Source organism: Erythrobacter sp. A6_0, from assembly GCF_017744235.1.
Taxonomy (GTDB): Bacteria; Pseudomonadota; Alphaproteobacteria; order Sphingomonadales; family Sphingomonadaceae; genus Qipengyuania.
In genome coordinates this window covers 848866-905270 of the sequence record NZ_JAGHQR010000001.1, presented here as the reverse complement: position 1 = coordinate 905270, position 56405 = coordinate 848866, and the positions used below count along the sequence as shown (strand labels likewise).

Genomic DNA, 56405 nt, shown 5'->3' with positions numbered 1-56405 from the left:
GCTCCCGGCGCTAGCGATGGATCGCTGGCGGCTCGCGCATGAGGACGAGGATAATACGCAGCCGCGCGTCCTGATCGCCGATACCGCGCACGGCCCTCGGATCGAGGCGGTCAATCGCGCCGGAGCCGTGGCGGGCGCGCGCAGGGGCATGATGCTGGCCGATGCGCGCACGCTGTGCCCCGCGCTGCTGACTGCTCCGGCCGATCCGGCGGGCGATCTCGCCTTTCTGGAACATCTCGCCATCTGGGCGATGCGCTGGGGACCGTGGTCGGCGATGGATCCGCCCGACGGCCTGCTGGTCGATGTGACCGCCGTGCCCCACCTGTTCGGGGGCGAGGCCAGGCTGATCGAGGATGTCCATGCCGCTTTCGCGCGCCGCAAGCTGGCCCTGCGCAGCGCCATCGCGCCGACTGCCGGGGCGGCATGGGCCCTGGCGCATTACGGACGATCGCAGGCGATCCTCGATCCTTTCCCGGCGCAAGGGGATCGCATCCCTCCGCAACTCGCAGCCCTGCCTGTCGCAGCCTTGCGGCTCGACGAGGATGTCCTCACCGTGCTGCGCCGCCTCGGGATCAAACGTCTGGGCCAGCTGGATGCGATCGAGGAGGACGGGGCGGGGCGCGATGCGATCCAGCGGCGCTTCCGCAACCGCAAATCGCCCGCCGCCAATCCGCTGATCCGGCTCGACCAATTGCTCGGCCGGATACCCGAGCCGCTGCTGCCGGTCGTCCCCCAGCAGGCTCCACTGGTGCAGCGAAGGCTGATGGAGCCGATCCGCCATCGCACGCTGCTCGACACCGTGCTGGAGGATCTGGCGCTCGACATGGCGCGCGAGCTGGAAGGCAAGGCGCTGGGCGCGCGGCGGCTCGAACTCGGACTGTGGCGCGTCGATGGCGAAGTGTTGGTCCGCCGCCTGGAAATGGCCGCGGCGACGCGCGATCCCGCGCATATCTGCCGCCTGTTCGCCGCCCGGCTCGACGATGTGGATGCGGGGTTCGGGATCGAGATGCTGCGGCTGCGCGCCAGCTGGGCCGAGCCGCTGGCTCTGGCGCAGGGCGATATCGAAGCCGCGGCAGAAGCGCACGGAACCTCGCTATCGGCCTGTATCGACCGGCTGAGCGTGAGGCTGGGCGCTGAAAAGGTCGCTCGCCCGATCCCCTTCGCCAGTCACATTCCCGAACGCGCGCAACGCTGGCGTCCTCCGCTGGACCCCGAACCGGCTTCGCAAGGCCTGTTGGCTTTCCATAACAGGCCGATGAAATTGCTGGATAAAGCGGAGAAGATCGCCGTGCTCTACGCCACCCCCGATGGCTATCCCAAGCGTTTTCGCTGGCGCGGGGCAGTGCGCGAAGTGGCGCGGGTGGAAGGACCGGAGCGGATCGCGCCCGAATGGTGGCGCGAACGCGGCAGCGCGCGCTTACGCGATTACTACCGGATCGAGGACGGGGCGGGGTGCCGCTACTGGATCTATCGCCAGGGGCTGATCGGCGATGGGCGAGGGGGAATGCCGGACTGGTATTTGCAAGGCCTATGCGGCTGACGCCACGCCGCCATGCATTCATGACGTCATTACAAAGTGCTGATTTTAAAAGAAAAGGCGCGCCCCGCAGGACGCGCCTCGTTCTCTGTCACGATGTTCTCTGTCACGATCTGTCCGCCGAATATCAGGCAGACGCGATCGTTCCACCTTCGGCCGTCGCTCTGCTGCTTCCGGCGCCGCCGAGAAATTCGAGCAGATCGTCGCCCAGACGCTCGGTCTGAGTCGCGAACACGGCATGCGGTTCGCCGTCATATTCGATCAGCGTCGCGCTCGGCACCTTTTCGGCGACCTGGCGCCCGGTCGCATCGATCGGCACGGTCTGGTCCTTGGTTCCGTGGATCACCAGCGTGGGCACATTGAAGCTGACGAGATCGGGGCGGAAATCGGTGTTGGCGAATGCGCCCGCCGATTGCAGCGTCGCATACTGGCTCGCCATCATCGTCGTCATCCAGGCCCAGTGCTTCTCCTCGTCATGCACCTTGGTGGACAGCACGCCGTCACCGTAGAAATCCTTGAAGAAGCCCGTGAAGAAGTGACGAAATTCGGTCTTCATCCCCTTGGTCATTTCGTCCAGCGTGGATTGCGGCACGCCATCGGGATTGTCGTCGGTCTTGAGCATATAGGGGACGACGGAGCTGACCAGCACCGCCGCGCTCACGCCCTTGCCCTGGTGACGCGACATGTAGCGCGCGATCTCGCCGCCACCCATGGAAAAGCCGACCAGAGCGACATCGTCGCTCGCGCCGACCTCCTTCATCACATCGGCGAGATCGTCGGAGAAGGTATCGTAATCGTAGCCCTTGGGCGCATGATCGGAATGGCCGAAACCGCGCCGGTCATAGGCGATCGCACGATAGCCGTTTTCGGCCAGCTTCATCATGATCGGATCCCAGCTATCGGCCGAAAGCGGCCAGCCATGGATCAGGATCACGGGGCGGCCTTCGCCGAGTTCCTTGTAGCGCAGGCGCGTTCCATCGCGCGTGGTGAGGTTGGGCATTCGTCGTCTCCTTGAATGGGGGATATGCCGAACCAACCCACCGGACGGCCCGCGCGTTCCGTAAGTTACGCAATCGGCGCTTTTTTCCTGCGAGGGCTAGGCAAGGTTCATGTGAGAACATATAAAGAACATATGGCTTCGCAGACCGTCCTCGAAAAGCTCGCGATTCTCGCCGATGCGGCGAAATACGATGCGTCCTGCGCGTCGTCCGGCACGGCGAAGAAGAACTCGCTGGGATCGGCCAAGGGGATCGGATCGACCGAGGGGATGGGCATCTGTCACGCCTATGCGCCGGACGGGCGCTGCATTTCGCTGCTCAAGATCCTGCTGACCAATCACTGCGTGTTCGACTGCCATTATTGCGTCAACCGCAAGAGCTCGAACGTGGCACGGGCGCGCTTCACGCCGCAGGAGGTCGTGGACCTGACGCTGGCCTTCTACCGCCGGAATTATATCGAGGGGTTGTTTCTCTCTTCGGGCATCGTGAAGAATTCCGATCACACGATGGAACAGATCGTAGAAGTCGCGCGCATCCTTCGGGAAGAGCACGATTTTCGCGGCTATATCCATTTGAAGACCATTCCGGAAGCGGATGCCGAGATCGTCCACCGCGCGGGGCTTTACGCCGATCGCGTCTCGATCAATGTCGAACTGCCGACCGATAGCGGCCTCACCCGCCTGGCGCCCGACAAGGACGCCCGCCAGATCGAAGGGGCGATGGGCCGGGTGAAGGCCGATCTCGTCGAGGCGAAGGATGCGAGGAAGCGCTTCCGCCACGCGCCGCGCTTCGCGCCCGCGGGCCAATCGACGCAGATGATCGTGGGCGCCGATGCTGCGACCGATGCGGATATCGTCGGCAAGGCGAGCAGGCTCTACGACAATTTTCGCCTGCGCCGAGTCTATTACAGCGCGTTCAGCCCGATCCCCGATGCGAGCGCGGTGCTGCCCCTGAAGCGCCCGCCGCTGATCCGCGAACATCGCCTGTACCAGTCGGACTGGCTGATGCGATTCTACGGCTACAAGCCGACAGAGGTGATGCAGGCGACCGAGGCGGACGGGAATTTGCCGCTCGATATCGATCCCAAGCTCGCCTGGGCATTGAAATTCCGCGACAGTTTCCCGGTCGACGTCAATCGCGCCACCAAGGAGCAGCTTTTGCGCGTGCCGGGGCTGGGGGTGAAGGCGGTCCACAAAATCCTCGCCAGCCGCCGCCACCGCACCCTGCGCCTGGACGATGTGGCGCGGCTCACTCAGTCGATCACCAAGGTGCGTCCGTTCATCTGTACGGTGGATTGGCGTCCTACTCTGCTGACCGACCGCGCCGACCTCAGGACCATGCTCGCTCCCAAGACCGAGCAGCTCGAACTGTTCGCGGCATGAGAGAGGCGCGATCGCTCCAGTCCATGAAGCTCGGCACATATTACGTGGTCGAGCTGCCCGAGCCGGACGATTTCGAGTTCTGGCGCGAGCGGGCGCGGTCGCTGATCCAGTGCGACGTGCCGCCCGATCGGATCGCCTGGATCGAACCGGGAAGTAGTGGCGATCTGTTCGCGCATGGCGAGAGGCGCGCGCCCGTACCGCCCGGCGATGCGCCTGCGGTGCGTGCCAATCGCCGCTTCGTATCCCTTGCGAAGAACGCCGCGCTCCATTCCGATCCCGAACGCTTCGCCTTGCTCTATCGCCTGCTGTGGCGGCTTCAGGCGAACCCGCGCATGATGGAGGACAAGGCCGATCCCGATGTGCGCCGGATCGAAGAGCTCGACAAGAATGTCCGGCGCGACAGCCACAAGATGCACGCCTTCGTCCGCTTCCGCCTGGTGGAGAACGAGGAAACGGATGGCGAGCACTACGTCGCCTGGTTCGAGCCCGAGCATCATATCCTGCGCGCCAATGCGGGCTTCTTCATGCGTCGTTTCGCCAATATGCGCTGGTCCATCCTGACGCCGCAGGGCAGCCTCCACTGGGACGGCGAGACCATGCGCGAAGGCCCGCCCGCCGAACGCGTCGACGCGCCGGGCGGCGATCCGATGGAGGATTTGTGGCGCACCTATTACGCATCCATCTTCAACCCCGCGCGTTTGAAGGTCGGGGCCATGCTCAAGGAAATGCCCCGCAAATATTGGAAGAACATGCCCGAAGCCGCGCTCATTCCCGAGCTGGTGGCGGGCGCGCAGAAGCGGGAGAGCGCGATGGTCGATGCCGGAGCTCTGGAATTCGAAGAACGGCCCGAGACGCTGGCAGCGATCGACAAGGCGATCCACGCATGCCGAAAATGTCCGATCGGTGCGCTCGAAAACCAGGCGGTGATGGGCGAGGGGCCGCAGGATGCCGCTCTCATGATAGTCGGCGAACAGCCGGGCGATCAGGAAGATCAGGCCGGACGTCCCTTCGTCGGGCCTGCAGGGCAATTGCTCGACGTCCATCTTGAAAAAGCGGGGATCGACCGAAAGGCGAGCTACGTCACCAACACGGTCAAGCATTTCAAATACGTTCAGCGCGGCAAGCGGAGGCTCCATCAGTCTCCGGCTGCGAAAGAAATCGATACCTGCCGCTGGTGGATCGAAAGCGAGCGCGCGATCGTGCAACCGAAACTCGTGCTCGCCATGGGCGCCAGCGCGGCGCGCGGAATGCTGGGCAAGACGGTCAGTATCTCCAAGGCGCGCGGGAGTCCGATCGCGCTGGAGGATGGCAGCGAGCTTTGGATCACTGCGCATCCATCCTATTTGCTGCGGCTCGAAGGCCCGGCGCGCGAGGAACAGGCGCGCCTGTTCGACGCCGATTTAGCCGCGGTGAAGGAGCGGTTGGAGGAGCTTAGCGGGTGATCGACATGCATGTCTTCGTCATCCCCGCGAAGGCGGGGGTCCAGAGCGGAGCCGCCGAGCTTGCAGCTGGATTCCTGCCTTCGCGGGAATGACGGCCGGGCAGGCACATGCCCGAAAACGATCTCCAGATACCCCGGCGCAGGATCGAGCTCGGCCCCGATTCTGTCGATGCGCCGCCACGCGCGCCTTTCGTGGAGCTTGGGCTGGTGAGCTGCTTTAGCTTCCTTCGCGGCGCGTCGGATGCGGTGGATATCGTCAAGCAGGCCTGGGAGCTTGGCTACGATGCGATCGGGATCGCCGACGCCAACACCATGGCTGGCGTGGTGCGCATCCATACCGAAGCGAAAACGCTGAAATTGAAGCCGGTTATCGGTTGCAGGATAGAAACGGTCGAAGGCTTGGCCTTCCTCGCCTATCCTCGGAATCGCGCTGCCTATGGGCGGGTGTGCCGCTTGATCAGCGCAGGCCGGATGGCGACGCTGGATGGCGAATGGCAGGCGAAGGGGGCCTGCGAGATCAGCCTGGCCATGCTCGCCGATTACAGCGAGGACGTCCACCTCGTCCTCATACCGCCGCGCGATCTGGACGAGCGTTTCACCATCGTAGTACCGAACAATGTGGTTCCGTTTAGGTCAGGGGAACTGGGTGAGTCCTCGCCATCGTTTCGCAATATAACCAAGCCTTTCGAACAGCTTGTCGGTCATATCGCAGATCGTCTCCCGACCCTGCGCCATATCGCCGCCAGCTACCTCCACTCAGGCGACGATGTCGTACGGATCGAAAGGCTCGACGCGCTGGCGAAGGCGAATGGCCTGTCCATCCTGGCGACCAACGATGTGCATTACGCCACGCCCGACAGACGCCCGCTGCAGGACGTGATGACGGCGATCCGGCACAAGACCACCGTCGCCGCCGCCGGTCATCTGCTGCACGGGAATGCCGAACGCTATCTCAAATCGCCCGAAACGATGCTCCGCCTGTTCGAACGCTGGCCCCATGCGATCGCGGCCGCGCGCGCAGTGGCGGATTCATGCGAGTTCTCTCTAGACGATCTAAGCTACGAGTATCCTGAGGAGATCTACCCTGACGGCATGACGCCACAGGAATTCCTTGAAAGCGAGACCTGGTGGGGGGCGGAGGATCGCTACCCATCCGGTGTGCCTGACCATATCGCGGACACGCTGGAGCGCGAATTGGCGCTGATCGCGAAGCTCGATCTCGCGCGCTATTTCCTCACCATCAAGGATATCGTCGATTTCGCGCGCTACGGGGTCGATCCGCCGATCCTGTGTCAGGGGCGGGGTAGCGCGGCCAATTCGGCGGTCTGCTATTGCCTCGGCATTACCAATGTCGATCCCGCCAAGCACCAGCTGCTGTTCGACCGCTTCATTTCCGAAGAGCGCAAGGAGCCGCCCGATATCGATGTCGATTTCGAGCACGAGCGGCGCGAGGAGGTGATCCAGTACCTTTACAAGCGGTACGGCCGCCACCGCGCCGGATTGTGCGCCACGGTGATCCATTTCCGCCCCCGCATGGCGATCCGCGAAGTCGGCAAGGCGATGGGCCTGACAGAGGATGTCACCGCCGCGCTCGCCAAGACGGTCTGGGGCGGATGGGGCAAGGAGATCAGCGAACGCCACGCCCAGGAAACGGGCATGAATGTGACCGATCCTCACTTGAAGCGCGTTCTTAAACTGACCGAGCAGATGATTGGGATGCCACGCCATTTATCGCAGCATGTCGGAGGCTTCATTCTGACCGAGAACGCGCTGACCGAGACGGTGCCGATCGGCAATGGCGCCATGCCCGATCGCAGCTTCATCGAATGGGACAAGGACGATATCGAAGCGCTCGGCATCCTCAAGGTGGACGTGCTGGCGCTGGGGATGCTGACCTGTATCAGGAAGTGCCTCGATCTGCTTGAAAACCATCATGAAAGGCGTCTCGATCTGGCCAGCGTCCCGCGCGAGGATCCCGAGACCTACGCCATGTTGCGCAAGGGGGATTCGCTCGGCGTGTTCCAGGTGGAGAGCCGCGCGCAGATGAACATGCTGCCGCGCCTGCGCCCACGCGAATTCTACGATCTCGTGATCCAGGTCGCTATCGTGCGGCCCGGCCCGATTCAGGGCGACATGGTGCACCCTTATCTGAAGCGCCGTCGGGGGGCGGAACAGGTCGTTATCCCCACGCCGAGCCCCGAACACGGCCCGCCTGACGAATTGTCCAGCATTCTCGAACGCACACTTGGCGTCCCGATCTTTCAGGAACAGGCGATGAAGATCGCGCTCGACGCGGCGAAATTTTCGAGCCTCGAGGCCAACCGTTTGCGCAAGGCGATGGCGACCTTCCGCAGCCGGGGCATGGTGGACGAATTGCAGGACATGATGGTGGAGCGCATGGTGAAGCGCGGCTACGATCGCGAATTCGCCCAGCGCTGCTTCAACCAGATCAGGGGCTTCGGCGAATACGGTTTTCCGGAAAGCCACGCGGCGAGCTTCGCGCATCTCGTCTATGTTAGCAGCTGGCTGAAATGCCATTTTCCGGCCGCCTTCGGATGCGCGCTGCTCAATTCGCAGCCGATGGGCTTCTATGCGCCCGCCCAGATCGTGCGCGATGCGGCGGAGCACGGCGTGCGCGTGTTAGCGGCGGATGTGAACCTGTCGGACTGGGACTGCACTCTGGAAGACACGGCATCCCAGCGAGAGCGAGAATTGGGTGCTGCGCAGTCGGATTCGGTTGAGAGCGAGCCCGGCCCTCGCCGGGATGACGAGGTTATGGGGAGGGCGGACCGCCATATCGCCCTGCGCCTGGGCCTGCGCCAGATCGACGGCCTGCCCGAGGCGATGGCGGCGCGGATCGTGGCCGAGCGGGTCGAGAACGGCCCCTATCGCGATGTCGCCGAATTGCGCGACCGGGCGAAGATCGGGCCTGCTCATATCGAGCGGCTCGCATCCGCGGACTGTTTCGGATCGCTGGGGCTGTCGCGGCGTCAGGCGCTGTGGGACGCGCGCAGCCTGATTGGTGCGCCCGATCTGCCGTTGTTCGCCCATGCCGCCGCGCGCGACGAGGGGGCAGAGACGCGGCGCACTACGCTTCCCGTGATGCCGTTGAGCGAAGAGGTCGTCGCCGATTACCAGACCACGCGATTGAGCCTGAAGGCGCATCCGATGGCCTTCCTGCGCGCCGGCCTCGCCGAGCGGGGCTTCGTGCGCGCCTGCGATCTGCGCGCCCGCAAGTTCCGCTCCATGGTCCATGTCGCGGGCGTGGTCCTGATCCGCCAGCGGCCGGGTAGCGCGAAGGGAGTGTGCTTCATCACGTTGGAGGACGAGACGGGCGTCATCAATCTGGTCGTCTGGCCCGACTTGAAGGAGAAGCAGCGGCGTGTGGTGATGGGCGCGCGGCTGATGGAGGTGCGGGGCCGCGTCGAATATGACGACGAGGTGATCCACGTGATCGCGCACCATATGAGCGACGCCACGGACGAGCTGCACAAACTGTCCGACGACATGCTGAACGCCCCCGTCGCGCGCGCCGATCATGTCAGCAATCCGCTGCCGTCGAAGTTCAGCCCGCGCGACGACCTTCGCGAAGGGGCCGACGATCCCTACCAGCCCGTCGAACCGTGGGAGGAACCGCCAGCGGGCAATCGCGAATGCGGGTTCCACGGGCCGCAATCGGGCGGGCATCCGCGCAATGTCAGGATCATTCCCAAATCCCGCGACTTTCATTGACGATGGCGGGAAAAAGCACATCCATCTCCACCAGGATCGGCCGTTTCGCCGGCGATCGCCGCGTGATCGGCCTGCTGCTGGTGCTGGCCGCGCTGATCGGCGGGCGAGCCTGGCTGGCGGAGCATCCAGAGCACGATCCGTGGGCGCCCCTCGATCTGCGCGATCCGCCGGGCTGGGCGACGATGACGAAACTGCAGGCCCTGCGCGACGATGTGCCCGCCTGCCGCGCAGTGCTGGAGCGGTCGGACGTGGCGTTCACCGCGCTCGATGCGCAGGGGGAGGGCGATTGCGCGCGGCCCGATCGGACCCGGCTCGACGCCTATCCACTCTCGCCCGCTAGTCCGCCTACGACGTGCCCGGTGGGGATCGCGCTGGAGATCTGGCGCACCGACACCCTGGAGCCTGCCGCCAGAGACATCTTCGGTAGCGATTTGCAAAGAATAGAGCATCTTGGTGCCTATTCCTGCCGACGCCTCTATGGCCGAGACAGCGGCGCGTGGAGCGAGCATGCGACCGGAAACGCGATCGACATCGCCGCTTTCGTGCTGGAAGACGGCACACGGATCAGCCTGCTCGGCGATTGGGAGGGCGAGAACGACAAGGCGCGTTTTCTGCGCCGCGCGCGGGACGGGGCCTGCGAAGCCTTTGCAACAACCTTGAGCCCGGATTACAACGCGGCCCACGCCAATCACTTCCATCTCGACATGAGCCCGCGCTGGTCGGGCGTCTGCCGCTAGCTTTCGTTGCGCAGTTTTTCGTACGCCAGGCGGGCGGCGCGCGCTTCGGCGCACATGTCTCCGCTATCGGCGCAAAGCAGCTCGAGCAATTCGACATTGCGCTTCTGTTCGCCCAGATAATAGGGGTCAGAACGTAGGCTCGCCGAGTAGACTTCTCGCCTGTCGCTTTCAGGAATCGGAGCAGTTGATGCGGGCGCCGTATCGCCACCATCGCCCAGCGAGGTGATTGCCATACCCGCGCCGAATGCCGCGACGAGTGCGAACAAGGTCACGATAGAGCGGACAGACAGGAACCTGCGCATGACGACAGCCTAGCGCCGTTCGCCGAAACGCAAAAGCGCGTCACCCTTCCAGCGAATAGCCGGCCGAGCGCACGGTGCGGATCGGGTCTTTCGTCCCCGGCATTTCGATCGCCTTGCGCAGACGGCGGATGTGGACGTCGACGGTGCGCAGTTCGATATCGCTGCCCGTGCCCCAGACGCCGTCGAGCAGCTGGCTGCGACTGAACACGCGGCCAGGGCTTTCCATGAAGAATTTGAGCAGGCGATATTCGGTGGGCCCGAGCTTGAGTACCTCGCCCCGGCGCACGATCTTGTGCGCGACGGGATCGAGCACGATGTCGCCCACCTCGATCGTTTCGCCTGCCAGAGCCGGGCGGATACGGCGCATGACCGCGCCGACACGCGCCAGCAATTCGCGCGGACTGAACGGCTTGGTCAGGTAATCGTCCGCCCCGGTGTCGAGCCCGCGAATGCGATCGTCCTCCGCCTCGCGCGCGGTCAACATGATGATGGGGACGTGCGCGGTCGATTTGTCGCGGCGCAGGCGGCGACAGACTTCGATGCCGCTGGTGCCTTCGATCATCCAGTCGAGAATGACGAGATCCGGCGTGTCCTCCGCGGCGAGGATCAGCGCCTCGTCCCCATCGGCAGTGGCGCGGACCGAATATCCTTCATTGCTGAAACGATATTCGAGCAGTTCCAGCAGCGCCGGATCGTCTTCGACAAGCAGCAGTTTCGCTTTGTTCACGTCGCCTGACCGTCCCGTAGTTTGTGCGTTCGTCATTCTGATATGACGCCCACACTACAGGAATGTGTCAACGATCTCCGCCATCCGCATTTTCAGCACTGCGATTGTCTTCGTCCTGGCTGTCGTCGTCGTGATAGTAGAATCCGGTGGCGGCGAAGTGGACCATTTCCGCGACATTGGTCGCATGATCGCCGATCCGTTCGAGATTACGCGCCACGAACAGCAATTGGGCGGCGTTGCTGATCGTCGCCGGATTTTCGACCATGTGGCTGACCAGATTGCGGAAAATCGAATTGTAGAAGGCGTCGACCTTGGCGTCGGTCTCGATGACCTCCTTGGCCAGCTCCGCATCGCGCGCCGCATAGGCGGTCAGAACGTCATGGACCATTTCGGCGGCGACTTCGGCCATGGCGGGGAGCAGCGTCAGCGGTTCGAACTTCTTGCGATTCTCCGCCTCGATTTCGCGGCTCGCCTTGGCGATGTTCTTGGAATAATCGCCGATCCGCTCGACCACGCCCGCGATCTTGAGCGCGGCGATGACTTCGCGCAGATCGTCCGCCATCGGCGCGCGCAGCGCGATCACGCGGATCGCCAGCTTGTCGATCTCGCTTTCGAGCGCGTCGATGCGCTTGTCGCCCTTGATGACCTGCTTGGCGAGCGTGTCGTCGCCCTTGACCAAGGCTTCGAGCGAGCGCTGGATGGCGACTTCGGCGAGCCCGCCCATTTCGGCGATCAGGCCGCGCAGGCGGGTGATGTCCTCGTCGAAGGCCTTTACAGTGTGTTCCTGCATAAATTCGTCCTCAGCCGTAACGGCCGGTTATGTAATCCTGGGTCCGCTGTTCGAGCGGATTGGTGAATATGTCAGAAGTACGACCATACTCCACCATCTTTCCCAAGTGGAAGAAGGCGGTGCGCTGGCTGACGCGGGCGGCCTGCTGCATGGAGTGCGTGACGATGACGATCGCGTAGCGTCCCGAAAGGTCGGCGATCAGCTCTTCGATCTTGGCGGTCGCGATCGGGTCGAGCGCGGAACACGGCTCGTCCATCAGGATCACTTCGGGATCGACTGCGATGGCGCGCGCGATGCACAGGCGCTGCTGCTGGCCACCCGAAAGCGCGGTGCCGCTGTCGGTCAGGCGATCCTTCACCTCTTCCCACAGGCCGGCGCGGCGAAGCGATTTTTCGACGATGGCGTCGAGCTCGTCCTTGCCCTCGGCAAAGCCGTGGATCTTGGGACCGTAGGCGATGTTTTCGTAGATCGATTTCGGGAAGGGATTGGGCTTCTGGAACACCATCCCGACCCGTGCGCGCAATTGCACGACGTCGAGCTTGGGATTGTAGATGTTCTCGCCGTCCAGCGTGATGTCGCCCTCCACGCGCGCAGCGGGGATGGTGTCGTTCATACGGTTCAGGCAGCGCAGGAAGGTCGATTTGCCGCAGCCCGAAGGGCCGATGAAGGCCGTGACGTATTTCTGCGGAATATCGATCGAAACCGAATCGATCGCCTGTTTCGAGCCGTAGAACACGTTCACGTCATGCGCGCGCATCTTGGCTTCGGTGGCTTCCAGATTATCGTGAACTACAGTCACCAGCGTTTCTCGAATTTGTTGCGCAGATAGATGGCAAGGCCGTTCATCACGAGGAGGAACAACAAAAGGACGATGATCGCCGCGCTGGTCCGTTCCACGAAACCGCGATCGATCTCGTCCGACCACAGGAAGATCTGGACCGGCAGGACGGTGGCGGGCGATGTCAGCCCGTCGGGCGGCGTGGCGACGAAGGCCCGCATGCCGATCATCAGCAGCGGCGCGGTTTCGCCCAGCGCGCGGGCCATGCCGATGATGGTTCCGGTGAGGATGCCGGGAAGGGCGAGCGGGAGGACGTGGTGGAACACGACCTGGACGGGCGAGGCGCCGACCGCTAGTGCCCCGTCGCGGATCGAGGGCGGGACCGATTTGATGGCATTGCGCCCGGCGATCACGATCACCGGCATGGTCATCAGCGCCAGCGTCATGCCGCCGATCAGAGGCGCGGAGCGCAAATTCGGGAAGATCCACAGGAACACGGCAAGGCCGAGCAGGCCGAAGATGATCGAGGGCACGGCGGCGAGATTGTTGATCGAGACTTCGATCACGTCGGTCCAGCGGTTCTTGGGCGCGTATTCTTCGAGATAGAGCGCTGCGAGAACCCCGATCGGGAAGGCCAGGATCAAAGTCACCGCCATGGTCAGCAGCGAGCCCTTGAGCGCGCCCCAGATACCGACTTCCTGCGGATTGGTCGCGTCGGAGCGGCTGAAGAAACCGGCGTCGAAATTCTTTTCCAGCAGGCCGCGTTCGGAAAGCGAGCGTGCCAGGGCCTGCATTTCGGGCGATCCTTCGCCTTCGTAACCGGCGGAAAGGTCCGGGCTGGCGGCGAGATCGAAAGTCGTGGTGGTCCGCAGGATCGAAGGATCGGCCTGGATCGCTTCGGCCACGTCGCGCCATGCGAAAGTGCCGATTTGGGCCGCGCCCTGATCGCCCAAGGTCTCGGCGGCGAAATACTGGACGGTTGCGGGCAGCCCTTGCGCCTCCAGAGTGCGCAGGCCCTCGTTTCCTGCCAGCGTGGTCGCATCGCCGCTGATCCCGGCTTCGGTGAAGTCGATCGTGACCGGCATTTCGACGCGCTGGAAGCCGCCGATACCGTTGATGGTCATGGTCGCCAGAAGGAAGATCAGCACGACGACGGAGAAGACGATCGCCGACAGGCCCAGCAGCTTGAAACGCTGTTCGGCGGCATACCGCTTCTTCAGCCGCGCTTCGAACGCGGACGTGCGGGTCGGCGCGCGGAGCGGGGCGTCGTCTGCGGTCGTGGTGGTGCTCACGGGATCACTCATACGCTTCGCGGAACCGCTTGACGACGCGCAGGGCGATGAAGTTGAGCCCCAGCGTCACGAGGAAGAGAACGAAACCGAGCGCAAAGGCGCTCAAGGTCGCGGGATGGTCGAAACTGCCTTCGCCGGTCAGCATGGCGACGATCTGGACCGTCACCGTGGTCATGGAATCGAGCGGATTGGCACTGAGATTGGCGGCAGTGGAAGCGGCCATGACGACGATCATCGTCTCGCCGATCGCGCGGCTCACCGCCAGCATCACGCCTGCGACGATGCCGGGCAGGGCGGCGGGGATCATCACCTTGCGGATCGTTTCGCTGCTGGTGGCGCCCATTGCGAGGCTGCCGTCGCGCATGGCGCCTGGAACGGCGGCGATGCTGTCATCCGCCATCGACGAAACGAAGGGGATGATCATCACGCCCATCACGAGGCCCGCCGCCAGCGCGCTTTCGCTCGACGCATTGCTGACGCCCAGCGACACCGCGATGTCGCGGATGCCCGGCGCGATGGTGAGCGCGGCGAAATAACCGTAGACCACGGTGGGCACCCCGGCGAGAATTTCGAGCGCGGGTTTCACCCAGGCACGTACGCGCGGATCGGCGTATTGGGTGAGGTAGATCGCGCTCATCAGCCCCAGGGGGATGGCCACGATCATGGCGATGATCGCGCCGATGAAGATCGTGCCCCAGAACAGCGGGATCGCGCCGTAGCGGTCCCCTTGCGGGTTCAGGGGATTGCTCATCGGATCGGGATTCCACTGCGTCCCGAACAGGAAATCGATCGGCGAGACCATGCCGAAGAAACGGACGGTCTCGAATACCAGGCTGGCGACGATGCCGATCGTGGTCAGGATCGCGACCAGCGACGCGAGCAGCAGGATGGTCATGACCATCTTTTCCACCCGCGTGCGGGCAGTAAAGTCGGGTCTCAGCCGCAGGAACGACCAGGCTCCGCCAAGGAACGCGATCACCAGCGTCGCGGCAAGGCCGATCCAGCTATAGAAATTCAGCGCGCTGCGGAACGGCTCGACGAGGTCGGCGGCCGCCGGATTGAACACGGCAGGCGAATTGCCGAGCGCGACGTTGCGGGCTTCGGCGAGCATGGTCTGGCGTTGCAGGCCGAAGGTAGGCAGGTCTGCCGCCGCCGGGCTGGCCAGCACCGATTGCAAAACCAGATTGGGCGACAGAATTGACCAGACCAGCGCGAACAGAACCGCCGGAATGACGATCCAGAGCGCCACGTACCAGCCGTGATAGCTGGGCAGCGCAGCCAGCCTGACGCCGGGCTGCGCACGCTTGAAGGTCCAAGCACGCGCCCGTGCCGCCAGCCAACCGGCCAGCCCCAAAGCCAGGGCAAGGAGAAGCAGGATGGAAGGAGACACGAGCGCGGGTTTCTGATCTTTCGAGGAAGGTTCGCCGAGGACTTACTGGAAGTCTGCGGCGGTCAGGGTCGGGAATTGCGTCAGCGCCTGCGTGTTGCGCGCCATCACGTCATCCGGCGAAGCGACCAGCCCGATATCGGCAAGCGGTCCGCCACGCGACCACATTTTGCCCCATTCGGCCAGATAGGCGCGCAGGCCCGGAATGGCATCGAGATGGGCGTTCTTGACATAGACATAGAGCGGACGGGCACCGGGATAGGCGAAGCTGGAGATGTTTTCGTAGGTCGGTTCGACCCCGTTCATCGACAGGCCCTGCACCTTGTCGGCGTTTTCTTCCAGATAGCTGTAGCCGAAAACGCCCACGGCGCGCGGATTGTTCTCGATCTTCTGGACGATCAGATTGTCCTGCTCGCCCTGATCGACATAGGCGCCGTCGGAACGCACTTCGGTGCAGATGCGCGCATGCTGGTCCTCGTCGCTGTCCTTGAGCGCTTCCATTTCCGGATTGGTGTCACAGCCGACTTCGAGCACTAGCTCGGCCAGCGCGTCGCGCGTACCCGAGGTGGATGGCGGACCGTAGACCAGGATCGGCTCGTTCGGGAGCGAGGGATCGACGTCGGACCAGGTGCGATTGGTCTGCTCTTCGCCATAGGGGTTCGCGGCGAGCGCTTCGTACACGATCTTGGGCGTCAGGTTCATCGTGATCCCGCCCTGAGCCGAAGCGAAGGCGATCCCATCCAGGCCGACCTGCAATTCGGTGATCTCGGTCACGCCGTTCTGCTGGCAGGTCTCGAACTCGCTCGCTTTCATGCGGCGCGAAGCGTTGGCCATGTCCGGCTTGTCCGCGCCGACGCCGCTGCAGAACAGCTGGATGCCGCCGCCGCTGCCGGTCGCCTCGATGATGGGCGAGGGGTATTCTGGGTTGGAACGCACGAAGCTTTCCGAAACCAGCTTGGCGAAGGGGAAGACGGTGGACGAACCGACCGCACGGATCGATTCGCGCGATCCGCCGCCCCCTGCGGCATCACCGCAGGCGGAAAGGGCGAGAACGGAAAGGGCGGCAAACGCCAGGCGGCTGCTCTTGATCATGATTCGAGTTCCTTCAGGGAGTATCGTGCCGGTCCAAGAGCGAAATTGTGTTACAGGATTGCGACAACCGCGTGACTTCATCGGAGCCCTGACCGAGCAAGCCTTTGATACCGCGTGGCTCACGCTTCATCTTCGGCTTCGTTTTCGATCGGCAGCAGCACCGCAACCCGTGTCCCTTCGCCCAGAGTGCTCTCTATGTCGAGCCTTCCGCGATGGCGTTCCACGATATGTTTGACGATCGCCAGCCCCAGGCCGGTCCCTCCCGAAGCGCGGCTGCGGCCCGGATCGGTGCGATAGAACCGGCGCGTGAGATGCGGGATGTGTTCCGGTGCAATGCCTTCCCCCTGATCGGCAACGGTCAGGCGCACGCGTTTGGAACCCTGCGGCTGCAGATGGATCGAAACCGGTGTATCCTCGCCACCGTATTTCAGCGCATTATCGACGAGGTTTCGCACCAATTGTTCTAGCTGCTGGACATCGCCGCAAACAGTGAAATCCGTTTCTGTCTCTATGGCCAGTCGCGCCGTTCGTTCAGGTCCGGCTGCATCCAGTGCCGCACGCCGCACCAGAGCGGTGAAGTCGATAGGGTCGGAAGGGAGATCGTCCTTTTCCGCCTCGATACGCGATAAGGACATCAGGTCGCTGACCAGATCCTGCAGCCGCCGTCCCTCGCGCTCGATCGTGCCGAGGAAGCGTTTCGCCATCGCGGGATCGAGATCGTCGGCATCGTCCTGCAAGGTTTCGACATAGCCGAGGATCGAGGCCAGCGGCGTGCGCAATTCGTGGCTGGCATTGGCGACGAAATCGGTGTGCGCGCGCGCCGTATCGGCCTCGGCAGTGCGGTTGACGAATTCGATGACCGCCATCCCGCCTTCGAGCGTCTTGCGATTGATCCGCCAGATATCCTGCCGCCGCGCGAGCCCACGGATGACGGCGAAACCGTCCGTATCGCGATCGATCAGGGAGATCGCTTCGGGCTGGCGCAGGGCCATCCGCACATCCTGTTCGATAATGTGCGGGCCGAGCAGTTTGCGCGCGGCGCGGTTCGCCACGGCGACGCGGTTGCGCCGGGTCACGATGATCGGCGAATCGGAAAATTCGAACAATTCCCCCATCCGTTCGGCGGACATCGCCTCCTGCTCCACACCGGCGCTGGGCGGCGGGGCGGGGGAGCCGACCATCCACAGCGTGCCCATCCACAGGAGAGTGACGGCGAAAGCGAGCGCGACGCCGGCTCCGCTTACGATCATGACGATACCCGCTGCCAAAGCGAGGCCGGCTGCGGGCCAGGGGAAGCTGCTGCGATCGCCCATACACGCGGGCCTCTAGCGAGCCGGTGCCCGCCTGACCAGCCTCGCCATGACAGCCCGGATGGAAGCAGGCTGCCGACGATGCATTGTCCCCTGGCGCTGGCTTGCGCTATCGGACGGGTCAGGCCGTTCGGGGGATGATAAATGAAAGATGGCGATCTAACCGATCCGCCGCCCGAGCGGGCGAGGATGTGGCGCCATATCGGCCCCGGCATCGTGGTGGCCGCAACCGGTGTGGGCGCGGGCGATCTGGTCGCGACGCTGATTGCGGGATCCCGCTTCGGCTATGCGCTGCTGTGGGCGGCGATCCTCGGCTGCGTGGTCAAGATCGCTTTGTCGGAAGGCGCGGCGCGCTTCCACCTCGCCACCGGGTCCACCATTCTCGCAGGCTGGCGATCGCTGGGTCGGTGGACGGCGTGGTATTTCGGGATCTACGTCATCATCTGGGGCTTCATCTACGGAGCGACGGCGATGAGCGCGACGGCCCTGCCGCTTGCCGCGCTCTTTCCCGCCATACCCTTGCGCGCGTGGGCGATCGCAGCAGGGCTGTTCGGCTTCATCTTCGTGTTCTTCAATCGGTACGAGACCTTCGAGATCGTGATGAAGTGGCTGGTCGGCTTCATGTTCGTCATCATGGTCGGGCTGGCGATCCTGGTCGCACCGAACCTTGGCGATATGGCCGCGGGCCTGACATTCGATCTGCCCGAAGGCTCGCTCTTCTATACGCTCGGCCTGATCGGCGGAGTCGGTGGCACGATCACCACGGCGGCCTATGGGTATTGGACGCAGGCCAAGGGCTGGCGCGGCCTTCCATGGGTGCCGATGATGCGGACCGATAACGCGCTCGCCTATATCGTCACCGGCCTGTTCGTCGTGGCCATGCTGATCGTGGGCGCGGAATTGCTGTATTCCGCCGGAATAGCGCTGGAAGACAGCGATCGCGGCCTGCTCGGCTTGTCCGAGGTGCTGTCAGAGCGGTTCGGCACGATCGTGGCGGTCCTGTTCCTGCTCGGTTTCGCGGCCACATCGCTGTCCTCGCTATTGGGCGTGTGGCAGGGGATGAGCCTGTTTTTCTCCGACTGGTGGTATCAGCTCAAATGCGCCGCTGCGAGCGATGAGGGCGGCAGCGATGAAGGAGGCCGCGAAGGCAGCGGGGCTTACCGCTTCTATCTCGCCTGGCTGACCTTCCCGCCCATGCTGCTGCTGTTCGCCGACCGCCCGTTTCTGCTGGTGATCGTCTACGGTGCGTTCGGCGCGCTGTTCATGCCGTTTCTGGCCATCACGCTCCTGATCCTCAACAATTCGGATCGCGTCCCCGCCGCGGCGCGCAATGGCTGGCTGGCGAATGCCACGCTGGCGGCTTCGGCGCTCCTGTTCCTGGTGCTCGCGATCCAGCAGGTTGCGAACCTTGTGTGGCGGGTGTGAGGATTTGGGAGTGGGTGGTGACCCCTACGGGAAGGGTCGCTTAAGAGAGCGAACTTGAAAAATCAATGGCTTACAAGACAAAAAAGGCGACTGCCAATCGTCTTTTGTAGCACCTTGTAGCACCATCACCGGCGCCTTTTATCGTGGCTTTTTCTCGCATGCAACGCCTGTGATCGACCGCTGAAAGAAGGCTGTGGCAATGCCAAGGCCCGGCTTCCCTCATCCCACCGACCAATTGCTACGCGATCGTCTGAAGTTGTCTTCTCAAAGCGCTCTGAGCGCGAAAAGCGGAAATCCGCTGACCCCCCGATGTGGACATCATAAGCGGCTCGATGAATTGCCCCGTCACGTGGGTTGGCTTAGGTTCTTGCAGTGGACGCCAACTCTAAGAGAAAACTCTTTCTTCCAGACTTTAGTGGGATTATCCGATAGGCTTTGTGAGGGCCCATGGGTCCTTCGCAGCTGGAAAAGGGCCTGAATGTCAGCAATTCGGAAATTTCCACCAAGGCGATCGGCAGTTTTGACGATTGCCGCTCTGATGATATCGGCCTGTGCCTACGGGCCGGTCGTGGTTGATGATTACGCCGACGCATCAAACTATCGGGAACTCATCGCGCAAGCAGAAAGCGATCAAAAGCTACAGAACGCGATTGATAAGAACGTTTTGCGCGTCGCTCGATCCGATGGACCGGTCCAGAATTGGAGTTCTGGCGGCGACGATATTGACTCACTGATCGCCGCAAGTCCCGGGGGGAAACAGAACACCGTTCTAGTCGCCCTGCGAGGGAATGAATTGTGGGTTTCGTCCTATCGTGGATTCGGCGATGAATTTGGGTCCGACTTTACCGAATATCCCGTTTTCGGTCCAAGCGCCGGGTTCGATCAGCCTCAGAACAACCGATTGTTCAACCTTTCGCAAGTGGGCGAAGGTGTTTGGTTGGAAACAATTAGAATCGAACGAAAAATTGGCCACGCTAAATGCAGCAATTCTGGTTCTGAGGCAGCGCGACTTTTTTCAAATCGCCCATTTGAGTCGTTGAGTAGATTAGAAAAAAGCACCCTTGTGGCTTATGTAGCTGGCGCTAAGAGGAAAGATATCGAAGTCTGCGCGATCTATACCGCAAGGGATGGCAATCTACTCGATGGTCGCTTCTTTCTTCCGAACGGGCAATCGCTGCCAGTCTTCAACCGTGAAGTTCCGCAATACAAACTCCGGCCTCGTTCCGAGATCGTCGCCAAATTACGCTAAGCCTTCGAAATTCAAGCAACTGAATGTTTGGAAGCACTTTATATGTGGTTCCTGCGAAAACGGACTTGGCACAAAATTGAAAGCTTCCCTTGAATATGGAAATTGGTTCCGCGCGGATCTGCTTCGGATTTCTCACCCTGCCTTAGAAAACCGGAATCATCGACTTCCGCAGGCTCAGCGATAGCGGCTTTCCAATCTCCGCAGTCCAACTGGCTTTCCAGATCTGTAAAGAACCGGCCAGGACTGTGGCTTCGATATCGAAGGTATCGCCGACCTGTATGGGCTCGGCAGAGCAAATCCTCGAACGGCCATCTAAGGGCTCACAGCACTTACGCCCACTGGTAATCCGCACCGCGGATAGACTGTGCAGGTTAAGCTTGGCGAGCTCAGCCACACCGTCGCACGGCTCGCCTAGTGTGCGGCAATTAGTGTGCGGCAATCGACCTGCTCGTCGTTGATCCGTCCCGCTTGGGCGCCGGCGATCATATCGGCCAAGGTGCGCAAGGCGTAGACCTGCAATTCTGCATATTGCCCGTCTTTGCGAACGAAACCGGTCGCGGCCACGCAGCCGGTGGAGCTACCAGGATTTGCCAGAGCGACTTTTTCACTACGAGCTGTCTTCGTTACGGGCAGGCGAACGTTGGGATCGGCGCGTTCGGCGTTGGGTTCTGCCGTTTCGTCATGCAAGACTACACGGTATTCGGATCGGACGCAGGTCTGTCCGTCGCCTGGTCGGATGCTGCCAGTGTAGATTGCATCGTAGGCCTGTCCGGGGAGGTGATGTTCGCGCCGCACGATGCCGCTCACGGCATCGCCGCGCATCTCGGAAGGCAAAAGTTGGTCGGCCAGCGCCATAGCATCGCCAGCACGCAGTTCCTTGAGCGAAGCGCTTCGCCCGTCTTCCGCTTGGGCAGGGGAGATTAGACCAAGGGCGAGTAAGAGACAGACGGTCATGCGCATCAGGTGAAAGTATCACGAAGCTCTACTAGCTCCAAATGCGGCTCGGTGACGGGTATTGGGCCGTTTGCTGACAGTCGCCTTTGGGCCGCAGATGACAGTCAGCCGACATTCCCCAGATGAAACTGATTTCCTCCTTTGCTACGATTTGACGGAATTCTCATACGCGGTCGCCCGTTGATCTTTCCCCAGAAAAATGGGTGGCGCTGGTTTCCTCTTTGCTGCTTTTTCAAGTGCAAATAGAATATCCTTCTTCGGCCAGACCACTTGTTAGCCATCCCATTCTCGCATCTTCCAAATCGGACCAATGCCCTCCTCGGATAGCCATAATTCAACAATCGCATCTCCGCCGACTAGCGCGAAACGACGATGGCCATATCGCCATATCCTAACCTCGTTCGGCGTCGTGATAGGTTCGGGGGGAAACGCCAATCGCTCTTTTGAACGCAGGGCTGAACGCTGCGTCGAATTGGTATCCCAGCAACAACGCGAAATGCGATATCGCATCAAGTCCGCATCGGTAGTGCTGCTCGGCCAAAAAGCACAAAGGGGGAAGGACACTCGCTATCCGCTGCACTTCCTTGGAAAAGCCGCAAACGTGAGAGCATTAACGCGTGATATTTAAACTGCGGCAGATCTTCACGAAGACGCCCGTGACGACGCAAGCGTCGGTAGTGGGAAAGATCGCCATGCGCTGGCCAAAGAAGCACGGGCTGAGGCTTGAACGCGCAATCGAGCTAAACTAGTTGAGCCGTCAAACACGTTCTGGGAAGTCTATCCTGCGCACCGAATTGTTCTTGAAAGGCCGCCTTCGGCACGAGCTTTCCGCGAAAGAGAAGACGTGGCTGGAAGACGCGGTCGACCGCACCCTTTGGCTCGAGCCGCGCCAGACCTTGGTCCGGCGGGGTGATCGAGTAGAGCATTCCTACTACATCATAGAAGGTGTGGTGCTGCGTAGCCTCGACGATCGAAATGGCGAGCGGCAATTGGTGGGGGTGAACATTCCGGGCGATTTCGTCGATCTGCACGGCTTCCCCATGAAGCGGCTCGATCACAGCACATCGGCGCTCGGGCGCGTCCACTTGGCGGAAGTGCCGCATTCAGCCATCGCCGACCTGGTTGATCGCTCCGTACATCTGGCGCGCGCGCTATGGTTTTCCACCCTGCTCGATGCGGCCATGCATCGCGAATGGATCTTTCGGCTGGGCAGGCTCAATGCGGAAGGGCGGATCGCCCACCTCATTTCGGAAATCATCGAACGGCACAAATTCGTCGGGCTGTATGATGGTCGAACCTTGCCCGTTTCCCTGCTCCAGCGCGATTATGCGGAGGCCTGCGGCATCACCTCGGTGCATGCCAATCGCAGTTTCCGCGTCCTGAAGGAACGCGGCGTTCTGGAATTGCGCGGTGAGGGCCGTATCGAAATTCTTGACGAAGCCGAATTGAAGCGGCTCGGCGAGTTCGAGGGGGATTACCTCTACGGCGAAGGCGCGCTGGCACTCGATTCCTTCGAGGACAGGGACGAACAGGCCTTGCGATAAATGGCCAGCGTTTGGCGCGACATCCGTTCGGCCGAGAAACGCCGTTCGAAATTACGGCGGATCGCAGTCCGGTCCAGCTTAAAAACCTCGTCCATCCTCTCGACTGCCTCGCCCATGCTGTCGACGATGATGCCGGTGATTCCGTCCTCGACGACTTCGGCCACGCTGCCACGTCGCCACGCGATCACCGGTGTGCCGCATGCCATCGCCTCGATCATGACGAGACCGAAGGGTTCGGGCCAGTCGATGGGGAAGACCAGTGCCGCCGCATTGCCCAGCAGGTCCTGTTTGCCCGTATCGTCGATGCTGCCGATAAACTTCACGCGCCCATCTAGGGCGGGCCGGACGATTGAGTCGAAATAACCGGGATTGCCCGGATCGATCGGCCCTGCGAGCTTGAGCATCCGCCCGGTAGCCCGCGCCAGCTCGATCGCCCTGTCGGGGCGTTTCTGATCGGTCATACGGCCGAGGAAGGCCAAGTATCCGCCGCCCCCTCGATCCGGGGAATACCGATCGGCAGGCATTCCATGATGCACCACCCCTGCAAGGTTTGCGGCCGGCACTGCCCCTGCCTGCGACTGCGAGATCGCGATGATCCGTTCCCGCAGGAAGGCCCGGAAATGCTCAGTATGATCCGCCTCGTCGGCGCGCCAGTGGATGGTGCGAAAAACCGGAATGCCGAGCGTTTTCGCGACACCACTTGCATGGGCCGAACCGTGCAGATGGATAACATCGTGTTCGCCGCCGAACGCCAGCAGATCGTGCAGCAATTGGGCTTCCAGAACCGCAGGCAGACCCGGTGGGGCATCACCAGCCTGTCGTTCATGCCAGGCGAGGGATCGGTAGTGCCCGATTTGCCTGACGTCAGGGAGCGTCGAGTCCGCCGGACCGAACAGAGTGACATCGTGCCCGTCCCTTGTCTGCGCCGTGGCGAGGTCCGCAATCACTCGCTCGGTCCCCCCGTAAGTGCTCGGCGGGACAGGGTGAATGACCGGCGCGACATGGGCTATACGCATGTGAGCAACATTTATCACCTTGTTTGTCAGGAACTTGGAAAGGTTCTGCGCATCGGTACCCGCACACCGGGAGCCCGTCGATGTTTGTTTGCCATATTGCCCTGCAAGGCTGCCTGACTTTGTCGGACGTGCCATACGGCATCAACGCCGACACCGGTGGCCATATTACCTATCTGCTGGAACTGGCCTGCGCGAGTGCGCGTGACCCGGAAATCGAGCGGATCGACATCGTGACCCGCGGCTTCATGGATTCGAAGCTGGGGATGCGGTTCGAGGCCCAATGTGCCGAAGCCAGAGGGAAAATCAGCCTTGTCAGGCTCGATGACGGTGATCCGTCATATCTGCCGAAAGAAGCTTTGCACGAACGGCACGAAGAACTGTGCGCGGCCTTCCTCGAATATCTGCACGATCTCGATCGCCTGCCAGATATCATACATGCCCATTATGCGGATGCGGGCATTCTTGCTCGCCATGCGAAGGAGCAGCTTGGCATACCTTACATCTTTACGGGCCACTCGCTTGGCGCCGTAAAGGGCGACATAAATGGCAGCGTGGATGAAAGCCTGCGGACACGCATCGGTGTCGAGGAAAGATCGCTCGATATGGCCGATGCCGTCATCGCCAGCTCGCGCGACGAGGCGGAGGCGCAATACGCGCATTATGCTTCGATCGAAGCAGGGCGCATCCGCGTCATTCCGCCGGGCTGCGATCTCCATCGGTTCGAAAGCGCGCAGCCGAGCGAAAAGGTTCGTGCCGATCTGGCGCAATTCCTGCGCGACCCAGCCAAACCCATATTGCTCGCCATCGCCCGACCGGTCAGGAAGAAAAACCTTCTCGGGCTGGTGGAAGCCTATGCCACCGACACGGCCTTGCAGGACGCTGCAAATCTCGTGATCGTGGCTGGCTGCCGGTCGCTGCTTGGCGATCTGGAGACCGAATGCCGCGAGGTCATGCAGGAGCTGATAGAGGCGATCGATCGGTATGACCTTTACGGGAAGGTCGCCTATCCAAAAAACCACGATCCCGCAGACATTCCAGCTTATTACGCCGTAGCGCGCGAGAGTGGCGGGGTGTTCGTAAACCCGGCACTGAACGAACCGTTCGGCCTGACCCTGCTCGAAGCGGCAGCGTCCCGTCTGCCGGTGGTCGCTACGGACAGCGGCGGCCCTAACGATATCGTGGAACGCTGCAACAATGGTGAGCTGGTCTGTCCGCGCGATCCGCTGGCCATTGCCACCGCTTGCCGAAACATCGTCACCGACAGGCGCAAATGGGTCCGCTATGCGACGGCTGGCGGGCAAGCGATTGCCGCCTATGACTGGAGCGCGCATCGCGAACAGTATCACCGGTTGTTGAAGGAATTGACCGGACCGCTTCCCAAGGCCCCGAAATGGGACCGGATTCTGATTTGCGATATCGACAATACGTTGCTCGGCGATCATGCGGCATTGCATGAATTCCTGAGCTGGCAGGCCGAACATGCTGGCCAAATCGCTCTCGGCATTGCCACGGGCCGCAGTTTCCATAGCGCTCAGGCGATCCTGGCGGCAGAAGGTGTCCCGACACCGGATGTCATCATCAGCAGCGTCGGAACGCGCATCCACTGGTACGATCGCGACGAACGCCGGTTCGTGGAAGACGCCGACTGGCGACGCCGCGTGGAGAACGCTTGGGATGACAAACGCACAAGAGATGTTGCTGCGAGCCTGAAGCTTCGACCCCAGGCTCTGCTGGAACAGCATCAGGGCAAGGCAAGTTACTTCGTGGACGATCGCGATCCGGACGTCCTTCGTACCGCGCTGCGCGCAAGGGGCCTCAAAGTGGAGATCGTCGCCAGTCACGGGCGCTATCTTGACATCCTTGCCGAAGGCACGGGCAAAGGGCCGGCCGTTGGCCATGTGGCCGACAAGCTTTCGCTGACGCAGTCGCGCGTGGTGGTCGCAGGTGACAGCGGCAACGATCTGACGATGCTGCGCGCCTGTCCGTTTCCGATCGTGGTAGGAAATGCCAGCGACGGTTTGGCGCAGGATCCGTCTCTTTCCCACGCCTATCGGGCAGAGGGATGCTATGCGGCGGGTGTGCTGGAAGGTGTCAGGTATTTCCAGGCGCAAGGCAGTTGGTGACTTCCTACCGATCGGTGTCGGTGCTCACACTGGTGCGAGGTCGGCAGCAACACCTCGACCATCTGGTCGCGGGCTTGGAAACGCAGACCTTTCCGCCCGATGAGCTGGTGATCGCCTACATGCAGGACGATGCACCACAGATAGAGACAACGGGCATGTTCCCCGTCCGCTACGTACAGGTGCCAGGCGAACCCATGCCGCTTGCCGCGGCGCGAAATCGGGCGGCGGAGATGGCTGCAGGGGACGTGCTCGCCTTCCTCGATGTGGACTGCATTCCCGATCCGGATTTCGTTCGCCGCGCTGCCGAGGGGCATGCGTTCGACACAAATGGCGTTTTTCTTCCGGAGGTCCGCTACCTGCCCGGCACCGACACGGATTGGCTCGACCAGAAGACCGGCGCACCCGACTTCCAATTGCTCCTGAGCACTGGCGTCCGCCATCCGAGCAAACGACCGCTGGACGACGCATCCTTTCTGCCCATCACATATTTCGGAGAATTGTGGGGCCTCGCCTTCATCCTCTCGGCGAAAATCTGGCATGCGGCGGGCGGAATGGATGAAGATTACATCGGCTATGGCGCGGAAGAAACCGATCTCGGCCGGCGCTTGGAACGCAGTGGCGCGCGGATGTACTGGCTGGGCGGAACGATCTGCTTCCACCAGCACCACCATGTGCACAAGCCACCCTTGCAGCATTTCGAATCGATTATTCGCAATGCGCGCCTGTTCCGCAGCCGTTGGGGCGAATGGTGCATGCAATACTGGCTCGACGATTTCGAACGACGCGGTTTGGTGAAGCGTTCGGAAGAGAAGCTCGAGATCGTGCGACGTCCGACCGAATGCGAAGTTGCGGACACGCGGCAGGGTGCCGAAGTCTTGTTCAGCTGACCCCCCAAAGCCGCGTAGCCCGCTCTTCGAGCCAGTGTGCCGCCTTGCGCGCGGCGTCTTCGTCATGAAGCGTGGCGAGAATCGAGGTGTCGAGCGCATCGGTTTCGGCCAGCGCGCGCTGCCATTCGGGGATCGAGGCGGGCCAGGTTTCGCGATAGACGGCGGCACCCAGGCGTTGCAGCTCGCGCGCTTTTGCTTGCTGCTCGTCGAAGTAACGCCATTCGGGAATGCACAGGAACGGCTTGCCCGCCCGTGCGATCTCGTGAACCGTGTTGTCACCCGCCGACGCGATGACCCGGTCAGCAGCGCACAGATAATCGGTGAGATTGTCGATCCAGCCGAGTTCGCGCAGATTGCCGAAATCCGTTTCGTGCCCCTCGCGGTGAACGGGGCCGGCCACCAGCCACCGCGTATCGGGCTCTGCCCGCGCGGCTACGGTTGGGGGAGCGTAGGGCGTGCCCGAACCGCCGCCGCCGGCGATCACCAGCGTTACCTTCTCTTGCTCCGAAAGGCCCAATCGCGAACGGGCCTCGCTCTTTCCGCGCAGCGGTGCGCGCGTGGTGCAAAGACCGCCTGTATAGAACGTGCGATCGCGCAGGCGCTTGGGATAGCTATCCTGTTCGATCCGTTCGTCGAAGGGGGCGAGCATGGCAACGCACGCCTCGTATCCTGCGACATGGCCGATATCCTCGCGGTCGCCATGCATTCTGATAGTGACGGCGGGAACGCTCATGATTCGCGACAGAAGGGCGATTTCCGCCGACACGTCGATGACGAAAAGCGCCGGGTCCGCCTCGCGCAGTGTCTGGGCGATCGTCCCCATGTGCTGGCGCATCTCCTCAACGCCTAGCGGTACGCAATGCAGGGTCTCTGGCGTCGGTTGCTCGTGAAGGGCCGGACTGCGCGACGGCGCACCAATCATGTTAGGCAGCTCCACGATGGTCGCATCGTGAGGTCGCTCGTCGAACTGCGACGGCGCTGCCGTCATGATGATGACCGGTCGGTCTTCTGGGACGTGCTCCAGTATCGCCATGATGCGGTTCGCATGGCCGCGCCCTTGATGATGCGCGAAGAACGCCAGCGCGGGCTTAATCATTGCCTGTCCCCCGATTGCTCTTGCACGCCCACTTCCGCGCGGAGATCTTTCAACCGGCCAGCAGTCCAGTTCTCGGCGAGGCGGACCTTGGGATTGGGGGCGCACCAGATTTCGCCACCCGCATCGAGTGCGGTCACCCAGATCAGATTGTGCTCGATCCCATAGTCGATGACCGCGAAGGCCAGCCCCGGGCCGCGATCGGTGATGTGCACTGGAAGCGGGGGAGCGAGCTGCGTGAACATGTCAGAGGTTCTTTTCGGTTTGGAGATGATCACGTTTACACATCGTCGTGCGGTGTGAGCTTCGCGATCAGAGACCGCACGGTGCCGAACAGCATGGTGACCATGGCGACGAGCCCGGCGCTGAGCACCACCACGATCCAGTACAGGACGTTGTACAGCATGGGGAACCAGCGGCCCGGCACATCGTCGAATTCACCGATCGGCATCGTCATCAGCAACAGCATCACCACGGCTCCAGCCAGCAGAAGCGTCGCGAGCACGGCAATGCGGTAAATCTGGCGATACATCTGCGGATCGAATTCCGCGTCGGCGCGCCGGACCAGACCGAGCAGCGTCAGCATGAGCGCCAGCGTGGTAGAGGCGCTCCCCGCGATCGCGCTGCCGAGGTACAATGCAGGACTGGAGAGCGCCGAAATCATGTCCCGCGCTTCCACCGAGGAATAGATCGCGCCCGATGCGAAATGTCCTGCCAGTCCGACGGCAAGTATCAGTGCGGCGGCACCGGTGGTCAATGCGGTGTTCTTCATCCCGGCTCTCCCGCTTGCTTTCGATGATCGGGATCACGAGGCTTTTGCGGTCCAAGATAGCGGTAGACGCCCCATAGGTTGATCAACAGCAAAGCTATGTTCTGCCAACCGATCCCTTCGGCGTCTTCGCTGAGAAAGCCCCATGCCGTCAGCGCAAGCGAGGAAGTGACGAACAGCACGAAGGCCCACCCCGAAACCCGCGCGCTGACATTCGTCGCCACGACCAGCGCAGCGATGACCGCCGCGATCGCGCCGTACCATTCGAGCAAATCCAGCAACATTTCAGTCGCTCACATCGTAATCGATTGGCTTGAACGTGCCGCCGTTCGAGGCATAGGCCGCGCATGCCGTCAGCCCGATGACCAGATCCATCTCGGCCCGGAACCGGGTGAATGTTCCGCCTTGCGACTGCGGTGGATCGACGGATATCACCCCGTTTTCGGCGACTGGAACATTCATGAAGACATTGAAGGCTGTCGGAATGTCGTCGGGCGCAACCCCATATGGCTTAAGCGCTTCGGCCAAATTACCGAAGCAGCCGCGATGAACGGGCTTGTCGGGATAGAAATGCCGAAACGTGTCTTCGGAACACGGCGTCAGCAGGAAATCGTGCGCCAGCGCTGTATCTTCGAGGATGGTGAGCATGGGGTTCGACCGGTTCGACCACAGCCGCGCGCCGGTGGTCAGGATGATCCTCTCCTCGTAATCGAACGTTCGCCCGTTAGAGAGGATTTCGCGGGGATCCGCCCTTGATACGGTCAAGAGATCGCTGACCTGGCCACCTTCGGGATCGATAACGGTCAACACCTGCCCTTTGGACAGTTCGATCGCGGTGCCGGTGCGCGGTGCGATACGCTTCATGGCTCCATCCTCGGGTCCGAAAAGGGACACTGCCAGTCGTCGCCGACCACGCGCCCGCTATATTGCCGCGCTTCGCTCGCAGTGCCGTGGCGCGACAGCATCGGATTGATCGAGCCATCGAGCGCCTGGTCGCGCTTCAGGATGGTCTCGCGCATGCGTTCGTACCTTTGCGACGCGCGCAAAGCTTCGAACTGATCGTGCAGATTGAAGACGAGGGTGGGATGGGGCGTTCGCCGTGCGGAACGCGAGGCGTTGGGATGCATGCCGACCACGAAGTAGGCTTTCCCTCCGAAGCTCAGCGAGAAATGCGGGTTCGCCGGGTCGCTGCTGACATCTGGATCGTAAGCTTGCCCGCGCCATTCGTCCTTTGCGGCGAGCGAATTCAGCCGGTCCCACATCGCGCTTTCGAACGCCGCTTCGTCCAGTTCGTCGGGCCCGGAAAACACGACGGCGAGGCTGCGCAAGCCTTCGGGGTCGCACTCGTAATCCTCGCTCCACTCCAGCAGGGCCTCATGAATTTCGATGTCGTTCCAGGCACTGGTCAGCGATCGGGCTGGCAGGACCTTTAGCCGACCGGTCGCGAGGGCCGATTTCGCCCCGACACAGGGGAAGCCATCCTCCACGATATGCGAACGTAGGGCGTCGGCGAGCGAAGGATTTTCGCCCGCAAGATTCAAGCCTCGTTCCAGTTCGATCTGTTCCGTCATGAAGGAAGGACGATCGAACGCAGAAGGCGTTGCTACCATGCAACAACGATCAAGCGGAAAGCTGGGACGAAGCGCATTAGGCGCGCGCCAAGGAATTTCGGAGACGTTCTTGGCCCTTACACAATTCAGGCGCTTCCAGGTCTATGGTCAGCGCTGCAGCGGAACCAACGCGCTCATAAAGCTACTCGAGCGGAACCTTGAGGATCTCCGCTTCACCGAAGAATTCGGTTTCAAGCACTGGCTTGTGCCGGACGAGGTCGAAATTCCCGACGATGTCTTCGTCGTCGTTATCGCGCGACAAGCCGATCAATGGCTGCGCAGCCTGCATGCGACCCCGTGGCACGCGCATCCGGACTTGAAGACCCTTGCGTTCGGCGAGTTTATCCGGGCCGAATGGCGCACCGTCTGGGACGAAGATTTCTGGGGTATCGAAAGGGACGATCCCAAGTTCGGTAAGCCGATCGCAGAAGAACTTTGTCCTGTGAGCAACGCGCCGTTTCCCAATCCGGTCGCAATGCGCACGGCCAAATTGCGTAACTGGATCGACGTCGCATCACGATCCGCCGGACATGCTTTGGTGTCGCATGCCGAGCTCGTCTCCCGGCCGGATGCACTGGTAGGGCAAATTGCTGCCTCGACCCGGACCGAGGCGAAAGCGGGTTTCGTTCCGGTGATCACCTACAAGGGGCACAACGGCCAACTATTCGCACCGTCCTCATACCCGCCACTCGATGAGGCGGACGCGGCGTTCGTGGACCGTGTTCTCGACTACAAGGTCGAAAAGCGTTTCTTTTCAGGTATATGACGGTGAACGCAAGGAAGGCCGGCTCACGATTTTGCCCGCGAGCGATGCGCTTCCTAAAGACGATGCGCCGCCGTCGCCTGGCAATGTCGGCCACCGGCTTACCGCCTTGCGACGCCTGCGGCAGCTTTCGTGCGATGGCAGGCACGGCGATCTCGTCGTGGTGACGACGGGAGAGGCCGCCGCGCGCCGCTATCGGACGCGTTCGATGCGGAACCGCTTTACATCCGCGTAGGCAATCCGATCGGTCCCGACGACTTTCGCGAATAGGCGATCGCACTCGGCTATTGTCTGGAAGATCGCATCGACGAGCCGGGCGAGATACCCATTCGGGGCGAAGTCATCGATCTATTTCCTGCGGATGCCGGAGGCCCCGTGCGGCTCAACCTGGCGGACGGTCACATCGCAGCGATCCATCATTTCGATGCCGTCACCCAATTGCGCAGCGAAGAATGCGAAGCGATCGAGATAGGCCGCGCCGCAGAACCGGAAGGAGACGCTTCGGCCACACTGCTCGATTATATGGAGCCCGGCACTCTGTTGCTCTCTCCCCGAGGGGAAAAGCGGCGCAAGCGCTTCGCGCAGCTCGCCCGATCGATAATCGCAAGGCTAGCTGGTTCCGCCGCTAGCGACCTTAGCAAACGTCTGCTTTCGAGATCTGTAACTGATCTAGCGAACGACCGGGATTAGGGCGCTTTACGGACAGGCAGGAACTGGGCCGTTTGCTAACCCTCGCCTTTCGGCTGACGGAGCACCGCAAGCTGCCTTTCAGCTAACGACCCAATAGCGGACGTTGCGGTTCTTAGCTTATATCGGTTTCCGGACCGCCCCTCGACGGGAAAAGTAGAATGGTGCCGACCGATTTCATCAAATGCTCACATCTTGCTCATGCTTGCTAACGACCGCTGCTCAAAGGGTGGGGCAGCAAGCGAGGAGATGAGCGATGCAGGAGAGTTCAGCGCAGCGAGGGCACTGGAATAGCAAACCGTGGCGGCTCGCGGCGTGGTCGGCAGCGGCGGGAATAATGCTCCTGCCGATCGCGGTCCATCTCACGGATGGTCCCTTCGGGTGGAGCTTCGGCGACTTCGTCGGCATCGGGCTCACTCTTCTTTCCGGCGCTGCAATCTTCGATCTGGCTGCCCGAAGATCTCCCAACTTTGCCTATCTCGCAGGCGCGGGAGCGGCGCTCGCGGCAGGATTCGGATTGGTGGTGGTGAATGGCGCTGTCGGATTGGTCGGGTCCGAGGACGAGATACACAATGCCTATTTCTTCGCCGTTCCTGCGGCAGCGCTTCTGGGCAGTTTAATGGCCGCCGGTCGGCCCATGCCGATGGCCTTAGCGATGCTCGCAGCGGCAGTCACGCACATTGCCGTTAGCACAACCCTCCTGATCGACGCGAACGGCGTGTCCGATGGAAATCCGCAAATGGAGGTAATCGGTTTGAGTATCTTCGCCATGCTGTGGCTGGCTTCTGCGTGGCTCTTTCGGATTGCATCAAAGCAATAGGGCTCACTATGACTGCCGGACGTTTTGGGCAGCGGCTGGTTCGAGAGGAACGTCCGCTTCCCACCCCCAAGGCGACGCTGTCAACGAGCTAGCGCTGCGCCCAGCTGCGGACCGCCGGCTAACGACCTCATTGCCGACCTCAGCCGCCTCATGCGATCCCTTTGGTCGACGCGCGGGAGAAAATACAATGGATTATAATTTCATGGCCAGACCGCTGAGATCGGATGAGGCGGTCCACTACCGTGAGCTCCGTCTTCAAGCTTTGCACTTGCATCCGGGGTCTTTTGGCTCTTCGTTTGAAGAAGAAGCTCTGCTCAAAATCGATGCTTTTGCCGACCGGCTAGCGGACGGAAGAGTATTCGGCATATGGTTAGGTGCGAAACTTGTTGCCTGCGCAGGATTGGCGGTGCGGGAGAAGGCAAAGTTACGCCATAAGGGCCATTTGTGGGGTATGTTTGTCCGACCGGAAGTTAGGGGCCGTGGAATTGGCAACCATCTCTTGCAAGAGGTTCTCGCTCATTCACGAACCTGTTGTGAGGAAGTCTTACTAACAGTCATTGCGGACAACACGGCGGCATATCAACTCTATGCTACCGCTGGCTTCACGGAATACGGACGCGAGCCGCGCGCCATTAAAATCGGTCCGATGTATTTTGATGAACTCTTGATGCGCCTACCCCTTGAAGGTCTAACTTAGGTCCGCTTACCAACCCATTCCGGCCATTCGAAAGTCTATTGCTGATGCCTGAAAGTTGACACTCTCCCTGGCGCGGAACACGTAGATCAGCATGTGCAACCTTTACCGCATGACAAAGAACGCTGCCGAAGTCGCGGACTGGTTCAAGGTCACGAACGAGCTTGGCGGAGCAAACTTCTCCAGCGAGGTTTATCTCGCTATCCCGGTGCTGTCCCTGCGGAGGGCTCGGCTTGATTAATGGTATGGGGCTTCCCGCAAGTCCTGAAGAGCACACCGGCCAACCGCTTAAGCCGAAGCCAGTCAACAACACCCGCACAAACAAGCTGGATAGCTATATGTGGCGCCACAGCTTCGCTGAGCGGCGTTGCCTAATCCCCCTCACAGCATGGGCCGAGGCCGAAGGACCGAAGGGCGGTAAAACCCGCACTTGGCTTTCGCTGCCCGACGCCGATCCATTTGCGGTCGCGGGAATCTGTCGATCCAGTGACGAGTAAGGCGATTGCTATTCGATGGTATTGACCGATGCGGCACGGGTTCACGATCGAATGCCTGTATTGCTCGGGGTTTCGCACTTCAGCCAGTGGACCGACGGGACAACAGATGAGGCCTTCGGCTTATGCCACGCATTGACTGGCGAACTGGAACTAGAGCGAACATCGGATCGTTGGACGGGTTAGTTTTAAGGCAAAGCCGATGCCAAGGGCTGATCAAACCTATCGGGGTTATCGAATAGTTTACTTGAAAGACGATAGTCACGCATGGATGTGGGCTCCCGGTGAAGAGCTCGCGATGATCAATGTGCAACAGCGCGGGGAGGGTGAGACCTTCGATGACCTGCAACCCAAGGCGCACGTAGCTATCGACGCGGACATAGATCAGCGCGCTGCAAAATAGCAGCTTTCGAAGGACAACTCGGTCGCAAGCGGTTGAGCCCATACTATCCCCGGAACTGGTGACTTTTCTGGGCGAGGAATTTTGGTATATTGGCCCAATGGATGAGGAAAAGCGCGCCCTTCGCCATCAGTTAAAGAACGCAAAGCAGGAAATGCTAGCGTTAAAAGGCTTGGTGAAACGAGCAGCCGACCAAATTGACGATCTCGCAGAAGCTGACTGCACGGATGATGCTATTGAAAACGCTAAGGCCCAGGCAGAGCGGCTCAGGAAAGTCACCAGTTCTGATAGCGATTGATCCGTTCACTAGATAAGCTGAATAGCTTGCGCGCCGCCTATCAAAGATCAAATCGAAAAATCCTCAGCGACCGTGTAAGGTAGATTACGGCTGCATACTGGTAGGGCCGGTGCAAATGTTCGCTAGAGCGTGATGGCGTTCGCTCGAACATGAGAGCAGCCTCGCAAGGAGGAAGCTATGCCGACATACACTCTAGAACTTGAAGAAGATGGGCCAATTGAACCTAGGTCTATCGAGTTTGAAAGCGAGGATGGCCACGAAGCGTTCCGCATACTCTCGAGTAACGAGCATCTTCAGAAAGCAAAAATTTATCGAAACGAAAACCTAGTCGGCACGATAGTGAAAACTGCCGAGAATGGCTGGCTCTTGAACCCCTGAACCAGCGTTGAAAACGGGAGGCAATGCCCCCTCGTAAAAGAGGCCGTCGGCAGTCCGCAGCTTTCCAATAGGGGTTCGGTATGGTCGCACAGAGAAATGCGTGACACTTGGTTCGGGCCAACTTAAACGGCCTCACCCGGCATGCGAAGCCCACCTTCCGCGCTAATAGCGCCGTGCCGGGCGAAGGCGCAGCCGACCACTGCGACCCGGATCGGCTGCGCCTTCATCTCATCTAGCTTCAAAGTGTCAGCGGTGTATCGTCATCGTGTTCGCGAGTTAGCCCTGTCCTACAAGAGCAATGTGCATTCTAATGTAGGAACGTCCGATTCCCACCGCCAAGGCGGTCATTCAGGAGCCGCTCGGCCATTCCGAAACGCGGATATCGCCGAAGCACGCGGCTACGATTGCTTCCAGGTTAGCCTAGCGAAAGTCGGAATGACCGAAATTGGGGCGCGTAGCGGAAGGACCGGACCTGGGCCGGCAAGAGACTGTCCGGTAATGGCGCTGCGAAGCACTGAAGCGGACGTTCGGATCATGCAGGCTGGATTTCGATGCCGACATCGAGTTTGCGCAAGTTGATCTGCTCATTCCGCAGGAAGCGACGACACCGCAATATCCGCAATTGCATTAGCAATCCTGACTAGCCGGTCTTGTGGTAGCCGCTGCTTCGCACCGTTCAGACATAATCCGGCAACCGGCTCGCCGCGCACGCGCAGGGGGATCGCGACGCAGTTGAGGCCTGATTGGTATAGCCCCTGCTCAATGGCGAAGCCGCGTTGGCGCACCGCTTGAAGCTCTTCGCTCAAATCCGCTGCCTCGTCCGTCGCGGCCAATGATCGCGCGACGCCGGGCATGAACGCAGCGAGCACGAGGCCGATCGCCGAGCCGGACAGCGGCTCGCGGCAGCTCAAGCGGCTGTAAGTGGCGGGATTGTTCGGTAATTCGATCCCGTCGAGATAATAGAGTTCGTCGCCGCTTGGCACAATCAGATAGGTCGATTCATTAAAACGCTGGGCCGTCTCCTCAATCAGCGGCCTAAAGCGCCGCCTTAGTGCATCGTCGTCGCCCGCGATCCGGGCGAGATTGAGAATGCGGCCACCAAGTCGGTATTCCGATCCTGTTGCGGGACGACGGACGTAACCCAGCGCGACCAGCGTCGCGAGGATGTTGTGCGCGGTGGACGACTGCACCCCGGCGGCTCTGGCGATTGCGCCAAGCGGGGCGGCTCCCTGTTCCCGTGCGAGAAATTCCAGCATCCGCATCGCGCGCTCGACCGACTGGATCGGCTTGCTCATTCCGCTCTCCATTCAACCATGCTGAACTTATGCGTTTTGTGTTCGTCGATGGCCAGAACAACGGAACACCTGCGCGCCAAACTCCATTGCCAGTGCAGATGAACAGCAAAGGAAACCAGCCAATGCCCCAAATCCTCATGGCGCAATGCACGGCCTTGCCGGGCCGCGAAGATGCGCTCGCTCGCCACATCGCGGAACTTGCCGCAGCTGTTCGCCAAGAAGCGGGAAATGAAGGGTTCGAAGTGTTCCAGAGGCCCGAAGTCGAGCGCGGCTGGACTATGATCGAGCGCTACCGAAACCGCGATGCTTTCGAGACGCATCTGGAGCAGTCGCACACCAAGGCGTTCAACGAAGCCTTGGAAAGCCTGGTCGAAGGTGGCGCGTCCGACGTGACTGAGCTTGCACCGGCCTGTCAGGCGGACGACGCCGCACCCGGCATTCGCGGCATCGATCACGTCGGCGTGACCGTGCCCGATATGGATGCGGCATCGGACTTTCTCACCCGCGCTTTCGGCGCACGCACGCTCTACGATGTTCTACCCGCCGATGCGGACCCGATGGCGGGTGACGAGGTGGAGCATCAGCTCGGCATTCCCGAAGGCGCGCGGATCGAGCATATGCGGCTGGTGCGTATCGGCGCGTCCGCGAATATCGAGATGTTCCGCATCGCCAATACCGATCAGGCCGATGCTGCGGGACTGGTCGATTTCGGGTTGCAGCACATTGCCATTTACGTCGAAAACATGAAGGCCGCTGCCGACCGACTAGTGCGGGCGGGCGGAACCCTTCTTTCGGACCCGCATCCGTTAGCCGGCGTTGAAGCGGGCGAGCGCAATTCCGGCGTCTATGCCCGTGCGCCATGGGGTATGCTGATCGAGCTGATCTCTACTCCGGACGGGATAGACTACCCCGCCGATTGCCCGATGCCGCGCTGGAAACCCCAACACAACAGCTGACTTTCAAGGAGACCGGCTAATGATCAAGATGACCATGTTCCTGAAGCGCAAGGCTGGTATGAGCCACGACGACTTCGTGAAGCACCATATCGAGGTGCACGGCCCCCAATTCCGCTCCATCCCGGAGGCACAGACCCATTGCCTGCGCTATATCCAAACCCATCCCGTGGAGCTGAAAACCGATGTGGCGCAAAATGCCGATTTCGATGGGACCGCAGAGCTGTGGTTCGATAGCGAAGCCGGGATGGAAGAGGTTCTGACGTCCGAGACTTACAACAACGTCGTCTTCCCAGACGAGAAGACTTTTCTCGATCACGACAACACCCTAATCCTCATCGGCGAACAGGTCGAGATCATCGGCGATTTTCGCGAGGGATGATCGTCGACCGGAAGGCATAGGCTCAATTTGGGCCATGTGCGAGCCGTCCGGTTTCATTAATCTTGGGCGGAAGGTCGTCGTTCAGCTGAGTGCCGATGTGCCGGCCTTCCGCGTTTTCTATTAGGTATTTTAAGCGTTTTCGCTTTTGAGAACGATGTCAGCGATGCAGCGATGATGTGCGCGATACAAGGGTCGCCGAAAAGGTTAATGTAGCGTTCGACCGAACGTGTCGCCTCGGTAATACCAGAACGGCCCGGTCGACGTTGTTCCTTCCAGTAGTGCAATGCTTCGCTAAGCGTTTTGCGCCATATGCTGGATGCAATTATTGGTGAATCGTCGCGAATAGGCGTGGCGTTCTTCGGACCATTTGAGGGAATCGTGATTGGAGATTTAGTGGCATTGTCTGCGCCCGGGAACGCGAGCGAGGCATTTGCCGACCAGTTTGAAAATGTGTGATTACAAAGGCGCTCCAGGAATGTCTTGGCGAGGCTATCGAAATGCTCGAGCCGGTTGAGCCGAAACCTACTATCAACTGACGACAAATAGCTCAGTGCGGACCAAACGGGATCGAACATCTCGTTCTGGAGAAGCCATCCCGCAAGCTCTCGGTGAATCAAACCGTCCGCACGCCCGGTTCCTTCGATCAGATCGCGACGCGCCGAAAACTCGCTACGCGCAGTATCGCTCGCAAAAGCCTTGATGGGATCGAAAGCAGGGGAGGGTTCGCGAACTAGCTTGTCGCCATAAGTCTGGAGTTGGGGCTCCTCTGGACGAGACCAACTGTCCACTACACTCGTAGCTAGCACACTGAGACAGGTGGCGTAGGCTTCGTCTTTGGAGCCGCAATTCGAGGCCATTTGCGATAAAGCGCCATCCATTGCGGCAATCGCGATTTTCACTTCATTCCGAACGATACCTGCTCGGGTTTCACGAATCTCAGCATAGCATTTGGCAGCACGTTTGGCACGCATCTCATCCGCGATTGCACGATCCGTGGTTCGGAGCGATTCGACCCAAGCAGTCTTGCCAATGACATGCCGGACGTCCGCTGGCATAGCCATACGGAATTGCTCGTATCGCGATTTCGATCATTTTACCGAATGCGGCATTCGACGTCCCATTTGTAGCACCCTTTTGTAGCACCGGGCGCCTACCGAGACATTGATTTTCCGAGAAATCCCGAATTTTCGGGATAAAACGCCACCGATGGTGACCCCTACGGGAATCGAACCCGTGTTTCAGCCGTGAAAGGGCCGCGTCCTAACCGCTAGACGAAGGGGCCTTGCCGGGTGCGCCAATGAAATTTGGGCGCGCCGATGGATAACGGTGCGCGGATCGCAAACGCAAAAACGCCACCGATGGTGACCCCTACGGGAATCGAACCCGTGTTTCAGCCGTGAAAGGGCCGCGTCCTAACCGCTAGACGAAGGGGCCAGTCCCGTTTCCGGGTCGGTGGCGTGGCCGGGCGTCTAATCGGCTCGTCCGGGCTCGTCAAGCCTTGGATCGCGGCAAATTTTCAGGCGTCCGCAGAGCGCTCAATCGGCCCATGCGGCGTCTTCCAGATGCAGTTCGGCAGAGGCGCGCTGGGCCCAATCGTCGATCTTGGCGCGGCCCGCCAGCCACAGCCTGCGTCCGCGTGTGCCATGCAGCAAGGTCTGGCCCAATTCGCTGTCCGCCATCCGAAATCCGATGGCCTTGAAGCTGCGCCCGTCGTCTCCTGCGGCGACGATGCGGACATGGCCGGTGCCCACCACGTCGCATTTGACCAGCCGCACCGGGCCGACTGCGAGCCGGGGGCCGGGCCAGCCCATGCCGAACGGCCCCGCGCCTTCGAGCGTCTCGACGAGATCGGGCACCAGTCCGCCCGGCGACACGGCGAGGTCGAGCACGGTGGATTGTCCGGCGCTGGCCCGCGCGACATCTTTCGCCAGCCGCTCGTCGAGCCAGTCGGAAAAGGCGTCGAGCCGGTCCGCCTCGATCGTCAGGCCTGCCGCCATGGCATGGCCGCCCCCTGCGACCAGCAGACCGCTTTCGCGCGCCGCGATGATCGCTGCGCCGAGGTCCACGCCCGCGATGGAGCGGCCCGATCCCTTGCCCTGACCGGTCTCCTCGTCGATCGCGATGACGAGAGCGGGCTTGCCGGTCTTTTCCTTGATCCGCCCAGCGACGATCCCGATCACGCCGGGATGCCAGCCGCGCGCCGCCACGAGAGTGACGGCGCGGTTGTGCTGCGCGGCGAGCTGTTCTTCCGCCCCTTCCTGCACGGCGGCCTCGATCGCCCGGCGTTCGTCATTGAGCTGGGAGAGTTGCGCCGCGATGGCCTGCGCTTCTTCCGGGTCCTGCGTCGTCAGCAGGCGCACGCCCAGCGTCGATTCGCCCACGCGCCCTCCGGCGTTGATCCGGGGGCCGAGCGCGAAGCCCAGATCGCTGCACGCGGGCGCGCGCTTCAGGCGGCTCGCATCGATCAGCGCCGCCATGCCCGTGTTCGCGCGGCGCGCCATCACCTTGAGGCCCTGCGCCACGAAAGCGCGGTTCAGCCCGTGCAGCGCGGCAACGTCCGCCACCGTGCCGAGCGCCACGAGGTCGAGCAGCCCCATCAGATCGGGCTCGCTCCGGCTTTCGAAAAAACCGCGCCTGCGCAGCGTGCGAACGAGCGCGATGCCGAGCAGGAACGCCACGCCGACGGCGGCGAGATGGCCATGCCCGGCGGCAAGATCGCTTTCATCGAGGCGGTTCGGATTGACCAGCGCCAGCGCGCGCGGAAGCTCAGCTGCGCATTTGTGGTGATCGACCACGATAACGTCCACGCCGGCATCGTGAGCCTGCTGCAAGGCATCGAACGCCATCGCCCCGCAATCGACCGTGACGACGAGGCTGCTGCCCTGTTCGCCGAGTTTCACCAGCGCCTCGCCCGAGGGGCCGTAGCCTTCGAGCAGGCGGTCCGGGATATAGTAATCCGCTTCCACGCCAAGATCGCGCAACAAGCGGATCAGCAGTGCCGCGCTCGTCGCGCCGTCGACATCGTAATCGCCATAGACGGTGATCCGCTCCCCGCTCAGCACCGCCTGAGCGAGGCGATCGGCGGCGGTGTCCATATCGTTGAATTCGGACGGGTCGGGCAGAAAATCGCGCAAGGTGGGCGTACGATTGCGCGCAAGATCGGCTTCCGCCACGCCGCGCGCCAGCAGGAGCTGGGTGACGATGTCGTGCGCCACGGTCGCGGTGCCGCCGCGCGACAAGTCCATGTTTCCGCCCCGCCAGCGCCATTTCTTGCCGGAAAGCGATCGCTCGATACCGAGCACGGAGGGGGCAGTGTCTGTGGGCATGGTGCGGATTTTAGGCGCCTTGGGGGGAACCGCAAGGGAGTGCGGATTGACAATCGACAGGGGTCAGCGATGCTGGGCCTCAATGTCGCACGCGCCTCTCCTCATTGCCTGGCACAGTCGGACCGGCGCCAGCCGCGCCATGGCCGAAGCCGCGCGCGATGGAGCGGGCGAGGCGGCGCTATGCCTGTCCGCCGAACAGGTCGAGCCGGATCACCTGCTGGCCGCCCAAGGCTATCTGTTCGTCTGTCCGGAGAATCTCGCGGCGATGAGCGGGATGATGAAGGACATGTTCGATCGCTGCTATTATCCCGTTCTCGGTAGGTTGGAGGGGCGCGCTTATGCGACGATCATCGCCGCGGGATCGGACGGGGAGGGCGCGCAGCGACAACTCGACCGGATCGCCAAGGGCTGGCGCCTGAAGCGGGTGGCCGATCCGATGATCGTCAATTTCGAGGCGCAGACGCCCGAGCGTATTCTGGCGGACAAGACCGTCCCCGACGAAACGCTGGCAGAGTGCCGGGCGCTGGGCGAAGGCTTGGCGGAAGGCTTGTCGGCCGGGATCTTCTGACCGGAGTTCGCCCTAACCGATATTCGCCATCAGCGATGCCTTCGCTTCGTCGTATTCGGTGGCCAATCGCTCGACCATGTCCGCGACCGGGCCGACCGACTTGACTGTCCCGATCCCCTGGCCCGAACCCCAGATATCCTTCCAGGCCTTGGCTTTGGTGTTGCCGCCGCTGCCGAAATTCATCTTGCTGGGATCGCTCGTCGGCAGATCGTCGGGATCCATGCCCGCAGCTTCTATGCTGGAGCGCAGATAATTGCCGTGCACGCCGGTGAAGAGGTTGGTGTAGACGATGCCCGCCGCGTCCCCATCCACGATGCCTTGCTTGTAGCCCGCATCTGCATTCGCCTCGTCGGTCGCGATCCAGGGCGATCCGATATAGGCGAAGTTCGCCCCCAGCGCCTGCGCCGCCAGGATCGAGCGGCCATGTCCGATCGAGCCGGACAGAGCGACCAATCCATCGAACCAGGCCCGGATTTCCTGCATTAGCGCGAAGGGGCTGAGCGTGCCCGCGTGGCCGCCCGCACCGGCGGCGACCGGGATAAGACCATCCGCACCTTTTTCGATTGCCTTGCGCGCGAAGCGGTCGGTGATGACGTCGTGCATGGTGATCCCGCCCCAGCCGCGCACCGCGTCGAAAATCTCCTCGCGCGCCCCCAGAGAGGTGATCACCAAAGGCACCTGCCATTTGGCGCAGGTCGCCATGTCGGCCTCGATCCGGTCGTTCGAACGGTGGACGATCTGATTGACGGCAAAAGGCGCGGCGGGCCGATCGGGATTGTCGCGATTATGCGCGGACAGTTCCTCGGTGATTTGGTGCAACCACTCGTCGAGCTGCGCCTGAGGACGGGCGTTCAGCGCCGGGAAGCTGCCGACGATTCCCGCCTTGCACTGCGCGATGACCAGTTCCGGTCCGGAAACGATGAACAGCGGCGAGCCGATCACCGGCAGACGCAGCCGGTCGAAGGGGGCGGGCAGGGGCATGAGCGATCTCCTCTCGCGAATTTTCCGACCGGGTTATGGTGCGCCGCCCCGCTTGTCGAGACTGCCGTTACGGAAGGTCGGGCAACTCGGGGAGAGTATGCGCGATGTCGTAGGTGCGCGCGGCGTTGGTGCAGAAAAGGGCGCGCTTCTCCTGCGCCGATGCACCGGAGGCGAGGCGTTTGAACGCGTTCCACAGCACCGGATAGCTCGCGCCCCAGCGATCGACCGGGTAATTGCTCTCGAACATGGCTCGCTCGGTGCCGAAGGCTTCGATGCAGGTTTCGATATAGGGTCGCCATAGATCGGCGAGCTCTTCCGATCCGCAGCCTTTGGCAGGTCCTTCCTCCGGCATGCCGCAGAACGACATGGCGAGCCCGCCGAGTTTTACAGAGACATTGGGGCATTCGGCAATCGCGCGGATGCTGGCTCGCCAGCGTTCGAACGTCTCGGGCAGGGTTCTGGCGTACTTCCCCATGCCCAGCGGCGTGCCGCAATGGTCGAGCACGATCGCCTGATCCGGAAAGGCACGGGCGAGCGCGAGGACATCGCCGAGCTGGGGTTCCAGCACCCAGGCATCGAAGGTCAGGCCGAATTGGGAATAAGCAGCCATACCGGCGCGAAAGGCATCGGAGCCATAAAGCCCCTCGGGCGCGTGGAAGGGAGGCCCGAGCACTTCCGGGTCGGCATCCCAGGCGCCTGCATGCCGGATGCCCTTGAAGCGTCCGTTTCCGGCGGCAATCAGCGCCTCGATCACCGGCGTGACCGCATCGCCCAGCGTGAGGTCCGCATGGCCCACGATCCCGGCACAGGGACGATATTCGCCATAAAGCCCGCTAGCACCCTGCGCCGCGACGCCGTTCACATACTCGACCTCGCCGACGGGCTTCATCGCCTGCTCGCGATCGACGGCATAATAGGCGCCGCATTCCATGAAGACGGTCGCCAGCACGCGGTGCGAGGGTGCGTCCGGCGATGCGGCGCCGATATCCGCTCGCAACGCATCGAAATCGTAATATGCCGCCCCTGCAATCGCTTCAAGAAACGGATGCCTGGGGGTGGGAAAGGCCGGAAGCAGCGGCCGCAAGTCCCACAGATGGTGATGAGGATCGACGATCGGCAAGTCGGGCTCGAGTATCGTTTCGGTCATGGTCCAGTCTCTCCCTTGTCGATCGATGTTTGTAACACCTGAAATTAATTTGATGCCTCTACGTATTTTGCCGATTATGGCTTATTTCAGAATTTCGCGGTAGGGGCGCGGGCGTAGGCGGGGGTAATTACATGAGACGGGATGTTCGAAGTATTCTCGGCTACGCCGCCGCGTTCTTCGCGGCGACGGCGGCTGCGATCTTCTGGACCCGTTACAGTGGCGGTCTGGCGTTGTTCTGGCCCGGTACTGCGATCGCTGCCACCCTTTTCCTGAGTCTGCCCTATCGTTTATGGGCGATGCCCGCCGTAATCGTGCTTGTTCTCAGCACCATCGCGACCGCAGTCTTCGGGTTCGGCCCAGGCCCGGCTATCCCGCTCGCCTTCGTGAATATCGGCGAAGCTGCCCTCACAGCGTTTCTCCTTCGCAAAGTTCGGCCGCAGGGCGATTATATAACCAGCGGGTCGGGTTTCTCCGCGCTGATCGCGTTTGCAGGGCTCGCCGCGCCGATAGCGATGTCTCTGCCCGGCGGCTTCATCGCCTGGCACGCCGTGGGAGGCACGTGGCTCTCTCACGCAGGTGCATGGATTGTCGGCCATGGCCTGGGCGCTATGCTAGTGATGCCGCTAGTCCTCTTGCTCGCTGCGGATACCAAGACCGACGGCACCACGGATAAATCCTTCAGCCCCTTTACTAAGAGAAGCGCGGAATTCGTCGCCGTCATGGCACTGATAGCGGCGATCTCCGCGGCCACGATTTTCCAGACCAGTTATCCGCTCTTGTTTCTTCCGATCGTTCCGGTGGTGCTGGCAAGCTATCGCTTCGGCCGGATGGGGGCTGCTGTCGGCGTGCTAGTCGTGACCGTGGCCGCCGCAATTTCGCTGGCGATCGATGTCGGCCATTTCGCAGCTCTCAACCTGACGATTGCCGGCAAGGCGCTGTTCCTGCAATTCTATCTTGCGGTCCTGTTGCTGATCGCTCTGCCGCTCGCGATCGCGCTCGATCAGCGCGAGCGGCTGGTCAACGATATCGTGCAGCGCGAAGCGCTCCAGCGGCTGATTTCCGATCATTCGGACGATGCGCTGCTGCACCTCGATCGCAACGGCTTGATCCGCTTCGCGTCTCCCGCTTCCAAGGAATTGAGCGGGCTCGACGATCTCGACGGGAAACCGATCAGCGCGTTTTTCGGCGCCTTCGATCGGGAGGTGATCGACGAAGCGCTCTCCGACGCACGTACGGCGCCTGGCACCACGCGCATTATTGAACGATCAGTGACGCGCGGCCACGCAACCTTGTGGCTGGAGGCGAAGATTCGTTCGGTCTATTCCGCAGGAGCGGTCGGCTCTTTCGTGGTCACGATCCGCGATGTGACTGCTCGCAAGCTCGACGAATTGCAGGCCACGCGCGAAGCGCGCACCGACGCGCTTACCGGCCTGCCGAACCGCCGCGCCTTTCTCGATGTGTTGGAAGACCAATTGGCTCACGCGCACGAAGCTCCTTTTGCACTGGCTCTCATCGATCTCGATCATTTCAAGCGCGTCAACGATACCTACGGCCACGACACCGGCGATGTCGTACTCAAGAAGATCGCGGGACTGATGCGCGAACATACGACCCGCCGGTGCTTCTTTGCGCGGCTGGGCGGGGAAGAATTCGGCATGATCGTCATGCGCGATGCCGTGGAAGACGCGCCCGAAATCTGCGAACATCTCCGCCAGGCAATCGCCGACAAGCGCATCGCCGATCAGGATGGGCGCGCCTTCAGCGTGACGGCGAGCATCGGCGTTGCGCGGATTGCCGAAACTTGCAGCCCGTCCATGGCGATGAATTCGGCGGACGGGCCACTTTATGCTGCCAAGGCAGCCGGACGAAACATGGTCCGGCTCGCGCAGCGCGAAGGGCATTGGACGAATACCGATAGCACAGCTTCGCTCACCCGGCCCGAGCGGCAGGAACTCGGCGTGGCGGCACGCTAAACCGCCAGCGACACCGCGCTGTTTGCAGCGCTCAGAACGGCGCGCACGCCTGCCGTGGCGACATCTTCGTCGATCCCGCAACCCCACAAGGTCAGTCCATCCGGCGTGCGGCATTCAAGATAAGCCGCAGCCCTGCTGTCGCGCCCGGTCGTCAGCGCATGCTCGACATAATCGACGATTTCCAGTTGCAGGCCGAACGCATCTTCCAGCGTGCTCAGGACGCTCGAAATCAGGCCGTTGCCGCGACCGCTCACGCTCTGGCGCTCCCCTTCCACTTCGATCGTGCCGCTGAATAGGCGGGTGCCATCGGTGGCACGCCGTTCCTCGTAATCGACGAGCTGGAAGTGCTTGTTCGCGGTCTTCACGTGATACGCTTCGCGGAAGGCCTGCCAGATATCGCCAGCGTTCAATTCGCGCCCGAGGCCATCGGCCATGCGCTGGACATGGGGGCTGAAATCGGCCTGCATTTTCTTGGGCAGTTTTAGGCCCTGATCCTGTTCCAGCACCCAGGCGAAGCCGCCCTTGCCGCTCTGCGAATTGACGCGGATGACCGCTTCGTAGCTGCGGCCCAGATCGGCGGGGTCAATCGGGAGGTAGGGCACGCGCCAGCGCTCGTCGTTCTGGCCTGCGCGGGCGCCGAAGCCTTTCTTGATGGCGTCCTGATGGCTGCCCGAAAACGCGGTATACACCAGCTCGCCGCCATAGGGATGGCGCGCGTGGACCGGCAATTCGTTGCAATATTCGACCGTGCGGATCACCCTGTCGATGTCCGAGAAATCGAGCGCGGGATCGACGCCCTGCGTGTACATGTTGAGCGCCATCGTGACGAGGCAGCAATTGCCCGTCCGCTCGCCGTTTCCGAACAGACAGCCCTCGACCCGGTCGGCTCCGGCCATCAGCGCCAGTTCGGCTGCCGCGACGCCGGTTCCGCGATCGTTATGGGTGTGCAGCGAAATGACCGCACTGTCGCGATTGGGCAGGTTGCGGATGAAATATTCGACCTGATCGGCGTAGATATTGGGTGTCGCCGCCTCCACTGTGGCGGGCAGGTTCAGGATGATCGGATGCTTGGGTGTGGGGGCGAGCACGTCCATCACTGCCTCGCAGACCTCCAGGCTGAAATCCAGTTCGGCGGTCGAAAACGTTTCGGGACTGTACTGAAAATGCCAGTCCGTATCGGGCCGCGCGCCCGCTTCGTCGCGCATGACTTTTGCGCCTGCGACAGCGATGTCGCGCACCTGATCGCGGCTCATGCCGAAGACGATTTCACGCCAGGCCGGACTGACAGCGTTGTAGAGATGGACGATCGCCGCGCGCGCACCGTCGAGGCTGGCAAAGCTGGTGCGGATCAGATCGGCGCGACTCTGCGTGAGGACCTGGACGATCACATCGTCGGGAATGCGACCCGACTGCACCAGCCCTGCAATGAAGTCGAACTCGGTCGCACCGGCACTGGGAAAGCCGACCTCGATTTCCTTAACGCCTATCTCGACCAGCAGATCGAAGAAACGATTCTTCTTATGCGCGTCCATCGGATCGACGATGGCCTGATTGCCGTCGCGAAGGTCGGTGGAAAGCCAGCGGGGCGGGGTGGTGATGGTGCGCGTCGGCCACTGGCGGTCGGGCAGGTCGATCTGGGGGAAGGGCGCGTATTTCGCGCTGGGATCGCGGAGCATGGGCATCGGATTACTCGGTCTGTCGAAAGGAACGCGGTGTCGGAAACCCTTGGGCGATCCGCGCGCCTATCGGGCACGCCGGGTCACGCCCAAGGGCGCATAAGTCGTAGATCGAGCAGAAGCGAAGCCATGGAGCCTGCATCGCGCATCGATGCGCGCGATGCAAGCCCAAGAGATCGAAAACTGTTAGATAATTGCCGGGTCAGCGCCGGTATCATTGCTTTTCGAATGCAGCGGTGATTTCCAGCGTCACGTCGTCGCCCACCATCGGCAGCGCGTAATCGATCCCGAAATCGGAGCGCTGGATTGTCGTGCGCCCTTCGAAGCCGATCGTGGCCCGCTCGTTCATCGGATTGGTCCCGGCACCGGTGAAGCGGACATAGAGATCGACCGGGCGCGTGACGCCGTTCATGGTCAGATAGCCGCTGACATCGGCGGTAACGCCGCCCGGCCCCACTTCGACCGATCGCGACACGAAGCGGGCCGGTTCCGGCTCGGGGCCGAAGAAATCGGGTTCCGCGCCGTCCTTGCCCGGTCGCAGCAAATGGTCGCGCAAGCCTTCGCTCACCACTGCAACGCTCGTGACTGGTACGGTGACATCGACCATCGCCTCCGACGGATTGGCCGGATCGATGGTAAGCGTGCCTTCGACATCGCCGAACAGGCCGAAATAATCGTTGAAGCCGAAATGATTGACGCTCCACGCCACCAGGCTGTGAGAACCGTCGGCGACATAAGTGCCGCCCGCAACGCGCGAGACATCGACCACGCCGGGCTTCGACGGCGGCGAGGATTGCGCTTCGAGCGCGGCGACGCCGCCGACACCGAGAGCGAGGGCGGATATGGCGAGAGCGATAGGCTTCATAACAAACTCCTGAATTCGAAAAATTCGGCGTGGACGGAACCTAGCGCGAACCGGTCCCGTCCTCAAATCCCCCGCTCAGTTCTTTTCCTTGTCCACCAGCTTGTTGGCGCCGATCCAGGGCATCATGGCGCGCAATTGGGCACCGGTCTTCTCGATCGGGTGGGCGGCGGCAGCCTTGCGGCTTGCTTTCAGTTCGGGCTGGCCCGCCTGATTGTCGAGTACGAAGTCCTTCACGAAGCGGCCGGACTGGATGTCCTTCAGCACGCGCTTCATTTCCGCCTTCGTTTCGTCGGTGATGATGCGCGGGCCGGTCTTGATATCGCCGTATTCGGCGGTGTTTGAGATCGAATAGCGCATATTCGCGATGCCGCCTTCGTACAGGAGGTCGACGATCAGCTTGGTTTCGTGGAGACATTCGAAATAGGCCATTTCGGGCGCATATCCGGCTTCCACCAGCGTTTCGAACCCGGCCTGGATCAGGTGGGTTACCCCGCCGCACAGCACCGCCTGTTCGCCGAAGAGGTCGGTCTCGCACTCTTCCTTGAAATCGGTCTCGATAATGCCCGAGCGTCCGCCGCCGACCGCGCTCGCATAGGAGAGGGCCAGCTGCTTGGCGAAGCCGTTGCCGCCGTCTCCCTCGCTGCTTTCCTGGTGAACGGCGATCAGGCACGGCACGCCGCCGCCTTTCAGATATTCGCTGCGCACGGTGTGGCCGGGGCCCTTGGGCGCGATCATGATGACGTCCACATTGGCGGGCGGATCGATCAAGCCGAAATGGATGTTGAGGCCATGTGCGAAGGCGAGCGCAGTGCCGGGGCGCATCTTGCCCGCGACCTCGTTCGCATAGATCGCCGCCTGGTGCTCGTCCGGGGCCAGGATCATCAGCACGTCGGCCCATTCGGCCGCTTCCGAGACAGTCTTGACCGTGAAGCCCGCATCTTCGGCCTTCCTGACCGTGGCCGATCCTTCGCGAAGCGCGATCACGACTTCGCCGACGCCGCTGTCGCGCAGGTTCTGGGCATGGGCGTGGCCCTGGCTGCCATAGCCGACGATCGCGACCTTGCGGTCCTTGATCAGCTGCTGGTCGCAATCGGAATCGTAATAGATCTGCATGGTATCCCTTTTTCTCAGATTTTGTCCGCGCCGCGCATCATGCCGACGATGCCCGAACGCCCGACTTCGACGAGGCCGAGTTCGCGCATCAGGGCGATGAAGCTGGCGACCTTGTCCGGCGATCCGGTCAATTCGAAGACGAAGCTGGCCGTGGTGGTGTCGACGACATTCGCGCGAAACAGTTCGGCGATCCGCAAGGCCTCGACGCGCATTTCGCCTTTGCCGACGACCTTGATCAGCGCCAACTCGCGTTCGACATGCGGGCCTTCCTCGGTGAGGTCGATCACCTTGTGAACAGGCACCAGCCGTTCGAGCTGGGCGCGGATCTGATCGATCACCTGCGGCGGGCCGCCGGTGACGATCGTGATCCGGCTGATCGCGTGATCTTCCGAGATGTCGGCCACGGTCAGGCTGTCGATGTTATAGCCGCGCGCCGTGAACAGCCCCGCGATCTTGGCGAGGATGCCCGCTTCGTTGTCGACCACGACTGTGAGGACGTGGCGTTCGTAACTCTTGGCATGGTTTTGGGCAGGATCGCTCATGCGGCGGTTCCTTCCCAGACGGGTTCGAACATGCGGCCCTCGCCATCGTAATCGCGCAGGAAATCGCGACCGCGGCGGACCGCTTCGAAATTGTCGGTCTGGCGGCTGAGGTCGAGATTATCGGCCAGTAGCGTCCAGGTTTCGTCGTCGCCCTTTTCCGCCAGCTCGATGCCGAGGAAGCGCTGGCCGCTATCCTCGATCCAGTCGAGCAGACGTTCCGCATCGCGGCGACCGAACCATACGCGGCGTTCGGCGCGTGCTTCGAATTGCGGAGGAATTTTCGCGTGCATGCCCATCATTCGTCCTCCTTCACACCAGCGCCTTGGCTTTGTCGTCGATCGATCCCGCCACGCTGTCGCCATACATCAGCATGTCGGTATGCGCCGCGCCGCTGGGGATCATCGGCAGGCAATTGGCATCCTTCGACACATGGCAATCGACGATCACCGGCCCATCATGCGCCAGCATCGCTTCGATCCCGGCATCGAGCTGGCTCTCGTCCTCGATCCGGATGCCCTTCCAGCCATATGCTTGAGCCAGCGCGACGAAATCGGGCAGGCTGTCGGAATAGCTGTTGGAATAGCGGCTTTCATAGGTCAGCTCCTGCCACTGGCGGACCATGCCCATATATTCGTTGTTGAGGATGAAGATCTTGACTGGCAGGCGATACTGGCTGGCCGTGCCGAGCTCCTGAATGTTCATCTGGATACTCGCTTCGCCCGCGATATCGATGACGAGCGCGTCCGGATTGCCGAGCTGGGCGCCGATCGCGGCGGGCAGGCCGTAACCCATCGTGCCGAGGCCGCCGCTCGTCAGCCATTTGTTCGGCCCCATGAAGCCGAAATACTGCGCCGCCCACATCTGGTGCTGGCCGACTTCGGTGGTGATGATCGGATCGGAATCGCGGGTTAGGGCGAACAGGCGCTCGATGCTCTTTTGCGGCATGATCGCGTCCGTGCCGGCCGGATAGGCGAGACATTTGCGCGCCCGCCAGCCTGCAATGCGTGCCTGCCATTCGGACAGGTCGCGGGCCGTTCGATCGCCCCAGGCGGAGACCAATTGTTCCAGCACCTGCGCGCAATCGCCAACGATGCCCAGATCGACGGGCACGACCTTGTTGATGCTGGCCCGGTCGATATCGATGTGGATCTTCTTCGCCTGCGGGGCGAACGCGTCGAGCCGCCCGGTCACCCGATCGTCGAACCGCGATCCGATCGCCACGATCAGGTCTGACCGGTTCATCGCCATATTGGCTTCGTAGGTCCCATGCATGCCGAGCATGCCGAGCCAATCCTCGTGGTCGGCGGAAAAGGCGCCGAGGCCCATCAGCGTGCTGGTTACGGGCGCGCCCGTCAGGCGCTGCAATTCGCGCAGCAATTCGCTGGCGCGCGGCCCGGCATTGATGACGCCGCCACCGGTATAGAAGACCGGCCGTTCCGCCGCCGCCAGCATCTCGACTGCGCGGGCGATCTCGTCCGAAGCGGCGGATGTCCGCGGTTGGTAGCGATGCGAGGCGAGGGGCGTGCTTTCCGCTTCGTCCACCAAAGCGATCTGGATGTCCTTGGGAATGTCGACCAGCACCGGCCCCGGTCGCCCGGTGGTCGCGATACGAAACGCTTCTTCGATGGTCGCGGCCAGCTTGGTGGGATCGTTCACCAGATAATTATGCTTGGTGCAGTGCCGCGTGATGCCGACCGTGTCGGCCTCCTGAAACGCATCGGTCCCGATCAAACCTGTGGGCACCTGCCCGGTAATGACCACCATCGGGATCGAATCCATCCACGCATCGGCGATACCGGTCACCGCATTGGTCGCACCGGGGCCGCTGGTGACGAGGACGACGCCCGGCTTGCCGGTGGAGCGGGCATAGCCTTCCGCGGCATGCGCCGCGCCGGCTTCGTGCCGAACGAGGATATGGCGCAGGCCGCCTTCGCGCTGATCTTCATTGAACAGCTCGTCATAGATCGGCAGCACCGCGCCGCCGGGATAGCCGAACACGAATTCGACGCCCTGCTGCACCAGCGTATCGATCAGGATTCGCGCGCCACTGCGCTGCTCCGACACGGTAATCTCCTTCATTGGCTCGACCTGCGAGAAACGGAAAGCAAATCGGCCCGGTGCGGGGGGTTAGCGCACCGAGCCGATCTGACAGAGACATGGTTTCTTGAAGCGACGATGTCAACGCTTGTTTTGAAATAAAGCTTCAAAAAAATTGTCGAGCGGGAATGTTTTGTTTCCCGATCGAGGCCATTGGCTTGGCGATTGATTGCGAAACCACGTGAATTGCCGCTTGGCGTATTGCCGCGTGGCGGTCGCCCCCAGCGTTTGCGCATCGTTTCGCGACAGCTCTCCGCGCAGCATCGCGGCGATTTCCGGCACGCCGATGGCGCGCATGACCGGCAAGGAGGGATCGAGGTCTCGTTCGAGCAAAGCCCGCACTTCGTCGATGGCACCGCCGTCCAGCATCTGGGAAAAGCGCCGATCGCAGCGCGCGAACAGGTCCTCGCGATCGGGGAGGAGGACCAGGGGATGGAGCGATATACGCTCTGCGATCCCGCCGGATTTGTCCGCCTGCCAGTCCAGCATGCTCCGCCCGGTCGAGCGCACGACTTCGAGCGCGCGCGCGATTCGCTGGCTGTCCGCCGGAGCGAGCTGCGCCGCACGTGCCGGGTCTTCGGCTTGCAGGGCAGCATAGGCCTCGTCGGTCGGCAGAGCGCGCACGCTGTCGCGGATGGCGGGATCGATCGGCGGGATCGCCGCGATCCCTTCGAGAAGGACCTTCATGTAGAGACCAGTTCCCCCGCACAGGATCGGCACTGCGCCCTCGCTATGGAGCGCATCGATCTCGCGCTTGGCGGCGGCGGCCCAATCGGGGGCGGAGCAGGGCGTTGCGCCATCCCAGCTGCCGAACAGGCGGTGCTCAATCCCGCCCATGTCCTCTTCGCTCGGCCGGGCGCTAAGGATGCGAAGATCGGCATAGACCTGCGCGCTGTCGGCATTGACGACGACGGCGCGGCGTCCATCGGCCTCGATCCTTTGCGCCAGCCGGACGGCCAGATCGCTCTTGCCGCTGGCGGTCGGCCCTGCGATGAGCGCGACCGGTTTGCCGGACACGGCGTTTTCAAGGGGTTCAGGCGTGATCATCGCCCGGTTGATAGCAGATCAGGCCAGCATCGGTAGCGAGCTCGAGACGCGTCTGGAACGCGCCAGCGACGCGCTTGCAAAGGCGGGAACGCCGGTGGCGCTGGCGGGCATGCTCGATTTTTCCGGTGACGTCCTGCAGATCTCGCTGGCCGAGGGGCAACCTGTGGCGGTCGCCGATATCCTCACCGACCATTTCGGCGGCTGCGACCTGCTGGTGGCGGATCACGAAATCGAGATGCCGCGCCTGTTCGTGTCCGACATGGACTCGACCATGATCGGGCAGGAATGCATCGACGAGCTGGCCGATTTCGCCGGGCTGAAGGAGCAGGTCTCCGCCATTACCGAGCGGGCCATGCGCGGGGAGATCGATTTTCACAGCGCGCTGGCCGAACGAGTCGCGCTTCTGGAAGGGCTGGAAGAAAGCGCGATCGAGCGCTGCCTTGCCGAGCGGATCGCGCCGGTCGCAGGCGCGCGCACGCTCGTCGCGACCTTGAGGTCGAAAGGCTGTCGCAGCGTGCTCGTCACCGGGGGCTTCCATCATTTCGCCGATTCGGTGGCGGAGATGATCGGGTTCGAACGCGTGGTCGGCAATCGCCTCGCGGTGGCGGACGGGAAACTGACCGGCGCGCTGGACGGAGCGATCAGCGATTCGGCGACCAAGCGCCGCGTGCTCGAAGAGGAGCTGGCGCTGCTCGGCGAGGGCGCCCGCGTGTTGGCGAGCGGCGACGGGGCGAACGACATCCCGATGCTGGAGGCCGCCGATTACGGCTTCGCCTATCGCGCCAAGCCCAAGGCGCGCGCGGCGGCGAACGGACGCATCGAAAGCGAGGATCTCACCGCGATCCTCAAACTGCTCGGCATTCCGCAAAGCGAATGGGTCGAAGGTTGACGGCTATCTTGAAGGGCGTTTACCCGATGCTTACACTAATGTAAGTAACCCGCGAACGCCCTTCACGAGTACGAGCCATGACCGAACACACCCACATTCAGTCCGATCTCGAAGCCGCCGCCGACGGCACGTTGCTGCGCGATCCGCGCAGGCCCGAACCCCGCTATTCTCTCACCAAGGCCTATGGCCATTTCCGCGACCTGCTGAAGGACAAGGAAGAAACCAGCCACGTCTTCAAGATCTTCGAATCGCTCCCGTCGAAGCATTTTCCCGGACGGGTGCGGCGACTGACCTTGAGCGAGGAGGGGGAGCGTCTGCGCAAGGCGGAACCGTTCCTGCCCACGATCCTCGACGATCACGAAACCCTGCGCAAATTGCCGCAGGGATCGGTCGCCCACGCCTATTGCGACTTCATGGAAAGCGAAGGCCTGACGGCAGCGGGACTGGTCGCCGAAGCGGACAAACTGGGCCGCCCGAAATATGGCGATCTCACCGAATGGTTCGCCTTCCGATCGCGCGACATTCACGATCTGATGCACGTGTTGACCGGATACGGGCGCGACGCGCTTGGCGAACAATGCGTGCTGCTATTCACTTATGGCCAGCAACCGAGCCACGGGCATCTGCTGATCGGCTATGCCGGGGCGATCAATATCCGCACCATGACGAAGGGCAGCAAGGCGCCGGTGATGCGCGCCGTGCGCCAGGCCCGCCGCACGGGGAATGCCTGCCCGCCGCTGGTCGATCTGCCGATCCAGGAATTGCTGGCGACCCAGTTGAGCGACGCGCGCGAATTGCTGCGTATTCCCGAACCGCACTGGTATCGCGAATGTCATCGCATCTGGCGTGAAGAGGGTCTGGATCCCTACGATCTGCTCGGCAAGGATGCGGCAGTCGCCAAGGCGGCTTAAAACCGAGATCTAAAGCCAGCTCGCAATCGTATCGAGCGGCTTCTTGCGCAAAGCATGCTCGGGCACGGTCGCATGCCTCGCCGGATGCCCCGCCACCACGATCATCAGCGGCTTTTCCCATTCGGGCCGCCCGCAAATGTCGCGCAGGAATCCCATGGGCGAGGGCGTGTGCGTCAGCGTCGCCAGCCCCGCCTCGTGCAGCGTCGCAATCAGCATCCCGCAAGCAAGACCGACGCTTTCGGTGACGTAATAGTTCTGCGCTGCGCCGTCCTCCGCGATCCCGCCCTTGCGCTGCGCGAAGCAGACGATCAGCCAAGGCGCCGTTTCGAGGAAGGGCTTGGCAGCATCGGTGCCGAGCGGATCGAGCGCGGCGAGCCATTCCTCGCTGGCCTTGGGCGCAGTGTCCTCCGCTCCGTAAAACCGCCGCTCTTCAGCCTCCGCAGCCTCGCGAATGGCGCGCCTCTTTTCCGGCGAGCCGATGACGGCGAAATGCCAGGGCTGGTGGTTGGCGCCGCTGGGCGCGGTGCCGGCGGCGCGGATGGCGTATTCGATGACCGCGCGCGGCACCGGCGTGCCGGCGAAGGCACGACAGGACCGGCGGGTCGAAAGCCGTTCGAAAGCGGCCTGCGCGCGGGCGATCCGCTCTTCCTCCGACAGGTCTGGCCGTGTCGGATAGGGAGAAGCGCCGCTCAGCTTTCCATCCATTCGCGGAAGAACCGCGTATGCGCTGCGCGAAGATCTTCGATGCTCTTACCGAACAGCGTGTCGCCGCCGGTGCGCCCGATGCGGCGGAATCCGATCGAGGCGGTTTCCGCGTTCTCGGTTCCCTTGGCGAGCGCTGCGTTCAGCGCCTCGGTATCGGGCACGGTGACGATGTAGCGGCCCTGATCCTCGCCAAACCACCATTGCGCCTGGGTATAGTCCTGGTGCCATTCGACTTCGGCGCCGATCCCGCCCGCCATCGCCATTTCAGCGAGCGCGACGGCGAGACCGCCATCGGAGACGTCATGCACCGCGCTGACGAGACCGTCGGCGATCAATTGCAGCACAATCTTGCCCGCATTCTTTTCTACCGTGAGGTCGGTCGGCGGGGTGCGCCCTTCGTCGCGGCCATGCACCACGTCGAGCCAGAGCGACTTGCCGAGATGCGAGCGTTCCGGATCGGGCGTGGCCCAGCTTTCCGCGCGGATCAGGTAGATCGCCTCGCCGTCCTGTTTGAACGGCATGGTCATCATCTTGTCGTAGTCCTCGATCAGGCCCACGCCACCGATGGCGGGGGTGGGCAGGATCGCGGAGCCGCCGCCGGTCGCCTTCGATTCGTTGTAGAGCGAGACATTGCCGCTCACGATCGGGAAATCGAGCAGGCGGCATGCCGCGCCCATTCCGTCGAGCGCGTGGACGAGCTGCGCCATGATCTCGGGCCGCTGCGGATTGGCGAAATTGAGGCAATTGGTGATTGCCAGCGGCCGCGCGCCGACCGCGCAGAGATTGCGATAGGCCTCGGCCACGGCCTGCTTGCCGCCTTCGAAGGGATCGGCATGAACGTAGCGCGGCGTGCAATCGGTGCTGATCGCGAGCGCCTTTTTGGTGCCGTGCACGCGGACCACACCCGCATCGCCGCCGGTCTGCAAGGTGTCGGCACCAACCTGGCTGTCATATTGCTGTGAGATCCAGCCTTTCGACGCGAGATTGGGGCTGGCGAGCAGCTTCAGCAGATCCTCGCCCACATCCTGCGTATCGGGCCGCTCCTTCATCGGGGCGATTTTGGCCCAGGCGGCGTAGTCTTCGCGGCTGAGATACGGACGGTCGTATTCGGGGGCGTCCGCGGCGAGCGGGCCAAGCGGGATGTCGCACACCACCTCGCCATCGAATTCGAGCACCATGTGGCGCGTATCGGTGACTTCGCCGATGACGGCGAAATCGAGTTCCCA

General features: G+C 62.1%; 54 protein-coding genes and 2 tRNA genes (2 of these 56 only partly in view). 23 read left to right on the top strand and 33 right to left on the bottom strand.

The window, feature by feature from the left end; translation table 11 throughout:
* Positions 1-1540, top strand: partial view of a DUF6504 family protein gene (locus tag J7347_RS04525; protein WP_209160986.1) — the 3' portion only. It extends 26 nt beyond the left edge of the window; the window shows 1540 of its 1566 coding nt (coding positions 27-1566); the start codon falls outside the window, past its left edge; its stop codon occupies positions 1538-1540.
* Positions 1541-1664: 124 nt separating this feature from the next.
* Here the strand turns inward: J7347_RS04525 and J7347_RS04520 are convergent, their stop codons facing one another.
* Positions 1665-2537 carry an alpha/beta hydrolase gene (locus J7347_RS04520; RefSeq protein ID WP_209160985.1) on the bottom strand — a complete coding sequence of 291 codons (873 nt, stop codon included), beginning with the start codon at positions 2535-2537 and terminating at the stop codon, positions 1665-1667.
* Between the two features lie 132 nt (positions 2538-2669).
* On the opposite strand from J7347_RS04520, the gene J7347_RS04515 reads away from it, so the two are divergent.
* From J7347_RS04515 to J7347_RS04500, 4 genes are all read left to right on the top strand, one after another.
* Positions 2670-3917, top strand: a complete 1248-nt coding sequence (locus J7347_RS04515; protein WP_067683392.1) for a putative DNA modification/repair radical SAM protein — start codon at positions 2670-2672, stop codon at positions 3915-3917.
* Entirely contained in the window at positions 3914-5359 is a 1446-nt protein-coding gene (locus J7347_RS04510) for a UdgX family uracil-DNA binding protein (RefSeq protein WP_209160984.1), read from the top strand. Before J7347_RS04515 ends, J7347_RS04510 begins: the two co-directional genes overlap by 4 nt.
* A gap of 107 nt (positions 5360-5466) precedes the next feature.
* On the top strand, positions 5467-9090 hold the full coding sequence (locus tag J7347_RS04505; protein ID WP_209160983.1) for an error-prone DNA polymerase: 3624 nt from the start codon (positions 5467-5469) through the stop codon (positions 9088-9090).
* Between the two features lie 2 nt (positions 9091-9092).
* On the top strand, positions 9093-9827 hold the full coding sequence (locus J7347_RS04500; protein ID WP_209160982.1) for an extensin family protein: 735 nt from the start codon (positions 9093-9095) through the stop codon (positions 9825-9827).
* On the opposite strand, the gene J7347_RS04495 is transcribed toward J7347_RS04500, so the two are convergent.
* The 8 genes from J7347_RS04495 to J7347_RS04460 form a co-directional block, all read right to left on the bottom strand.
* Positions 9824-10099 (bottom strand): hypothetical protein, encoded by a 276-nt coding sequence (locus J7347_RS04495; RefSeq protein ID WP_209160981.1) that lies wholly within the window; start codon positions 10097-10099, stop codon positions 9824-9826. The genes J7347_RS04500 and J7347_RS04495 overlap by 4 nt on opposite strands.
* 70 nt (positions 10100-10169) lie before the next feature.
* Positions 10170-10856, bottom strand: coding sequence for a phosphate regulon transcriptional regulator PhoB (gene phoB / locus J7347_RS04490; protein WP_209160980.1), 687 nt, complete (start codon positions 10854-10856; stop codon positions 10170-10172).
* A gap of 67 nt (positions 10857-10923) precedes the next feature.
* Positions 10924-11646 carry a phosphate signaling complex protein PhoU gene (gene phoU / locus J7347_RS04485; protein ID WP_067683406.1) on the bottom strand — a complete coding sequence of 241 codons (723 nt, stop codon included), beginning with the start codon at positions 11644-11646 and terminating at the stop codon, positions 10924-10926.
* Between the two features lie 10 nt (positions 11647-11656).
* On the bottom strand, positions 11657-12403 hold the full coding sequence (gene pstB, locus J7347_RS04480) for a phosphate ABC transporter ATP-binding protein PstB (RefSeq protein WP_067683447.1): 747 nt from the start codon (positions 12401-12403) through the stop codon (positions 11657-11659).
* 38 nt (positions 12404-12441) lie between these two features.
* Positions 12442-13728: a phosphate ABC transporter permease PstA gene (gene pstA / locus J7347_RS04475; RefSeq protein WP_209160979.1), complete on the bottom strand. Its 1287-nt coding sequence runs from the start codon at positions 13726-13728 to the stop codon at positions 12442-12444.
* Positions 13721-15106: a phosphate ABC transporter permease subunit PstC gene (gene pstC, locus J7347_RS04470; RefSeq protein ID WP_209160978.1), complete on the bottom strand. Its 1386-nt coding sequence runs from the start codon at positions 15104-15106 to the stop codon at positions 13721-13723. The genes pstA and pstC overlap by 8 nt, the downstream gene beginning before the upstream one ends.
* 42 nt (positions 15107-15148) lie before the next feature.
* Entirely contained in the window at positions 15149-16195 is a 1047-nt protein-coding gene (locus J7347_RS04465; RefSeq protein WP_067683411.1) for a substrate-binding domain-containing protein, read from the bottom strand.
* A 119-nt stretch (positions 16196-16314) separates the two neighbouring features.
* Positions 16315-17508 carry an ATP-binding protein gene (locus J7347_RS04460; RefSeq protein WP_209160977.1) on the bottom strand — a complete coding sequence of 398 codons (1194 nt, stop codon included), beginning with the start codon at positions 17506-17508 and terminating at the stop codon, positions 16315-16317.
* Between the two features lie 141 nt (positions 17509-17649).
* On the opposite strand from J7347_RS04460, the gene J7347_RS04455 reads away from it, so the two are divergent.
* Both J7347_RS04455 and J7347_RS04450 read left to right on the top strand, forming a co-directional pair.
* Positions 17650-18930: an Nramp family divalent metal transporter gene (locus J7347_RS04455; RefSeq protein WP_209160976.1), complete on the top strand. Its 1281-nt coding sequence runs from the start codon at positions 17650-17652 to the stop codon at positions 18928-18930.
* Between the two features lie 520 nt (positions 18931-19450).
* Positions 19451-20179 (top strand): hypothetical protein, encoded by a 729-nt coding sequence (locus J7347_RS04450; protein WP_209160975.1) that lies wholly within the window; start codon positions 19451-19453, stop codon positions 20177-20179.
* A 411-nt stretch (positions 20180-20590) separates the two neighbouring features.
* Here the strand turns inward: J7347_RS04450 and J7347_RS04445 are convergent, their stop codons facing one another.
* Positions 20591-21034 carry a hypothetical protein gene (locus tag J7347_RS04445; RefSeq protein ID WP_209160974.1) on the bottom strand — a complete coding sequence of 148 codons (444 nt, stop codon included), beginning with the start codon at positions 21032-21034 and terminating at the stop codon, positions 20591-20593.
* Between the two features lie 899 nt (positions 21035-21933).
* Here J7347_RS04445 and J7347_RS04440 point away from each other — a divergent pair.
* A complete protein-coding gene (locus J7347_RS04440) occupies positions 21934-22677 on the top strand; it encodes a Crp/Fnr family transcriptional regulator (protein WP_209160973.1) in 744 nt (247 codons plus the stop codon).
* Here J7347_RS04440 and J7347_RS04435 read toward each other — a convergent pair.
* A complete protein-coding gene (locus J7347_RS04435; protein WP_209160972.1) occupies positions 22614-23693 on the bottom strand; it encodes a glycosyltransferase family 4 protein in 1080 nt (359 codons plus the stop codon). The two genes, J7347_RS04440 and J7347_RS04435, sit on opposite strands and share 64 nt — an antisense overlap.
* A gap of 80 nt (positions 23694-23773) precedes the next feature.
* Here J7347_RS04435 and J7347_RS04430 point away from each other — a divergent pair, with 80 nt between their 5' ends.
* Both J7347_RS04430 and J7347_RS04425 read left to right on the top strand, forming a co-directional pair.
* Positions 23774-25816: an HAD-IIB family hydrolase gene (locus J7347_RS04430; RefSeq protein ID WP_067681626.1), complete on the top strand. Its 2043-nt coding sequence runs from the start codon at positions 23774-23776 to the stop codon at positions 25814-25816.
* Positions 25756-26703: a glycosyltransferase gene (locus J7347_RS04425; protein WP_209160971.1), complete on the top strand. Its 948-nt coding sequence runs from the start codon at positions 25756-25758 to the stop codon at positions 26701-26703. The genes J7347_RS04430 and J7347_RS04425 overlap by 61 nt, the downstream gene beginning before the upstream one ends.
* Here J7347_RS04425 and J7347_RS04420 read toward each other — a convergent pair.
* The 6 genes from J7347_RS04420 to gntA are packed head-to-tail and all read right to left on the bottom strand — an operon-like array spanning position 26696 to position 30136.
* A complete protein-coding gene (locus J7347_RS04420) occupies positions 26696-27799 on the bottom strand; it encodes a glycosyltransferase (protein WP_209160970.1) in 1104 nt (367 codons plus the stop codon). The genes J7347_RS04425 and J7347_RS04420 overlap by 8 nt on opposite strands.
* Positions 27796-28041, bottom strand: a complete 246-nt coding sequence (locus tag J7347_RS04415) for a hypothetical protein (RefSeq protein ID WP_067681623.1) — start codon at positions 28039-28041, stop codon at positions 27796-27798. Before J7347_RS04415 ends, J7347_RS04420 begins: the two co-directional genes overlap by 4 nt.
* Before the next feature lie 35 nt (positions 28042-28076).
* A complete protein-coding gene (locus tag J7347_RS04410; protein ID WP_067681620.1) occupies positions 28077-28568 on the bottom strand; it encodes a hypothetical protein in 492 nt (163 codons plus the stop codon).
* The gene (locus J7347_RS04405; RefSeq protein ID WP_067681617.1) at positions 28565-28849 is read right to left on the bottom strand and encodes a hypothetical protein; all 285 of its coding nucleotides are present in this window, start codon (positions 28847-28849) and stop codon (positions 28565-28567) included. Before J7347_RS04405 ends, J7347_RS04410 begins: the two co-directional genes overlap by 4 nt.
* Position 28850: 1 nt before the next feature.
* Entirely contained in the window at positions 28851-29429 is a 579-nt protein-coding gene (locus J7347_RS04400; RefSeq protein WP_209160969.1) for an urea carboxylase-associated family protein, read from the bottom strand.
* A complete protein-coding gene (gene gntA / locus J7347_RS04395; RefSeq protein ID WP_209160968.1) occupies positions 29426-30136 on the bottom strand; it encodes a guanitoxin biosynthesis heme-dependent pre-guanitoxin N-hydroxylase GntA in 711 nt (236 codons plus the stop codon). The genes J7347_RS04400 and gntA overlap by 4 nt, the downstream gene beginning before the upstream one ends.
* Between gntA and J7347_RS04390 the strand changes: the two genes are divergently transcribed.
* The 7 genes from J7347_RS04390 to J7347_RS04365 all read left to right on the top strand — a co-directional run bounded on the left by J7347_RS04390 (position 30135) and on the right by J7347_RS04365 (position 34709).
* A complete protein-coding gene (locus J7347_RS04390; protein WP_209160967.1) occupies positions 30135-30941 on the top strand; it encodes a hypothetical protein in 807 nt (268 codons plus the stop codon). The two genes, gntA and J7347_RS04390, sit on opposite strands and share 2 nt — an antisense overlap.
* A gap of 270 nt (positions 30942-31211) precedes the next feature.
* Positions 31212-31628, top strand: a complete 417-nt coding sequence (locus J7347_RS04385; RefSeq protein WP_209161247.1) for a hypothetical protein — start codon at positions 31212-31214, stop codon at positions 31626-31628.
* A gap of 334 nt (positions 31629-31962) precedes the next feature.
* On the top strand, positions 31963-32445 hold the full coding sequence (locus tag J7347_RS04380; RefSeq protein ID WP_209160966.1) for a hypothetical protein: 483 nt from the start codon (positions 31963-31965) through the stop codon (positions 32443-32445).
* Positions 32446-32632: 187 nt separating this feature from the next.
* Positions 32633-33142, top strand: a complete 510-nt coding sequence (locus tag J7347_RS04375; protein ID WP_209160965.1) for a GNAT family N-acetyltransferase — start codon at positions 32633-32635, stop codon at positions 33140-33142.
* Positions 33143-33384: 242 nt separating this feature from the next.
* On the top strand, positions 33385-33636 hold the full coding sequence (locus tag J7347_RS13470) for an SOS response-associated peptidase family protein (RefSeq protein WP_348521576.1): 252 nt from the start codon (positions 33385-33387) through the stop codon (positions 33634-33636).
* Between the two features lie 458 nt (positions 33637-34094).
* Complete coding sequence (locus J7347_RS04370; protein ID WP_209160964.1) at positions 34095-34331, top strand: hypothetical protein; 237 nt, start codon at positions 34095-34097, stop codon at positions 34329-34331.
* A 177-nt stretch (positions 34332-34508) separates the two neighbouring features.
* Entirely contained in the window at positions 34509-34709 is a 201-nt protein-coding gene (locus tag J7347_RS04365) for a hypothetical protein (RefSeq protein WP_209160963.1), read from the top strand.
* A 584-nt stretch (positions 34710-35293) separates the two neighbouring features.
* Here J7347_RS04365 and J7347_RS04360 read toward each other — a convergent pair.
* Positions 35294-36004, bottom strand: coding sequence for an IclR family transcriptional regulator (locus J7347_RS04360; protein WP_209160962.1), 711 nt, complete (start codon positions 36002-36004; stop codon positions 35294-35296).
* A gap of 122 nt (positions 36005-36126) precedes the next feature.
* Here J7347_RS04360 and J7347_RS04355 point away from each other — a divergent pair, with 122 nt between their 5' ends.
* Both J7347_RS04355 and J7347_RS04350 read left to right on the top strand, forming a co-directional pair.
* Positions 36127-36960 carry an antibiotic biosynthesis monooxygenase gene (locus J7347_RS04355; protein ID WP_209160961.1) on the top strand — a complete coding sequence of 278 codons (834 nt, stop codon included), beginning with the start codon at positions 36127-36129 and terminating at the stop codon, positions 36958-36960.
* 19 nt (positions 36961-36979) lie between these two features.
* Positions 36980-37339: an EthD domain-containing protein gene (locus tag J7347_RS04350; RefSeq protein WP_067682263.1), complete on the top strand. Its 360-nt coding sequence runs from the start codon at positions 36980-36982 to the stop codon at positions 37337-37339.
* Positions 37340-37395: 56 nt separating this feature from the next.
* Here the strand turns inward: J7347_RS04350 and J7347_RS04345 are convergent, their stop codons facing one another.
* From J7347_RS04345 to recJ, 4 genes are all read right to left on the bottom strand, one after another.
* On the bottom strand, positions 37396-38394 hold the full coding sequence (locus J7347_RS04345; protein ID WP_348521575.1) for a DUF6538 domain-containing protein: 999 nt from the start codon (positions 38392-38394) through the stop codon (positions 37396-37398).
* 152 nt (positions 38395-38546) lie between these two features.
* Positions 38547-38621, bottom strand: a tRNA-Glu gene (locus J7347_RS04340).
* 77 nt (positions 38622-38698) lie between these two features.
* Positions 38699-38773: transfer RNA gene (locus J7347_RS04335), tRNA-Glu, on the bottom strand.
* A 101-nt stretch (positions 38774-38874) separates the two neighbouring features.
* Positions 38875-40665, bottom strand: a complete 1791-nt coding sequence (gene recJ / locus J7347_RS04330; protein ID WP_209160959.1) for a single-stranded-DNA-specific exonuclease RecJ — start codon at positions 40663-40665, stop codon at positions 38875-38877.
* An 82-nt stretch (positions 40666-40747) separates the two neighbouring features.
* Between recJ and J7347_RS04325 the strand changes: the two genes are divergently transcribed.
* Positions 40748-41233, top strand: a complete 486-nt coding sequence (locus J7347_RS04325; RefSeq protein WP_209160958.1) for an NAD(P)H-dependent oxidoreductase — start codon at positions 40748-40750, stop codon at positions 41231-41233.
* A 12-nt stretch (positions 41234-41245) separates the two neighbouring features.
* On the opposite strand, the gene J7347_RS04320 is transcribed toward J7347_RS04325, so the two are convergent.
* Together J7347_RS04320 and J7347_RS04315 are read right to left on the bottom strand one after the other, a co-directional pair.
* Positions 41246-42214 (bottom strand): nitronate monooxygenase family protein, encoded by a 969-nt coding sequence (locus J7347_RS04320; RefSeq protein ID WP_209160957.1) that lies wholly within the window; start codon positions 42212-42214, stop codon positions 41246-41248.
* Positions 42215-42281: 67 nt separating this feature from the next.
* Positions 42282-43361, bottom strand: coding sequence for an amidohydrolase family protein (locus J7347_RS04315; protein WP_209160956.1), 1080 nt, complete (start codon positions 43359-43361; stop codon positions 42282-42284).
* Positions 43362-43492: 131 nt separating this feature from the next.
* Here J7347_RS04315 and J7347_RS04310 point away from each other — a divergent pair, with 131 nt between their 5' ends.
* On the top strand, positions 43493-45334 hold the full coding sequence (locus J7347_RS04310) for a sensor domain-containing diguanylate cyclase (RefSeq protein WP_209160955.1): 1842 nt from the start codon (positions 43493-43495) through the stop codon (positions 45332-45334).
* On the opposite strand, the gene leuA is transcribed toward J7347_RS04310, so the two are convergent.
* From leuA to miaA, 7 genes are all read right to left on the bottom strand, one after another.
* Positions 45331-47016 (bottom strand): 2-isopropylmalate synthase, encoded by a 1686-nt coding sequence (gene leuA, locus J7347_RS04305; RefSeq protein WP_067683419.1) that lies wholly within the window; start codon positions 47014-47016, stop codon positions 45331-45333. The two genes, J7347_RS04310 and leuA, sit on opposite strands and share 4 nt — an antisense overlap.
* Before the next feature lie 208 nt (positions 47017-47224).
* Positions 47225-47875, bottom strand: a complete 651-nt coding sequence (locus J7347_RS04300) for a YceI family protein (RefSeq protein WP_209160954.1) — start codon at positions 47873-47875, stop codon at positions 47225-47227.
* A gap of 75 nt (positions 47876-47950) precedes the next feature.
* Positions 47951-48988: a ketol-acid reductoisomerase gene (ilvC, locus tag J7347_RS04295; RefSeq protein WP_209160953.1), complete on the bottom strand. Its 1038-nt coding sequence runs from the start codon at positions 48986-48988 to the stop codon at positions 47951-47953.
* A 14-nt stretch (positions 48989-49002) separates the two neighbouring features.
* Positions 49003-49530: an acetolactate synthase small subunit gene (ilvN, locus tag J7347_RS04290; protein WP_209160952.1), complete on the bottom strand. Its 528-nt coding sequence runs from the start codon at positions 49528-49530 to the stop codon at positions 49003-49005.
* Positions 49527-49829 (bottom strand): hypothetical protein, encoded by a 303-nt coding sequence (locus J7347_RS04285; RefSeq protein ID WP_209160951.1) that lies wholly within the window; start codon positions 49827-49829, stop codon positions 49527-49529. The genes ilvN and J7347_RS04285 overlap by 4 nt, the downstream gene beginning before the upstream one ends.
* A 10-nt stretch (positions 49830-49839) precedes the next feature.
* Positions 49840-51609 (bottom strand): biosynthetic-type acetolactate synthase large subunit, encoded by a 1770-nt coding sequence (ilvB, locus tag J7347_RS04280; protein ID WP_245173783.1) that lies wholly within the window; start codon positions 51607-51609, stop codon positions 49840-49842.
* Positions 51610-51708: 99 nt separating this feature from the next.
* Positions 51709-52674, bottom strand: coding sequence for a tRNA (adenosine(37)-N6)-dimethylallyltransferase MiaA (gene miaA, locus J7347_RS04275; protein WP_209160950.1), 966 nt, complete (start codon positions 52672-52674; stop codon positions 51709-51711).
* Between miaA and serB the strand changes: the two genes are divergently transcribed.
* Entirely contained in the window at positions 52667-53563 is an 897-nt protein-coding gene (gene serB / locus J7347_RS04270; RefSeq protein ID WP_348521557.1) for a phosphoserine phosphatase SerB, read from the top strand. The genes miaA and serB overlap by 8 nt on opposite strands.
* Before the next feature lie 77 nt (positions 53564-53640).
* On the top strand, positions 53641-54474 hold the full coding sequence (locus tag J7347_RS04265; RefSeq protein WP_209160948.1) for a Coq4 family protein: 834 nt from the start codon (positions 53641-53643) through the stop codon (positions 54472-54474).
* A 9-nt stretch (positions 54475-54483) separates the two neighbouring features.
* Here J7347_RS04265 and J7347_RS04260 read toward each other — a convergent pair whose 3' ends face one another.
* Together J7347_RS04260 and purL are read right to left on the bottom strand one after the other, a co-directional pair.
* Entirely contained in the window at positions 54484-55179 is a 696-nt protein-coding gene (locus J7347_RS04260; protein ID WP_209160947.1) for a nitroreductase family protein, read from the bottom strand.
* A protein-coding gene (gene purL / locus J7347_RS04255) for a phosphoribosylformylglycinamidine synthase subunit PurL (protein ID WP_067683431.1) crosses the window boundary here: on the bottom strand, positions 55164-56405 show its 3' portion. It continues 993 nt past the right edge of the window; only the last 1242 of its 2235 coding nucleotides appear in the window; its start codon lies off the right edge, out of view; the stop codon is at positions 55164-55166. Before purL ends, J7347_RS04260 begins: the two co-directional genes overlap by 16 nt.

Bases quoted from the DNA above. Each gene is read 5' to 3' on its own strand.
- J7347_RS04520 (WP_209160985.1), bottom strand. From the start codon at position 2,537: ATGCCCAACCTCACCACGCGCGATGGAACGCGCCTGCGCTACAAGGAA.
- J7347_RS04515 (WP_067683392.1), top strand. From the start codon at position 2,670: ATGGCTTCGCAGACCGTCCTCGAAAAGCTCGCGATTCTCGCCGATGCG.
- J7347_RS04510 (WP_209160984.1), top strand. From the start codon at position 3,914: ATGAGAGAGGCGCGATCGCTCCAGTCCATGAAGCTCGGCACATATTAC.
- J7347_RS04505 (WP_209160983.1), top strand. From the start codon at position 5,467: ATGCCCGAAAACGATCTCCAGATACCCCGGCGCAGGATCGAGCTCGGC.
- J7347_RS04500 (WP_209160982.1), top strand. From the start codon at position 9,093: ATGGCGGGAAAAAGCACATCCATCTCCACCAGGATCGGCCGTTTCGCC.
- phoU (WP_067683406.1), bottom strand. From the start codon at position 11,646: ATGCAGGAACACACTGTAAAGGCCTTCGACGAGGACATCACCCGCCTG.
- pstB (WP_067683447.1), bottom strand. From the start codon at position 12,403: ATGCGCGCGCATGACGTGAACGTGTTCTACGGCTCGAAACAGGCGATC.
- pstA (WP_209160979.1), bottom strand. From the start codon at position 13,728: ATGAGTGATCCCGTGAGCACCACCACGACCGCAGACGACGCCCCGCTC.
- J7347_RS04465 (WP_067683411.1), bottom strand. From the start codon at position 16,195: ATGATCAAGAGCAGCCGCCTGGCGTTTGCCGCCCTTTCCGTTCTCGCC.
- J7347_RS04460 (WP_209160977.1), bottom strand. From the start codon at position 17,508: ATGGGCGATCGCAGCAGCTTCCCCTGGCCCGCAGCCGGCCTCGCTTTG.
- J7347_RS04455 (WP_209160976.1), top strand. From the start codon at position 17,650: ATGAAAGATGGCGATCTAACCGATCCGCCGCCCGAGCGGGCGAGGATG.
- J7347_RS04445 (WP_209160974.1), bottom strand. From the start codon at position 21,034: ATGGCGCTGGCCGACCAACTTTTGCCTTCCGAGATGCGCGGCGATGCC.
- J7347_RS04435 (WP_209160972.1), bottom strand. From the start codon at position 23,693: ATGCGTATAGCCCATGTCGCGCCGGTCATTCACCCTGTCCCGCCGAGC.
- J7347_RS04430 (WP_067681626.1), top strand. From the start codon at position 23,774: ATGTTTGTTTGCCATATTGCCCTGCAAGGCTGCCTGACTTTGTCGGAC.
- J7347_RS04425 (WP_209160971.1), top strand. From the start codon at position 25,756: ATGCTATGCGGCGGGTGTGCTGGAAGGTGTCAGGTATTTCCAGGCGCA.
- J7347_RS04420 (WP_209160970.1), bottom strand. From the start codon at position 27,799: ATGATTAAGCCCGCGCTGGCGTTCTTCGCGCATCATCAAGGGCGCGGC.
- J7347_RS04415 (WP_067681623.1), bottom strand. From the start codon at position 28,041: ATGTTCACGCAGCTCGCTCCCCCGCTTCCAGTGCACATCACCGATCGC.
- J7347_RS04410 (WP_067681620.1), bottom strand. From the start codon at position 28,568: ATGAAGAACACCGCATTGACCACCGGTGCCGCCGCACTGATACTTGCC.
- J7347_RS04405 (WP_067681617.1), bottom strand. From the start codon at position 28,849: ATGTTGCTGGATTTGCTCGAATGGTACGGCGCGATCGCGGCGGTCATC.
- J7347_RS04400 (WP_209160969.1), bottom strand. From the start codon at position 29,429: ATGAAGCGTATCGCACCGCGCACCGGCACCGCGATCGAACTGTCCAAA.
- J7347_RS04390 (WP_209160967.1), top strand. From the start codon at position 30,135: ATGAAGGAAGGACGATCGAACGCAGAAGGCGTTGCTACCATGCAACAA.
- gntA (WP_209160968.1), bottom strand. From the start codon at position 30,136: ATGACGGAACAGATCGAACTGGAACGAGGCTTGAATCTTGCGGGCGAA.
- J7347_RS04380 (WP_209160966.1), top strand. From the start codon at position 31,963: ATGCTCCTGCCGATCGCGGTCCATCTCACGGATGGTCCCTTCGGGTGG.
- J7347_RS04375 (WP_209160965.1), top strand. From the start codon at position 32,633: ATGGATTATAATTTCATGGCCAGACCGCTGAGATCGGATGAGGCGGTC.
- J7347_RS13470 (WP_348521576.1), top strand. From the start codon at position 33,385: ATGGGGCTTCCCGCAAGTCCTGAAGAGCACACCGGCCAACCGCTTAAG.
- J7347_RS04365 (WP_209160963.1), top strand. From the start codon at position 34,509: ATGCCGACATACACTCTAGAACTTGAAGAAGATGGGCCAATTGAACCT.
- J7347_RS04360 (WP_209160962.1), bottom strand. From the start codon at position 36,004: ATGAGCAAGCCGATCCAGTCGGTCGAGCGCGCGATGCGGATGCTGGAA.
- J7347_RS04355 (WP_209160961.1), top strand. From the start codon at position 36,127: ATGCCCCAAATCCTCATGGCGCAATGCACGGCCTTGCCGGGCCGCGAA.
- J7347_RS04350 (WP_067682263.1), top strand. From the start codon at position 36,980: ATGATCAAGATGACCATGTTCCTGAAGCGCAAGGCTGGTATGAGCCAC.
- J7347_RS04345 (WP_348521575.1), bottom strand. From the start codon at position 38,394: ATGCCAGCGGACGTCCGGCATGTCATTGGCAAGACTGCTTGGGTCGAA.
- recJ (WP_209160959.1), bottom strand. From the start codon at position 40,665: ATGCCCACAGACACTGCCCCCTCCGTGCTCGGTATCGAGCGATCGCTT.
- J7347_RS04325 (WP_209160958.1), top strand. From the start codon at position 40,748: ATGTCGCACGCGCCTCTCCTCATTGCCTGGCACAGTCGGACCGGCGCC.
- J7347_RS04320 (WP_209160957.1), bottom strand. From the start codon at position 42,214: ATGCCCCTGCCCGCCCCCTTCGACCGGCTGCGTCTGCCGGTGATCGGC.
- J7347_RS04315 (WP_209160956.1), bottom strand. From the start codon at position 43,361: ATGACCGAAACGATACTCGAGCCCGACTTGCCGATCGTCGATCCTCAT.
- J7347_RS04310 (WP_209160955.1), top strand. From the start codon at position 43,493: ATGAGACGGGATGTTCGAAGTATTCTCGGCTACGCCGCCGCGTTCTTC.
- leuA (WP_067683419.1), bottom strand. From the start codon at position 47,016: ATGCCCATGCTCCGCGATCCCAGCGCGAAATACGCGCCCTTCCCCCAG.
- J7347_RS04300 (WP_209160954.1), bottom strand. From the start codon at position 47,875: ATGAAGCCTATCGCTCTCGCCATATCCGCCCTCGCTCTCGGTGTCGGC.
- ilvC (WP_209160953.1), bottom strand. From the start codon at position 48,988: ATGCAGATCTATTACGATTCCGATTGCGACCAGCAGCTGATCAAGGAC.
- ilvN (WP_209160952.1), bottom strand. From the start codon at position 49,530: ATGAGCGATCCTGCCCAAAACCATGCCAAGAGTTACGAACGCCACGTC.
- J7347_RS04285 (WP_209160951.1), bottom strand. From the start codon at position 49,829: ATGATGGGCATGCACGCGAAAATTCCTCCGCAATTCGAAGCACGCGCC.
- ilvB (WP_245173783.1), bottom strand. From the start codon at position 51,609: ATGAAGGAGATTACCGTGTCGGAGCAGCGCAGTGGCGCGCGAATCCTG.
- miaA (WP_209160950.1), bottom strand. From the start codon at position 52,674: ATGATCACGCCTGAACCCCTTGAAAACGCCGTGTCCGGCAAACCGGTC.
- J7347_RS04265 (WP_209160948.1), top strand. From the start codon at position 53,641: ATGACCGAACACACCCACATTCAGTCCGATCTCGAAGCCGCCGCCGAC.
- J7347_RS04260 (WP_209160947.1), bottom strand. From the start codon at position 55,179: ATGGATGGAAAGCTGAGCGGCGCTTCTCCCTATCCGACACGGCCAGAC.